General features: G+C 47.7%; 33 protein-coding genes, 1 pseudogene and 1 riboswitch (1 of these 35 running past the window's edge). Of the genes and pseudogenes, 26 read left to right on the top strand and 8 right to left on the bottom strand.

Features of this window, described 5'->3' with window-relative positions:
* Positions 1-145: 145 nt before the first annotated feature.
* From AC3WQ3_RS10600 to AC3WQ3_RS10590, 3 genes and pseudogenes are all read left to right on the top strand, one after another.
* Positions 146-472, top strand: coding sequence for a nucleoside triphosphate pyrophosphohydrolase (locus AC3WQ3_RS10600; protein WP_492472234.1), 327 nt, complete (start codon positions 146-148; stop codon positions 470-472).
* Positions 456-2,903: pseudogene (locus tag AC3WQ3_RS10595) on the top strand (DEAD/DEAH box helicase family protein). The gene AC3WQ3_RS10600 and the pseudogene AC3WQ3_RS10595 overlap by 17 nt, the downstream one beginning before the upstream one ends.
* 533 nt (positions 2,904-3,436) lie before the next feature.
* The gene (locus AC3WQ3_RS10590) at positions 3,437-5,344 is read left to right on the top strand and encodes a 3'-5' exonuclease (RefSeq protein WP_492472233.1); all 1,908 of its coding nucleotides are present in this window, start codon (positions 3,437-3,439) and stop codon (positions 5,342-5,344) included.
* Positions 5,345-5,872: 528 nt separating this feature from the next.
* Here AC3WQ3_RS10590 and AC3WQ3_RS10585 read toward each other — a convergent pair.
* Positions 5,873-6,589 carry a hypothetical protein gene (locus AC3WQ3_RS10585; RefSeq protein ID WP_492472232.1) on the bottom strand — a complete coding sequence of 239 codons (717 nt, stop codon included), beginning with the start codon at positions 6,587-6,589 and terminating at the stop codon, positions 5,873-5,875.
* 27 nt (positions 6,590-6,616) lie between these two features.
* Positions 6,617-6,841: a hypothetical protein gene (locus AC3WQ3_RS10580; protein ID WP_492472231.1), complete on the bottom strand. Its 225-nt coding sequence runs from the start codon at positions 6,839-6,841 to the stop codon at positions 6,617-6,619.
* Between the two features lie 135 nt (positions 6,842-6,976).
* Between AC3WQ3_RS10580 and AC3WQ3_RS10575 the strand changes: the two genes are divergently transcribed.
* The 4 genes from AC3WQ3_RS10575 to AC3WQ3_RS10560 all read left to right on the top strand — a co-directional run bounded on the left by AC3WQ3_RS10575 (position 6,977) and on the right by AC3WQ3_RS10560 (position 9,858).
* The gene (locus tag AC3WQ3_RS10575; RefSeq protein WP_492472230.1) at positions 6,977-7,465 is read left to right on the top strand and encodes a hypothetical protein; all 489 of its coding nucleotides are present in this window, start codon (positions 6,977-6,979) and stop codon (positions 7,463-7,465) included.
* A gap of 178 nt (positions 7,466-7,643) precedes the next feature.
* A complete protein-coding gene (locus AC3WQ3_RS10570; protein ID WP_492472229.1) occupies positions 7,644-8,933 on the top strand; it encodes a galactokinase in 1,290 nt (429 codons plus the stop codon).
* Positions 8,934-9,218: 285 nt separating this feature from the next.
* Positions 9,219-9,503, top strand: coding sequence for a hypothetical protein (locus AC3WQ3_RS10565; protein ID WP_492472228.1), 285 nt, complete (start codon positions 9,219-9,221; stop codon positions 9,501-9,503).
* A gap of 73 nt (positions 9,504-9,576) precedes the next feature.
* Positions 9,577-9,858, top strand: coding sequence for a hypothetical protein (locus tag AC3WQ3_RS10560; RefSeq protein ID WP_492472227.1), 282 nt, complete (start codon positions 9,577-9,579; stop codon positions 9,856-9,858).
* 56 nt (positions 9,859-9,914) lie between these two features.
* On the opposite strand, the gene AC3WQ3_RS10555 is transcribed toward AC3WQ3_RS10560, so the two are convergent.
* From AC3WQ3_RS10555 to AC3WQ3_RS10545, 3 genes are all read right to left on the bottom strand, one after another.
* Positions 9,915-10,166 carry a DUF1433 domain-containing protein gene (locus tag AC3WQ3_RS10555; RefSeq protein WP_176476162.1) on the bottom strand — a complete coding sequence of 84 codons (252 nt, stop codon included), beginning with the start codon at positions 10,164-10,166 and terminating at the stop codon, positions 9,915-9,917.
* A gap of 307 nt (positions 10,167-10,473) precedes the next feature.
* Complete coding sequence (locus tag AC3WQ3_RS10550; protein ID WP_492472226.1) at positions 10,474-11,016, bottom strand: hypothetical protein; 543 nt, start codon at positions 11,014-11,016, stop codon at positions 10,474-10,476.
* Between the two features lie 345 nt (positions 11,017-11,361).
* Positions 11,362-11,640, bottom strand: coding sequence for a hypothetical protein (locus AC3WQ3_RS10545; RefSeq protein WP_110755832.1), 279 nt, complete (start codon positions 11,638-11,640; stop codon positions 11,362-11,364).
* 150 nt (positions 11,641-11,790) lie between these two features.
* On the opposite strand from AC3WQ3_RS10545, the gene AC3WQ3_RS10540 reads away from it, so the two are divergent.
* The gene (locus AC3WQ3_RS10540) at positions 11,791-12,153 is read left to right on the top strand and encodes a hypothetical protein (protein ID WP_492472225.1); all 363 of its coding nucleotides are present in this window, start codon (positions 11,791-11,793) and stop codon (positions 12,151-12,153) included.
* Between the two features lie 609 nt (positions 12,154-12,762).
* Here AC3WQ3_RS10540 and AC3WQ3_RS10535 read toward each other — a convergent pair.
* Genes AC3WQ3_RS10535 through AC3WQ3_RS10525 form a run of 3 tightly spaced genes read right to left on the bottom strand, consistent with a single transcriptional unit; the run spans position 12,763 to position 16,518 of the window.
* Positions 12,763-13,926: a Ger(x)C family spore germination protein gene (locus AC3WQ3_RS10535; RefSeq protein ID WP_336781323.1), complete on the bottom strand. Its 1,164-nt coding sequence runs from the start codon at positions 13,924-13,926 to the stop codon at positions 12,763-12,765.
* A complete protein-coding gene (locus AC3WQ3_RS10530) occupies positions 13,923-15,425 on the bottom strand; it encodes a spore germination protein (RefSeq protein ID WP_492472224.1) in 1,503 nt (500 codons plus the stop codon). Before AC3WQ3_RS10530 ends, AC3WQ3_RS10535 begins: the two co-directional genes overlap by 4 nt.
* Complete coding sequence (locus AC3WQ3_RS10525; RefSeq protein ID WP_492472223.1) at positions 15,382-16,518, bottom strand: GerAB/ArcD/ProY family transporter; 1,137 nt, start codon at positions 16,516-16,518, stop codon at positions 15,382-15,384. Before AC3WQ3_RS10525 ends, AC3WQ3_RS10530 begins: the two co-directional genes overlap by 44 nt.
* 277 nt (positions 16,519-16,795) lie before the next feature.
* Here AC3WQ3_RS10525 and AC3WQ3_RS10520 point away from each other — a divergent pair, with 277 nt between their 5' ends.
* The 18 genes from AC3WQ3_RS10520 to AC3WQ3_RS10435 all read left to right on the top strand — a co-directional run.
* Positions 16,796-18,820, top strand: a complete 2,025-nt coding sequence (locus AC3WQ3_RS10520; protein ID WP_492472222.1) for a family 10 glycosylhydrolase — start codon at positions 16,796-16,798, stop codon at positions 18,818-18,820.
* Complete coding sequence (locus tag AC3WQ3_RS10515; protein WP_492472221.1) at positions 18,817-19,770, top strand: ABC transporter permease; 954 nt, start codon at positions 18,817-18,819, stop codon at positions 19,768-19,770. The genes AC3WQ3_RS10520 and AC3WQ3_RS10515 overlap by 4 nt, the downstream gene beginning before the upstream one ends.
* A gap of 37 nt (positions 19,771-19,807) precedes the next feature.
* Complete coding sequence (locus AC3WQ3_RS10510; RefSeq protein WP_492472220.1) at positions 19,808-20,689, top strand: carbohydrate ABC transporter permease; 882 nt, start codon at positions 19,808-19,810, stop codon at positions 20,687-20,689.
* Entirely contained in the window at positions 20,690-22,300 is a 1,611-nt protein-coding gene (locus AC3WQ3_RS10505; RefSeq protein WP_492472219.1) for an extracellular solute-binding protein, read from the top strand.
* Positions 22,301-22,318: 18 nt separating this feature from the next.
* On the top strand, positions 22,319-24,400 hold the full coding sequence (locus AC3WQ3_RS10500) for an alpha-amylase family protein (protein WP_492472218.1): 2,082 nt from the start codon (positions 22,319-22,321) through the stop codon (positions 24,398-24,400).
* Between the two features lie 57 nt (positions 24,401-24,457).
* On the top strand, positions 24,458-26,791 hold the full coding sequence (locus AC3WQ3_RS10495) for a helix-turn-helix domain-containing protein (protein WP_492472217.1): 2,334 nt from the start codon (positions 24,458-24,460) through the stop codon (positions 26,789-26,791).
* Positions 26,792-26,899: 108 nt separating this feature from the next.
* Positions 26,900-27,793, top strand: a complete 894-nt coding sequence (locus AC3WQ3_RS10490) for an NAD(P)-dependent oxidoreductase (protein WP_492472216.1) — start codon at positions 26,900-26,902, stop codon at positions 27,791-27,793.
* A gap of 295 nt (positions 27,794-28,088) precedes the next feature.
* On the top strand, positions 28,089-28,832 hold the full coding sequence (locus tag AC3WQ3_RS10485) for a nuclease-related domain-containing protein (protein WP_492472215.1): 744 nt from the start codon (positions 28,089-28,091) through the stop codon (positions 28,830-28,832).
* A gap of 275 nt (positions 28,833-29,107) precedes the next feature.
* Complete coding sequence (locus AC3WQ3_RS10480; protein ID WP_492472214.1) at positions 29,108-29,950, top strand: hypothetical protein; 843 nt, start codon at positions 29,108-29,110, stop codon at positions 29,948-29,950.
* Between the two features lie 188 nt (positions 29,951-30,138).
* Positions 30,139-31,914 carry a cache domain-containing sensor histidine kinase gene (locus tag AC3WQ3_RS10475; RefSeq protein ID WP_492472213.1) on the top strand — a complete coding sequence of 592 codons (1,776 nt, stop codon included), beginning with the start codon at positions 30,139-30,141 and terminating at the stop codon, positions 31,912-31,914.
* A complete protein-coding gene (locus AC3WQ3_RS10470) occupies positions 31,911-32,990 on the top strand; it encodes a response regulator transcription factor (RefSeq protein ID WP_492472212.1) in 1,080 nt (359 codons plus the stop codon). Before AC3WQ3_RS10475 ends, AC3WQ3_RS10470 begins: the two co-directional genes overlap by 4 nt.
* A 262-nt stretch (positions 32,991-33,252) precedes the next feature.
* On the top strand, positions 33,253-34,170 hold the full coding sequence (locus AC3WQ3_RS10465; protein WP_176476168.1) for an ABC transporter permease: 918 nt from the start codon (positions 33,253-33,255) through the stop codon (positions 34,168-34,170).
* Positions 34,171-34,184: 14 nt separating this feature from the next.
* The gene (locus tag AC3WQ3_RS10460; RefSeq protein ID WP_095361125.1) at positions 34,185-35,054 is read left to right on the top strand and encodes a carbohydrate ABC transporter permease; all 870 of its coding nucleotides are present in this window, start codon (positions 34,185-34,187) and stop codon (positions 35,052-35,054) included.
* Between the two features lie 70 nt (positions 35,055-35,124).
* Entirely contained in the window at positions 35,125-36,780 is a 1,656-nt protein-coding gene (locus AC3WQ3_RS10455) for an extracellular solute-binding protein (protein ID WP_492472211.1), read from the top strand.
* 218 nt (positions 36,781-36,998) lie between these two features.
* Positions 36,999-40,766, top strand: coding sequence for a collagen binding domain-containing protein (locus tag AC3WQ3_RS10450; protein WP_492472210.1), 3,768 nt, complete (start codon positions 36,999-37,001; stop codon positions 40,764-40,766).
* Between the two features lie 3 nt (positions 40,767-40,769).
* Positions 40,770-41,465 (top strand): class D sortase, encoded by a 696-nt coding sequence (locus AC3WQ3_RS10445; protein ID WP_492472209.1) that lies wholly within the window; start codon positions 40,770-40,772, stop codon positions 41,463-41,465.
* Positions 41,466-41,650: 185 nt separating this feature from the next.
* A riboswitch (cyclic di-GMP riboswitch) is annotated at positions 41,651-41,734 on the top strand.
* A 15-nt stretch (positions 41,735-41,749) separates the two neighbouring features.
* Positions 41,750-42,559 (top strand): transglutaminase-like domain-containing protein, encoded by an 810-nt coding sequence (locus AC3WQ3_RS10440; RefSeq protein WP_492472208.1) that lies wholly within the window; start codon positions 41,750-41,752, stop codon positions 42,557-42,559.
* A 249-nt stretch (positions 42,560-42,808) separates the two neighbouring features.
* Positions 42,809-42,951 carry the 5' portion of an ABC transporter ATP-binding protein gene (locus AC3WQ3_RS10435; RefSeq protein ID WP_492472207.1) on the top strand. The gene runs 1,630 nt beyond the window's last position, so the window shows 143 of its 1,773 coding nt (coding positions 1-143); the start codon lies at positions 42,809-42,811; its stop codon lies off the right edge, out of view.

Here is a 42,951-nt window from a genome sequence, read left to right as displayed (position 1 = left end):
ATTCTATATTTTGTCCTTGGGTGTATTTAATGTTTACCCACTATAAATCAACCCATCCCTCCCCATAGCAAATGGTATAATGGCAAAAAGGGAGATTCTGGCGCGAGGCTCGAAGGCTCTCACAGCAGAAAGGATGTTATACCATATGCCTACATACAACAAATTGGTGCGGGACAAGATTCCGCATATCATCACATCTAGCGGTAAGGAATGCCGCACACGCATTCTGGACCCGGAAGAGTATAAGCAAGAACTAAGAACGAAGCTGCAAGAAGAGTCGGATGAGTACATAAGTGCAGCGAACGATCAGGAAGCTTTGGAAGAACTGGCTGACATGCTTGAAGTGATCCGGGCGCTGGCAGAGGTGCATGGAGCGAATGCGGCTCAGTTGGATAAGCTTCGGGCGGACAAGGCTGAGGCGCGTGGCGGATTCCAGGAGCGGGTGTATCTGGTCGATGTCGACGAAGCTTAATGTTAAACTCATTACAGATAACCTGGCAGATGAACTCATTACCCGGATGCAGCATGCGTCCGGGATTTATATTATGACGTCGTTTATTATGCAATCTGGAGTCAAGCTGCTGGCACCGCACTTGAAGCGGGCGGCAGAACGCGGGGCCGAGGTACGTATGCTTGCGGGTGACTACTTGTATATCACCCAGCCAGAAGCTTTGCGGGCGCTGTGTGCTGTTGATCCACGAATTGAAGCGCGGCTATGGCGAAGTATGGGGACTTCTTTTCACCCGAAAGCGTATCTGTTCGATCATGACAACGGGGAAGGACTGCTGATTGTTGGTTCGTCGAACTTTTCATTTACGGCGCTGAAGACCGGTTATGAATGGAATCTCGCAATGAATGCAGAGGCAGAACCATATACGTTCCAGATGGCTTTGGACAAGTTCATGCAGAGCTTCTATCATGAGACGACATTGCCGGTGAACCCCGATTCAATTGCGCTGTATGAAGAAGAGTACCGAAAGTATCACCAGAAGAACCCGGAGATGATCCAGCGAATCATGGAGATGGAAGAAGCGGAATTGGACACAGGACTGCAAGAGGAGAATGAGGAAGAAGTTACCGAGCCGTCGCTTGTACCAATCCAACCGCGCTTTGCGCAGCTTGATGCACTTGAGGCACTCCATGGAACGATGGAGGAAGAGTATGACAAGGCAATGGTCGTCATGGCAACAGGGCTGGGCAAAACGTACCTGGCGGGCTTCTTCGCCCAGCGGTTCGAGCGGGTCCTGTTTGTAGCGCACCGGGAAGAGATTTTGTTTCAGGCGAAGAAGTCTTTTCAGCGGATTATGCCAGAGCGCAGCCACGGTATCTACAACGGGTAGTATAAGGATGGAGCAGCGGATTGTGTGTATGCTTCAATCTTTACGCTGAGTATGCAGAAGCACCGGGATGGGTTTGCGGCGGATGCTTTTGATCTGATCGTGGTAGATGAATTTCATCATGCGGCAGCGAAGACGTATATGTCGGTCATTGAGCATTTTCAACCTGAATTTCTGCTGGGCATTACGGCTACTCCGGATCGGCTAGATGGCAAAGACGTATATGCGCTCTGTGATGGGAACGTGGCCTACCAGATACATTTTATTGATGCGATCCGGCGAGGATGGCTTGCTCCATTCCAATATTACGGTGTATTCGATGACACGGATTATTCGCAAATTCGCTGGATTGGAACGAAGTATGATGAAGAGCAGCTTATGGCGGCTCAGCTACATGAGGAACATGTGGAGAACATCTATTCAGCCTGGATGCGGCATAAACAGACACGAACGATTGGCTTTTGCTCGTCGATCCGGCAGGCAGACTATTTGGCAGCGTATTTTCGCAGTCAGGGGGTGAAGGTGCTCAGCCTACATTCCCGCACGTCGGAGATGTCCCGTGAGGAAGCGATCCGGCAGCTTGATGCGGGTGAACTCGAGATTGTGCTGACGGTGGATCTGTTCAATGAAGGAACGGATATTCCAAGTGTGGATACGCTGCTCTTCGTGCGCCCAACTGAATCACTTACGGTGTTTACCCAGCAGGTGGGGCGCGGTCTGCGGCTGGCGGAAGGCAAATCGCATTGTGTCATTATCGACCTGATCGGAAATTACCGGAATGCGGATGTGAAGCTGAGTCTGCTGGAGGTGCGCGAGGAGCCGGAGGGACCTGGAAAAGGAAGGGATAAAGCTGTGCCGGAAGTTCCGGACAACTGCGGCATTCATCTGGAAACCCGCGTAGTGGATCTGCTTCAGGAGCTCAGCCGTAAGCGGCTACCGCGCCGTGAGAAGCTGCATCAGGATTTTCTGGATGTGAAACGAGAACTAGGACGTATTCCGACTTATCTGGAATTGCACCTGATGGGTCAATCGAAAAGCATCGGGTATCGGAGCGAATTTGGCTCCTATGTGGGTTTCCGCCATTGGGCGGAGATGTTATCTCCGGTTGAGGGAGAGATCTATATTCGGCAGGGGGCGTGGCTGCGGGATGTGGAGAAGACGCTTATGAACAAGAGCTACAAAATGATCGTGCTGCTGTACATGCTGGAGCGAGGCGAAGCACATTGGATGGAGCCGATCAAGCCGGGCGAGATGGGAGAATTTTTCCACACGTATCTGACGGAGAAGGAGTACCGGAAGCGCAAGGACTTTTCGGACAAAGACAAGCTTGCGCTCTGGGAATGGAATGAGAAGACGAGAAGCCAGATTGTACAGTTAATCGCGGATATGCCGATGTCCAAGTGGAGCGGCGCGAAGGGCAGTATGACGCGGTTCGAGGAAGGCGTGTTCTCGCTCGATGTACAGGTGCAAGATGCAGAGGAACGGGCAGTGTTATATCGTTGGACGAAGGAGATCTGTCTGTATCGGCTGCATGCGCATTTTGAGCGAGGGAATCTCTTACGATAAAGAATAGGATATATTTTAAATATAAGGTGCACCGAAGCTGGTAAGACTCTGCTTTGTTGCACCTTTAACTGTTTTTGATCGATCAATAACGATTAATTAGCTTATCGATCTAGTTTTTAAATTCATAGATAGCAAGAATTATAATAACAATTAATGCTACAAGAAAAAAATAAAAAGAGCAATTAAAAGTCCGTAACCCAGTACAGAGGTTAACTTGGTGATTAATTTTTTCATAAAAATCAACCTTTCCTTATTTCATTCACATCTATACTCAACAGAATTACAAACCTTAATTAGGAATTGGTACTTATTGGTATATAACAAACTGGAAATGAGTTTAGTTTCCCATTTTTAACAAAAGAGTGATTCTGAACTTCGTAGTCACTCTTTTTTGCTTTAGCGCCCGATAGATTTGTTTGCAACGAATACTGTTTCGAGGAAAGATTCATATATAAAAATTATTGTGGAAAATTGTGGTTTTATATTGAATAATATACTTATAGTAATTATAGATTTGACTAGGAGCGATTAGCATGGCAAATACAGTACCAGAGGTTATTCCCAAGAAAGCGACTGCAGGAGAAAGATTATTGTTTGAGACTTTAAAGAAACATCTCCCTGAAGACTACATCGTGTACTATGAACCTGATATTCGCGGAAGGCGACCGGATTTCGTTATTATCGGGCCAGATCTGGGCTTGCTTGTCCTTGAAGTGAAGGATTTTACCAAAGGAACATTGCATCAGGTGAATCGGGATGAATGGATTATACACAGCATTGCAGGTGAGACGATCACTGAACCGAGTCCATTGAAGCAAGCAAGAGGTTACGCATTCCTCATAGCGGATCAATTGAAGAAGGATAAGAATCTGATTAAAGAGGGAACCCCAGGATATTTAAAATTCAATTATGGGTATGGTGTTGTTTTCACCCGGTTGAAGCAAAAGGAATTTTTACATATGGATTTATACAGTGTTATTGATCCGGTGTTTGTGCTGACCAGAGAAGAGATCAATCCGGAGGATGAGGATTTCTCGGAAGAAATTCTGATTGAGAAGCTTCTGCATATGTTTACGGTGCCTACCCGGAACCGATATAGCTTGACCCATGACGATATACAAGCAATTCGTTACCATCTGTTCCCCGAAGTGCGGATTAGCGCGGAGCGCAAAGAAATCGTGCCTCATCAGGACCAGCTACTGTTATCCTTGCACAATATCAAGACGATGGATCTGCATCAGGAAAAGATGGCGAAGCAGGTTGGAGATAAGCACCGCTTAATCCGCGGCGTTGCAGGGAGTGGTAAAACGCTGGTGCTTGTCAGTCGGGCGCGGATGCTGGCGAAGGCCAATCCAGACTGGGATATTCTTGTTCTTTGTTATGGATCAACCTTATCCCAATACTTGAGACAGGCCATTGTGCAGAAGATGGAAGAGCCGGAGGATTTATTTGATTTTGTAGATAATGATGGGGATTCTACGCTTGGATCCAATATTCAGGTGAGCACGTTCCATTCGTGGCTCGGCAAGCAATTTCGGATTATGGACATGAAGTTGCCAGCCTTGCTGGAGAAGATAGAGAAGGGCATACAAGAGTTACCAAAATATGATGCCATATTGATTGACGAGGGTCAGGATTTCGAACCGGATTGGTTGAAGTTGGTGAGTGCCTGTCTCAATGAAGAGACGCAGTCCCTCTTGCTTGTGGAGGATCGGGCACAAACGATTTTTAAACGAAAAAACAGTTTGGCTCAAGATACGGGATTGGACTTCCGTGGCCGGTCTAAAATTCTGACAATCAATTACAGGAACACGGCACAGATCGTTCAATTTGCATGGGATTTTTACAAGGAACACTCCAATTTACAGCACAAAGTCATTAGCACTGCGGCAGACGGAATCGAGATTATACCGCCTCAGTTCACAAAACGAAAAGGACCAGAGCCTCTGATCTATCAAAGCCAAAGCACGAAGGCGGAGATGGCGTTCGTAGCCAAGTCGATTGACTATCTGCGCCGAGAAAAATCGTTTGCTCTGAAGGATATTGCAATCCTGTATAGGGTACAGGAACGTCAAGGAATCAACATTATTGGTGAAATGGAGCAAGCTCTAAACGATAACAGTCTTCCGTATAATTGGGTGACCAGAGATGAACAGAGTAAGAAGAGTTTTGATCGCGAAGAGGATAGCATTAAAATGTTAACCATCGACAGCGCTAAGGGGCTGGATTTCAGAGCTGTGTTTATTATTGCTATTGAAACGATGCCACGTAAGATGGGGAAAACAGATGAAGTGGATGAACGGGAAGTGTCCCGCTTCTACATTGGAATGACTAGAGCGCTGGAATGGCTATTCCTAAGCTACTCTGGAGAATCCAGATTCACGCAGTATTTGGATGAGGTACAGCAGCAACGAACAAAAAAGCAGATAGTACGGATGTAAGGAAAGTGTAAATTCTCATGGTAGGAATGGGTGCAAAATATCTGGGTGGTGTTACGAAAGGGAAGTAATAAACCTAGACAAGCTGCTTCGAATTCAGATGGCCTGAGTTCAAAGCAGCTTTTTCATTATAAATATCTATAAATATGCGAAGTCACTGTGAATTAACTTCCTCCTCACTCTTCCGTTTTTTATAAAATCTCCCGGTCCGCTTGCAGATTTAATTTTAAGAGAGGGGAGATAGAATGAGAGGGAGACCCACATTTTCACATCATTTTTCACATAACCATCCAGTTAGTATGGAATTAAAAAAGAATGTCATTCAAGAATACATGCAAACAAACCCATTGGACATCCTTTCTTGGGAAAAATTATGTAGATATACTATATTTCTGGTAAAAGAAGAATCGCAATAATCTAAAGTGGAGTTCTCCTTCATTCGATAGATATAGTTAGAACAAAAGGCTTATCTCGCTTCATCTTGACGAAGCGGATAAGCCTTTTACACTTAGGACAACGAGCCAGGGATGCTCAACCTTTCGATCCTGGAATGATCGTTTTGGCGATCTGGATCAGCTCTTTTGAGGAGACCTTCCCTTTGCCGGATCTTAGGGTATAGTGATACACATATTTAGTTTCAGGTTCCTCATAGGTCCATATTAACTCGAAGGAATCACCTGTATAGGTTCTCTGAATCACGTCCTGTCCGTGTATTTTTATTTTGTGGCTGGTATTGTTCAGTCTATCGTCATAGGAGGCTGTGACCGTTCCCGTATCCTTTCTGTTTAGAATACTTAGTGTAATTTCATTCTTGCCGCTGGTATAGGTTAGGAACGATAACCAGAAATCATCCGTAAAGCCCACTGGCATCAGAGCATAATCTTTGCCAGCAGCTTGGGCTTCACCTAGCAGCTTCTTGGCGATTTCCGCTTTTTCCTCTTCGGAGAGCCTATTCAGATCAGTTGCGTGCTCCATATGCACGCTTGCCTTTTGGAATGTATATGTGGTTGAGCCAGAGAGTTCCTTGGAAATGGGCATACCGGGTACATGTAACATTTTTTTTAATTCAGCAAAATCCTTTACGATATGTGAATTCGCTTTGAGATCAAGGACGTGATTTGGATTGTTTGGCACGACATAGATGATCGCAGCTTCACCTGGTTTGATGTCGTTTACCCAAATATCATTCATTCTGGAAATCCGCTTTTTTTCGTCTTCGGTACGTTCGGGGCCAGTGGAAGTGGACATCGGCTTTTCTTCAAAGAGAACCTTCCCCTAGTCATTGGTTAAGGATTGGTATTTAACGGCAGCAAATCCGGTCGAGGCGGTCAGCAGCATACCTGCTATGAGAAGAAGACTTACTTTATATTTCACGAAAAATTGCTCCTTTTTAAATGTTCTTTCTTCAATACTGTTCATGATTCGATTTTGAAGGGCGGTGCCCGAGGGTTCAACTCTCTGAAATAGGGGTTTCAGGTCTTGGCCGGGGTCGTTGCTCATTGGCTCCTTCCTCCTCTGTATTAACGTAGTATTTTCTGAATTTGGCGGCGGCTCGCTCGTATTTCTTGCGCTGATAGGTTGCATTTTGATTCAAAATAGGATATCAAAGACTTTGATTGGTACTATCTTGGAGATATGGGAACGGACCCGCAGGTGCACTATACGGATCTTACGGGGGACGGTAAGGAAGAAGCTGTAGTAATTATCCAAACTGGACGAGGAACCGGATTAAATAATTATGATATTCATGTCGTGAACGCCGATGATTTCTCCGAAATTAGAGTACAGAGTTACGAAGACATTGTAGCGAATTACATTGAATCGCATGTTAAGAAGAACGGGGATGGTACGTTAGCGATTGCAGCAGAAGTACAAGGACAAGTCTATAACTTCAATTATGATTTCGATCCAGCTCCAGATTACGAACAAAATGAGCTTGGGTTTGGCGGAGTAACAATCTATAGGCTGGAGAATCAGAAAATTAAATTAAATCTTCCCGGATCTGTTGGGATATCTCCCACATATGTATGTGATTTTAATGTGACCTACACATATGACGAGGCCAAGAACGAGTTCATCGTTGATCAGATTGAAGTTGAACCTGTTGAAAATACAAAAGATTAACCCTATTGCATGACACATCCAATACATTTCATAAAACGTTTACAAACTTTCAATTCTGCCCTACCTTTTCAGGAGCGAAGCTGAGATAATGGGAGAGGAATATGGCTAAGAAACCAAAGGCAAAACATTCTTCACCCACAGCATAAATAAACGCTACATACCCATAGGAGGAGTAGAGATGACGACACAACCATTACAACTGATCCAGTCCGCAGAAGGCCAAGCATTGCTTGCTCAAATGTACGGACAGCAGCAGGTCGAGGAACAGACTGCACGTTACACGAAGCTGAATGCTACTTTTGAAGAGTACTTTGGTGTACAAGAGGGCAGCAAATTGTTTAGCGCCGCAGGACGCAGTGAGATTGGTGGTAACCATACGGACCATAACCATGGCAAGGTACTGGCAGGCAGCATTACACTGGATACGATTGCAGTGGCGGCACCAACCGCGGAATTCGTAATTACCTTTTATTCGGAAGGTTATGACAAGAAATATGTAATCGATCTCACAGATCTGACGCCGAAGGCAGAAGACGACGGTACGACGGCGTTGATTCGCGGTATGGCTGCGGGATTCGGAGAGTTTGGATACAAGGTGGGCGGCTTCCAGGCCTACATCTCCAGTAACGTGTTCTCGGCATCGGGTCTAAGCTCGTCGGCTTCCTTCGAGATGCTGATCTGTACAATTCTGAATCATTTCTACAACGAAGGTACGCTGGATGTTGTGGTGATGTCCAAGATTGGTCAGTATGCGGAAAACCAATATTGGAATAAACCTTCCGGTCTGCTGGATCAGATGGCTTGTGCTTATGGTGGTCTGATTGCAATTGATTTTGCGAACCCGGCTGAGCCAGTCATTGAACCTGTGCAATGGGATTTCCAACAGAATGGCTACTCCCTGGTGATTGTAAATACAGGCGGAAACCACGCCGATCTGACCGAAGATTACGCTGCCGTGCCGTATGAGATGAGAGCGGTTGCTCAGGCGCTGGGCCAAGAGTATGTTCGGGAGATTACAGCCGAGAATATCTACGCGAACCTCAAGCAGGTACGTGAAGCTGCGGGAGATCGTGCGGTGCTGCGTGCACTTCATTTCCTGGAGGAGAATAACCGGGTAGATGGCCAGGTGCAGGCGCTGCGGGATGGACGTTTTGCGGACTTCCTGAATTTGATTACAGCGTCAGGGAACTCGTCCTGGAAGTGGCTCCAGAATGTATATCAGAGTGGTTCTGTGAAGGAGCAGGAGATTGGGATTGCGCTTGCCCTGACCGAAAACTATCTGCAAAACCTGGGCGATGGTGCCTGCCGTATCCACGGTGGTGGATTCGCAGGGGTAATCCTCACTATCCTTCCAAACGACAAAGTCGATGAGTATATGTCCTGGATGCACGGCATGCTAGAAACACCAATTATTGTCGTGAACGTGCGTGCACAGGGTGCAGTGTGTCTGAATGAATTGATCGGCTAAGCGTAAAGTCATTCTTGCATTAAATTTATGGATAACGTGTAACGCTTCAAATATAAATGATTGTGGAACTTGAATAAACGAATCAGAAGAAAAAATAATGTTCAACCAAGTCCGGGCCTGCCCGGGCTTTTTGGTTTATTTTAATTTCGACTAAAGTCTAAACTTTGAGGTGGTTTATGTGTTGATTAGGTAGAGGGTTAGAAATGGCGGGACGATGCTTGGATGGTATTTAACATGTAACAGAGGACTATTTCAGTAGGTTTTGACAAGGGGAGGGTATGAAGGATGACTACAACCACAGTGGCAGCAGAGCTTGAAGAGGAACAATTATATGAAGAGTTGAGGCGTGAACTGGAAGATATAGAGGACGGCGAGCAGCGGCAAAGAGTCCTGAACCGAATGATCAGACAGCTCAAGTTTGCCAAATGGCGAAAAGGACGAATGCATAAGTTCGACACCTACTTCCAAAATGTAAAACCGGTAACACTGTGGGTTATTTTAGCGACGGGGGCACTTACGCCAGTACTGTTATTTAGCATGTTCATATGGGTGTCGCTGTGGTTGGAATGAGATTGAAGCATAGAGGGTAATTACCTTGTGTAGGAGAGCAAAAGATTGACATCAAGAGACAAGGGAGGTACTTATGTTATTTGCCGTTTTTTTTGTTGCCATTCTATTCAGTGCTCTGCTGATCTTTCGAATGGATGAAGGAAGAAGACTGAGAATCAGCGCACTAACGGTTGTGGTGTACTGCATATTACTGTGTTTATTGCTTGTATTCCAATCGGTTGAACAGGGTGAAGATTTTATGTATCTGGGGTTCTTCAATATAACCTATGGTGCGGCCAAAGTATGGATTAACATTTACGTGGTCATCGCCCTGGCAGCGTTCATAACGTATCTGGGTGCGAGCGAAGAGGAGTAGTGTTTTGAAGTTATGGCAGCGGCGGGTCAGGTTGTATGTATAGATGTATTTGGATTCTACTTCTTCTGATCAAGAATCTCTTTGGGAACAATCGCATTCTGCACTTCAAAAGTATCATAATTGACGAGAATTGTAATCTCCGTATTTTTATTATTCTTTACATGTCCGCTCAAACTCACATTATGACTCAGGTCAGCGGGAAGGAATTTGTGATCTGTGAACTCTACATCCACACCATAGTTCTCCTTAAGATAGGCGAGACTCACTTGCTGGGCTTTCTCTAAAGTTTCCTTTTGTTCGTTAGACATACATCCAGAAAATAAAAAGATGCATATGAATAAGAAAGAAAAAGTAAAATATTTTTTTATGGGCATGTTCACTTGAGTACTCCTTGCTACTATTAATTGAGTAGGATGTTGTTACTTTCTAAAAAAGGAGTTTAAATTTTCTATTTAATACTAATACAGCTCTTCTTTTTCATTAAAATAACGATGCAACCCCTTTATATATAACATATTACAATTATATTTGGAATTAATTAGTGAAAAAGAGAGAACCACAAATCACCAGAATGGAGCATTCCAATGGTTAGCGGTTCTCTGAGTTAACTTTATTTTAGTGTGACCCTTGCGGGTGTTTCTGTTCGAGAGGTTGCACTTGCCCTTGCATAAACTGGTGATATTCACGGAAACTGCTGATATGATGCAAAGCATCGGTTTTGGAAGACTGGATTTTGACCTTACCGTCTCCAGGGTTCTTTTTCATCTCGGTCAGTGCTGATTTGGATCCTTCGATATCACCTGACATGTCCTGAATTCGCTGCAGCAATGCGGGGTGCCCTTCATGCTGAAGCATTTCAGCAAGTGGTCTCATTTCCTCAAGCTTTTGACTGGATCGTTCGAGTGTGGTCATCACCTGATCCCCATCGGTATGTGCACTCAATGAGACCATTCGGTGGATATGATCTTTCTCCATACGCTCCAGAGCCTCAAGATGAGAAGCCTCAAGTCGCTTGGGGTCATTCCAGCTTTCAACTTGAACCTCTGGTTCATTTTGCTGTGATGCCTGGTTTGCACTATTCCCGTTATTCCCGCATCCCCATAGTAAAGATGAACAGGTCAGGATTGCACCGACTGCAATGATGCTTTTCAAGCTCATGTTGTCACTCCTTCAATTTTTTCCTGAAGGTAGTATGAGCCAACATATATCGAATCATGCCTTTTCCGCAGAAATTCTTTCCTGAAATTACCCATATCCCCAAAAGTTCTGGTAACAACAGCCTACATTAATCCATTGGTGATGGTCCTTCGATTGCCTCAATTGCAGACTTTTAGCTTATTTTTTCTGACCTTTGTTTTCGGTGTACGCATCTTGATTTATAATTAATTTATTTGAATAAGAGGTAATTATTACAAATGAACTACATCTAACGGTTACACAAAAAGAACCGGGAGTTCTCCGGGTCGATTTTTGTTAACATAGCTATTTCATTGCAGTGATTCCTTAGGATGAGGGAACTTCCTTTTTTGGATTACGGTTATCCATAAACCAACCCGGTCCTTCGACACTGAGAACTTCCTGTCTGTCATAGTTATACGAAACTGTAATCCGTTCATCTTCATGTCCCGTTACATAACCGTACAGGTAAAGACGCGAATGGATTGAAGGATCATCAATATCATAGCTGGTTACAACAAATTCAGCATTGTAATATTGCTTGATGTACTGGGCACTGATAGGCGTAGCGATTTCTACCATTTTTTGTTGATCTGATGTGGACATGCTCGAACATCCTATTACAAATGTAAAAATAAGCAAAAGAACTACCGTTAATAGCTTTATTCTCATTAGGTGTATATCTCCTTTTATGGTAAAAGGTATAAATATAAATTTAGTTTAGTTGGAATTTTAGCGACAGACAAGGAGGAGGCAATGCACATCTATAACAACCCGATTTGGCGCTGGACCTTTACACTGCTGTATCCAGCCATTATTTTCATCTTTCAGAGCTGGGGGCCGATATTGGAATCATGGGCGGGTCCCATTCTCTTTGTTGCTTTATTTTGTTTTCTGTGGAGCGGGATTGAGGAGATGTTCATCTCGACAGGGCTGACCTGGTTAGTGGCCATCCCGTGCTGGTGGTATTTTATTGAGCGTCCGCAGCCGACTTTCGGTGCGGAGAATTTTGCGGCACATTTATGGTTAATTGTCATTATATATATCGTTTTCGTGCTCATTCCTCAGGTGCTGATCCTGACCACTCGTCTAAGGATTATGGAATATTATAAGAAGTGACATCAAAATGGGTAATTACATTAGATTTCTTACAGAATCTTCAATCAACAGATAGCTTTCAACTCGGCACCAGTTGGAAGGCAGCTTCTGCATATCCTTATACAGGACTTACAATAAGCCATGTCACCGCATGGCACAGTGCTGTTCAACACATGTATGATTTAAGTAACTCATTTAACGGAGGTTATGACTGGCAATGAAAAATTTTCAAAAAATTGTGTCTGTTTTACTGGTGCTGATAACTGTCTTACTGGTACTTATTTATTTTGAAATGAGGCATAACAACAAAGTACAAGACGGCATTCATAATTATTTGTACAATGCAGATTAATCAACTTGAAACAGAATAAGCTACAGACCCTCTTCCTTAGGAGGTCTTTTTCTTTTGAAGTAAGAATTACTCTTTTTATTTGAGTATGAAATAGTTTTAAACAGTACACAGTTGTGACAAGTGTAAAATTAGAATTCGGCGGTGTACCGTTTTGGCTGGTTGAATCAATATACGAATACTCTTTATTACAATGTTCCAGTCCTGCTGTTCGGACTGTCATTAAATAAGCCCGCTTGTTCGGTTTTAACCAAACAAGCGGGCTTACTGCTTCTGATTTGCTATACTCTTCTTCGAAATTTACCCGTATAGGGAATGGTAATCTTGATGTTCAGGTTCTGAATGGAGTCCTCCGTCAGGATCATCTTCGAACCATTATTGGACAGCTTACGCCACAGGCTTGGGTTCTTGCGGTACAGCTTCTCCTCAAGGCCATAGATATCGACTCCGCGTTTCAGACCCTGACGGTATGTTTGCAGAATCTGATCCCGCAACGTCTTCTCGCTAAAATGAACCATTTCATCATAGGAAATGGGAGTGAGATATTCGTACAAGGCTGTCAAATATTTGGCATCGATATTGAAGTGTACTTCATTCCCCTGAACGACAGGATTAATCTTGATGTTGGGCAGGCCCACACTTAAAACCCCATAGGTGGTTCCGTCTCTCTCAATAATCAGTGGTGCGCGCCGCAAATCCTTGAGCAGCCAGTGGTATCCTGGAATTTTGGGCCGGGGCAAATATTCGAAGTTATTGCCGGTTCTTTCGAAAAAGGCCCCCTCGATCACAAACAGTTCATGTTTCTTTTTGTTCTGCGACCAATGCTCCTTATTCAGTGAAATACATGGCAGATAGGTTGTTGTGGACGGATCGTTATGGGTGGCAATGAGCTTGAAACTGAGCACCGGAGGAAAAAGAGACTCCTCCAGAAAGCTGGGAAGCGGGTTGTGAAGAATGCTGTCCAGCGGCGACATGTTGTAGATGGACGTGGCACTCATTATATTTTCCAAAGGCTCACGAGTGCCATACACCCAAGTTGTGTATCTGGATTCGGGGAAGCGTCCGAGCATATCAAACACACCCTTGATATGATTGCTTGTCAGAATGCTCTCGGCCATAACGATTGCTGTCACATGACCCCAGGCAATATGGAGCTGGGCACTCCGGAATAGTTCGTTTATAGCCAGGTTCAATGTTTTGCCAGTTGCATGTCCAACCCATATGGGAGGGGGTTCCTCATTTTTGGTTGAGCTCTCACTCTTGGCTACACTGGCAAAGTCCATGGTCTGCACGTACACGTGATACATCCCGTCTTTATAATCGACGCCGATTGCCTTGGCGTAGTCGACCTGCTGGATCTCATAGGCACTCCAGCACCCGCTTGTCACGAAACACAGAGCAAGACTGAGCAGACCTAACGACCAACGGCGTATCTGCCGTTTCATCGATCATTGCCTTCTTTGCGTGGCTTCTGCGTTTCGAGATACACGGGTCTGCGTTTCATCCAGCCCTTCGGCAGCTTGAATAGGGAAGCGAGGGCCTGTTTGAAATTAAGTGGCGTCAGTGGTGTCAGGTAAGGAATGCCGAATGACTTGAGATCAGTCAGATAGATCAGGAACAGGATAATGGACAGAATGAACCCGTATATGCCAAGGGACGCTCCAAGTACATAACAGAAAAAGCGCAGAATCAGAACCGAACTGGTCATCACCTGATTCACAATCGTTGCCCCGGCGACGACCGTGACGGCAATGACGACAATCATGAGTGGTGAAACCATGCCGGCGCGGATGGCTGAATCCCCGATAATCAGTCCACCAACCACGGTTAGTGTCTGGCCAATGGCACTGGGAAGCCGTACCCCTGCCTCCCGGAACAGCTCCATCAGAAGCATGATGAGAAACATTTCTACGCCAGATTCCATTGGCAGCCCCATTCGCCCAACCGAGATCGTGGCAACCAGCGGGAAGGGCAGCTGGTCCATATGAAATGAAGTTAGAGCGATATAGAAACCAGGCAGGAATATGGTCACCAATAATCCGATAAAGCGCAGCATGCGGCCCACATTCACCGGCAAAAAGGGGAAACTGGCATCTTCGGGAGATTTGAGAAGCAGAAACAGATTAACCGGACCGATAATGACACTAGGATTGCCATCCACGATGAGAATAAAGCGGCCATTCAGCAGACATTCTGCTGCAAAGTCGGGCCTGCCGGTGTAGTGGGTGACCGGGAAAAGCGTAATTTTCGAAGGAGAAATTAATTCCTCCAGCTCGTTGGCGGTCATGACTCGTTCCGTATCAATCTTGCGCAGCCGATTCTGGACATCGTCAATCAGATCGGGGTTGGCAATGTTTTTGATATACATAAGAGCCACTTTGGTCACGGAACGTGAACCGACTAATTCGATGTTACAGGCCAGGTCGGCTGTACGCAGACGTGTACGAATCAAGGCGATGTTCACCGATAGCCGTTCGATAAAGCCATCCCTTGATCCGCGGATGGATACCTCAGTGGTGGATTCTTCCGGTGTACGCGTAGGAATATTGGAGATATCCATGCTCCACATCGTCTGAAGGGAAGGAATGCAGATGAGCATATGCCCCTCGAATACCCGAAGGGACATCAGTTCTGCACCCAGCGTATCCTGCAAATCCATACGGGTCCATTGAAGGGTAATGGATCTCTCAATATCCGATGTACGAAGGAAGTGCGTACGCTCGTAAGCGCGCGACAATTCAGGAAGAATAATATCGTATATGGATTTGCTGTCCACCATACCGCTGCAATACACGACAATAATCTGTACGGGAGACTCCCCGATCATGTGACTGCTGATGATGACATCATCCGATCCGGCAAAAAACGTCTTCAGGCTATGTTCATTGATTCGAAAGGGCTCAGCCGGTTGATGGTCCTTCTTGGGTGTGGTTGTGATCGGCATGGGCAGGAGCCTCCTTGTCTTTTTTGTGTATGAGCGCGGCCAGAGTCAACAGGACGGTGACAATGGATACGTAGGTGAGCATCACGGGAAACTGAATGTGGCTCACATAATAGTCGACGTAATCAATTCGCCACCACTGTACGGCTATGAAGCACATGATGAAGGTGATGAACAGTACTGCAATGTACCTCTTTCTCGGCCTCCGAAAATCAAGCAGATCCACAATGAGATAGATGGAGATAGCCACTCTGGCAAAAGAACCACTCAGCCACTGATAGATGGATAGGAAGTCTACGTGCTGGAGTAGTTTTCCGATATTCACCAGTTTCCATTGTTCATAAGGAGTATTTCGCTGCTTGGCCGCTTCCTCCGGACCAAATTCAACAATAGCTCCCAGGGTGGGGCCGACCGCCATGGTGAGCATGAATAATCCCAGCAGCAGTATATGCCACCAACGAATTTTGCCTTTCACATCGTGCTGAAACAGCATCAGGATCCAGATCTCCATCAGCCCTGCGAGTGAATAGATCATGCCTTTCATGACAGGACCGGCACCATATTCCATGATCGGGAACAACTGTCCGTAGTCCTTGTATTTCATATTGGCAGACATTACAAAATACCCGAGCAGAATGACAAAGGGGAGCAGGATGCTAGAAGTCATCGCAATGGAGCGGATTCCTTTGGCAGCAGACCAAGCCGCAACCAACGCGCCCACTCCTGCGAGCACGTAGGGCGGGGTGAATTGCAGATAGGTGGATACCGTCCAGTTCGTTGTCTCATATAAGGTATGTGTGGCAAGTGCGAGCAGCAGAAGAGAGGCTGAAATACGGAAGATCCAGGAAAATACAGCACCGAACTCCCGCGTGATCCAGTCCGTCAAGCGCTGTCCGCGTACCCGGCGAATGATTACGAACATCATACATAGAAAAAGCATGAAAAAAGGCGCAGCAGCCACTACAGATAGCCACCCGTCTCTGCCAGCCTGGTCCAAAATGGCCGGGATAGACAGCACGTGACATACGAGTCCGGCACTGAGCAGAATGATGGAAAAGGACAGCCATATCGTGATTTCACCCTTCTCACGGCTCATGGGAATCCTCCTTTCCGTCCAAGGAAGTTTCCGTTAGCTTGTACAGCATATGGGATTTTGATTCTTCTGAATCTGCTTCTGAAGTAAAACGTTCAAAAGCATAGCAATCAGACAATTTTTGTCTTCCTTTCCGCAGCGTTTGCCATCATGCCGTACATCTTCCCGGGTAGAACGGACATATATTTCCTTCTTCACATCTGCAAAAAATGTCCCTACTGTGCCTGCTGCCTAAGGTATACCGTTAAGGTACATCGCAGACAAGAGGAGGATGATGCGAATGAACTGGTGGTCTTCCAACCGCCTTCGCCTGATTCAAAACAATCTCCGCGAGATTGATGCGGACATGAATGTGGACCTGTTGATGGAGGAGATGCAGGAGTTTCAAGCCAATGTGCTAATGATGAATGCGGGAGGGATTTTTGCCTTTTATCCATCTGCACTGGAGCATCAATATGTCACACCTTATCTTCAAACCGATTTACTGCAGGAGGCCATATCGAAGGCCCATGCGCTCGGAATGAAATTTATTGCCCGCTTCGATTTCAGCAAGGCGCACGAATCACTGTTTGAGGCACATCCGGAATGGTTTTATCGTGACCGTAACGGACAGGAAGTGAATTACTACGGGATTGTGCATACGTGCCTGAATGGGGAATATCAGCAGGAGAAGTCCATCGAGTCAATTATAGAAGTGCTTGAGAAGTATCCGGTGGACGGCATTTTCTTCAATATGTTCGGATACCAGCATTGGGATTACAGCGGCAACCATTATGGACCTTGTTACTGTGACAACTGCAGGCGTTGTTTCCAGGAGATCTGCGGGGCTGAACTGCTGAACTACACGGGGCCGGAGCATGAATTGCATAAAGCGTATCTTCATTTTCAGGAGTTAACCTCCCGAGAGATTTTGAGCAAAATTCATCACAGGGTGAAGTCACGCTGGCCGGATATAGCCATAAGCACCTACCACCCGCACAGGGTTGATATCATTCGCAAGGAATCAAATACATCGCTAACCCGAAGCTTGCCTTTATGGCAGTATTCCGCCTCAGAGAATGTGGCCTCCGTAGTGAGCAGCTGGGACGATAAAATAGTCAGCAATTGCAGCATTAATGCCATCGATCTGACCTATCGGTTCACCGGGGTCTCGCCCCATGAGACGGAAATAAGGCTATATCAGAACATCGCGAGCGGGTCCGGACTCGATTTCTGTATTATAGGAGCCTTCGAGGGATATCCGGATCGGAAGAATTTTGAAGTAGCCCGGGACATTTTCCGGTATCATGCAGCACATGAACATATCTATGGAAGCCTTGCTTCCATGGCTGAAGTCATTTTGATTAAACCCAAGGCACCAGAGGCAGGGACTGAATATTTGGGTCTGTTCAAAATGTTAAAAGAAGCCCATGTCCTGTTCGATGTCATTGTCGAAGACCGGATTACCGCCATGGCACATAAGCTGGCCGCAGTGAAAGCAGTCATCCTGCCTGGTTTACAAAGGCCTCACATCGATACCAAGAGAACGTTGAGCAACTTGCTCAGCCAAGGCACAGCGCTGCTTGCTACAGGAAACGCCTTAAGAGAGGATGCAGAAGCATTATCAGACTGGTTCGGAGCTGTGCACACAGGGAATACCAACTTGCTTCCAGCCGCTTATCTTCAAGTGGCAGATGCCGATCGTTTCCCCAGTCTGAAGGACCGGGAGTGGATCACGGTTAGCGGTAGTTTTGATCACGTAAAATTTGACCCATCCAAAACGAATTGCTGCATGCCGTATATTGAACCTGCATCGTTCGGTCCGCCTGAACGGGCGTATGGACACCGGGTGGGGGAGAGTTACGGACTGGGAATCTCCAATCCGCCAACCGGTGGTACAGCAGCCTATTACACGTGGAATCCGGGTGTTCTGTATTACAGGCACGGTTTCGAAGATCACAAACATGCCGTGGTGGATATTCTGGCCCGGTTGATCGGGGAGAACGTGTTAAAGAATGATCTGCCTGCCAGCACGGAGCTATTTCTGAATCGGACGGAACAGGGCGATGTGCTTCTCCAGCTCCTGAACTTGTCCGGTTTTAACGGAACGACATATATGGAAGCGATACCGCTATATAACCGCACGATTGAGTTTCGCGATATAGGAGTACCTGTTCGGGCGTATTCATTAGATTCGACGCAGACCCTTCCCATTCATGCCGAGGGGAACATAGTCAGACTAACCATACCCGAACTGAAGCGGTATGAAGCCATTCTAATCGAAATGGAACATGTCCCGAAGAAAGAGGTGACATTAATCGAATGAAACCCCAGATAACGAAGGTGAACCGTGCCACGGGCAAGCTGCAATCCGGCAGCCTTTTGTCACGAATGTACAAACACCGAATGATTTATTTGCTTATTTTGCCGGGGCTGCTGTATTTCCTGCTGTTCAAGATTGTACCTCTCTGGGGATTGCTGCTGGCTTTTCAGGATTACAATCCGTTCCTCGGTTTTACGGGAAGTGAATGGGTGGGATTCAAGCATTTTAATGAGCTGTTTGCCAGCTCCAACTTCTACATCATGCTGCGAAATACGCTCGCCATTAATCTGATCGCACTGGTATTCCATTTCCCGCTGCCGATTCTGCTGGCACTCATGTTGAACGAAATTCGGCATGAGACGTTTAAACGCATCAACCAGTCGATTGTGTACTTACCGCACTTTCTGTCCTGGGTCGTCGTTGCCAGTATGACGTTTTTTCTGCTCTCCACGGACGTCGGCATTGTGAACAAGCTGATTGCACAGAGCGGCAGAGATACGATTTCGTTTCTATCGGAACCGAATTATTTCTGGGGGCTGCTTACGGCTCAGAGCATGTGGAAGGAAGCCGGCTGGGGAACGATCATTTTCCTCGCGGCGATGGCGGGAGTGGACCCTCAGCGGTATGAAGCTGCCGTTGTTGACGGAGCCGGACGGTTCCGGCAAATCTGGCATATTACGCTGCCTGCCATCCGGCCGACCATTATCATTTTGCTGATCCTACGCCTCGGCAGCATGGCCGATACGGGATTTGAACAAATTTTGCTGATGATGAATCCGTTGGTTCGTTCGGTTGGAGAGGTATTTGATACGTATTCCTATACGTACGGGATATTGCAAGGCAAGATCAGCATTGGGGTTACCGTGGGGCTGTTCAAGGGACTGGTTGGATTGTTCCTAATTGTGGCTGCCAACAAAATTGTAAGAAGACTTGGACATGAAGGCATCTATTAATCCGATGGGTGTGGTCTGTCAGAAAGGAGGATAGGTTATGAGCTTTGTTGTGCAGAAAAAAGGGCTCACGCTCTTCGACTGGATCAATTATAGTCTGGTTGCTTTGATCTCGCTGGTATGTATATTCCCGTTCTTATATGTCTTCAGCGTTTCGTTTACCGATCCGAAGGTGTATGTGCCGCTCAAGTTTTATCTGTTCCCGGAGAAGTGGTCGCTGGAATCCTACCGGTATATTTTATCAACCAACAGTTTTATCAATGCGTTTAAAAGCACGTTGTTTATTACGGTTGTAGGCACCATACTGAATATTATTGTATCCTTCACCATGGCTTATGGATTAACCAAACGCTCTCTGCCCGGGCATAAGTGGATAATGGGCTTGGTTATTTTTACCTTGGTGTTCAGTGCGGGGATTATTCCGAATTACTTGCTCGTGAAGGAGCTGGGACTGCTGAACTCCTATTGGTCCATGATTTTGCCTGGACTGACGAATGCCTGGAGCCTGATTGTGATCAAAAGCTTTCTGGAATCGCTGCCTTCGGAGCTGGAGGATGCCGCACAGATTGATGGATGCAGTGATCTCACGGCATTTTTCCGGATTATTGTTCCGTTATCCATGCCAGCGATCGCCACGTTTACATTATTTTTCGCGGTAGGACACTGGAATGCGTATTTCAATGCATTGATCTATTTATCCGATTCAAGCAAATGGACGCTGCAGCTGCTCATCAAGACACTCGTTATCGATTCAAACTCCGTCGCCGTAGCTCAGGCTGGGGCAAGTGATGAAAGCGTCGTGCCGCAGGAGACCATTCGAATGGCGTCGATCGTACTCGCCATGGTGCCGATCCTGATCGTGTATCCATTTTTGCAAAAGCATTTTGCCAAAGGTGTCATGATTGGCTCCGTCAAAGGTTGAATGCAGCTGAAGTTAAATCGTGCTTTATTTATAAATGCAAACGCTTACCAATCTGACGATAAGGGAGATGAAGGCGGAATGAACAAGGGGAACAAACGATGGACGACATGGCTCTGCATGCTTCTGGCAGTAACCATGCTGGCGGCGTGCACGGGGAACAGTGGTTCAGGTGAAACGGCAGGCAGCACAAATAGCGGAGAATCCGGTGGAGACCAGCCGCTGGACATCAAGATGTTTGCCGGATTGTACAATGAAATTCCCGATATGAACAACGAATACTGGACCGAATGGGAGAAGCGCACCAACGCCAAACTCGATATTGAATGGGTGCCTTCAGGCGATCTGGATACGAAGCTGGATTTGCTGCTTGCCTCCGGTGATCTGCCAGAAGTCGTAGCCTACCAGAATCAGATTCGCCCCACGCTGATTACCGCGATCAAGAACGGCGCGTTCTGGGACCTGACTCCATTCCTTGGAGATCTCAGCGAATATCCGAACCTGAAGGAGAATCTGGCGCCGGATGCGCTCAAATACCTGTCGGTGGAAGGGAGTATTTACGCCGTCCCACGCTCCCGTTCCCGGGTTGATGGGGGACTGAAAATTCGGGAGGATTGGCTGAAGCAGCTGAATCTGCCGATTCCCAAGACGTTTGAGGAATATCGAGAAGCCCTGAAGAAAATCGTGGACAGTGATATGGATGGCAACGGCAAGAAGGACACGGTTGGCCTATTATTTGTCAACAACCCACCTGCCATGTTCCAGGCCGGATTCGGAGCATATAATCCAACCTATGATAACGATGGCGGGCTGATGAGCCCTGGATTAACACCGCAATATGTGGAGATGGTCGAATGGTTCCGGGAACTGTACGCCGATGGGCTGCTGTCCAAGGAATATGCCGTCATGAAGGAGATTCAGGCCGAAGAACTTTTCAAGACCAACCGGGCGGCTTCTTATGGACGTCCAATCTGGTGGGATCATGAATGGGAGCAGGCCATGAAAAAATCAGGGCAGCCTGACGCCAAAATTCTGAACTTGTCACTGACAGGTCCTCATGGTGACGCAGCGGTCGGTCTGGAGACCGGAGTCGCGGGTGGATTCTACATTTCCAAGAAGGTGCCTGAAGAGAAGGTGAAGCAGCTTCTGAAGTATTTTGATCTGACCGCTTCCCAGGAAATGACGGACTTTGCCTACTATGGCATCGAGGGTACGCACTATACGGAACAGGATGGTCAGAAAGTGCTGACGGAGCAAGGGGTCAAGGAAGTGAACACAACGAGCAAAGGGGCAGGTGTGCTCGCCTATGCCAAGTGGGGCAAAGTGATTAGTGCTTCCGGAGACAAAGCCTATAATGACGCCAAAATCAAGGAAGTCGAGAATTTCGACGAAATTGGAAAGATCGACTTCTACCGTGTGATTACCTCGGAGGCCTGGAGAGAGACATGGCCCAAATATGCAGACGAGTACAGCTCCATGTTGACCCGAACGATTGTTGGACAGATCAGTGGCGAAGAATTCAGAGCCTATGTAGACAAGTTGAACAGCCAGCCGGACATTAAGCAGGCCTATCAGGAAATGGCCAAGGCTTATGAGCAGTTTAATCAACAATAACGATGTTAAGGAGAAGCGATGAAAACTCCCATACTGAGCGATAAGCAACAACGTCCCTGGTGGCAGCAGCCGCTGCGCATCATTCAACCTAACATGCAGGTGAAGGACACCGAGAAGATTGATCCCGAAAGGCTTGCGGAACAAATGCTCGAGATGGGTGCCAATGCCATGGTGTTTAATGTGGGTGGAATCTATGCCTGGTACCGATCGAATGTCGCATTTCATGTTCAAAATGAATACTTGCCCCGCGGCAGCGACCTGCTGCGGGATATGATCCAGAGCTGTCATCTGCGCGGGATTCGCTTTATTGCCCGCTTTGATTTCAGCAAGGCAGAGGACTCCGTTTATTTGCAGAAGCCCGAGTGGTTTGTCCGCAAGGAAGGGGGACAGCCGGATATTATCGGTGCCACCCGCCCGGGGGCCTGGCCTCTGTTGATGTCGACCTGCATTAACGGGGGCTACCGCAACGAAGAACTGGCGGTTCCTGTAATCCGGGAAGCACTGGAACGTTATGAGATTGACGGTGTCTTCTTCAACGCACCCGGATATATATTTTGCCAATGCTCCAATTGTCAGAAGAAATACAAGGGGATTTATGGAACAGAGCTGCCGACTACTTCAGCAGAGCTGGCGTCTGATTTTGGAGCCCGCTGCTTTGATGATAATCTGGGCCGGATGTATCAGGAGATCAAGGCTGTTCGGCCTGAGGTGCCGATGATCCTGTACTATAATCTGCATCGGGACAATCTGGAGAAACGGGTGTCCATCACTGATATGCTCTGTACTGAACCGCAGGATGTGTTGTCGCTGGGGCACACCCGTATCCCGGAGTTCTGGCAGCCTGCGCTCAGTATCAAGGTGGGGCGTTCCGTTCCGGGTCGTCCTGATCCCTTCGGCATTGTACATTCTTGCCCTGGCATGGACTGGCGGCATACCGGGCTTCCGCCTGCCGAATACCGCTTCTGGCTCTCGCAGATTCCAGCCAATGGCGGTCAGCTCTGGCATTCATTAACCGGAATCCCGGATACGATTACGGATAAGCGGATTTTGCGAACCGTAACAGAGGTCAACAGGGATGCAGCGAAGCTTGCTTCCCATATGGACGGCGCACAACCCGTGAACCAGGTGGCACTCATGTGGAGTGCCAATCGTTCAGCGGAAGGCTTGGCGGAGGCGCTCATCCATAAGCACATTCCCTTTGATGTGATTCTGCCTGAACAGGTGGGCACTGTGAACCTGAACCACTATCCGGTCGTTATTTTGCCTGAAGGATTCACACATTCATCCCATTTTATAGATTTACTCCGCGATTATGTGAGTCAGGGAGGCAGTCTTATCGCAGAGGGAGAGCTGCCGAAGATGGATGAACCGACGGATTCGATGCTGATGGACCTCTTTGGTATTTCCGGGGAAATGCAGGAGAGCGAGTATTTGGCTGCATCCTACCTGCGGTTTGAACAGAACTCTATTACAGCCAACGAAGGGAATCCACTGCAGCGGAAGCTGGAGGAAACGGAACTGATACCGCATCGAGGCAAGGTGATGTACTGTCAGCCCAAGGATGTGAATGTGCAGGTATTGGCAACGTTAGTTCCTCCGTTTTCTCCGTTGGAAAGTGTAGGAGCGCCTCCGGAACGGGCCTCACTGGCTGTTAAACAAACCGATCTTCCGCTGGCATTGTTGCGAAGCTTTGGCACAGGGCAGACCTTATATTTCCCGTTTTCGCTTAGCGGGCTCATACAGGAATTCAAATTGGAGGAACATTTCCGGTTGTTTGCCAATGCCGTTCATGTGCAGTTGAACAATAAAGCTCTGGTATCGATCTCGGAAGCGCCAGGTTTACAGCTGACTGTTTTCCGCAAGGATAACGACCTGCTGATTCATCTGGTGAACGGGGCAGGACGCAGACCGCTGTCAGCTGTGCTCCCCATCCATGATATTGAGATTACAGTTCGTTCAGGGGAGGATACTTCTGCAGGAGACGCTGAAGCTTTAATCGCAGGAATGAAGCTGAAGGCAGAACGGTCCGGAAATAAACTGAAAATTTACGTCCCCACGCTGGACGTTTGGGAGTGTATCCGGGTACCTCTCTTGATATAATGAACCCGAACAGAGACATGCGAAAATGAGCCTAAGGCAGCATACGGGGGTGATTCCATGAGGCGGGTAATGCATACCATCCAATCAGCGCTTGACCGCTGGTTCGCAACGAATGGTTATCTGAAAAGACTGATCTGGTTGGGCTGCATGTCGGTGGTCATCCCGGTGGTGCTTGCCGGAAGCGCGTACTATCATTTCTCGATGATCAAACTGACCGAACAATTCCAGGATAACAATATGGCCTCATTGAACTTGCTCAAAGACAGGGTGGAGAATATTCTGACCAATATTGAGCATGAATCGATGCAGCTCGCCAGTGGCCCATTGATGCGAAATGCATTAGGCAGTGCTCATTATGAGAGCGATTACTTTCTACACCTGGATATGCTCGATCTGTTTCAGCTCCACAAAAACACCAATAATCTAATTGAAGAAATGATTTATTATGATGCTAAAACAGACATGGTTCTGTCCCATTATTACGGATTGGTCTCGCTGGCAGACTACAAGGAAAAGCAGGACATGGGAGCTGCTCTGAAAGGCGAGGCAGCTGCAGGTTGGAGATATCTTCCCGAGTCCGGAGAAGCGGGCTATATCTCCTATGTGAGGCAAGTGCCTGTCATGGGACAGGGAGAACCGCGCGGCGTGGTCATTCTCCAAGTGAAGGAACAGGAGCTGCGGAGTTTGCTGCGCAGCTATTCCGTCAGTCTGGAAGATCAATCTCTCGCCATTCTTAATGCGGATCAGCAAATTATTTTGCATACGGACGGTCCAGGAGAGATTGGCAAACGGGCATCGGAGGACGAGGTGCTGCAGCAGATTGCATATGCAGAAGGCAGAGAACGCTCGGGGCATGAGGTACTGAAGGGGGAACATGGGAATGAGCTTGTGGCATATGCCTCGGCATCGATGGGTAGGACCTATATATCCCAACTTCCTGAGCAGGAGATGATTGCCCAGTTGAATTGGATCAAGGTGCTCATTCTGATCTCGGTGTCCATCTTTGTGTTGGTCGGTATGCTGCTCACCTGGTTCAGCTCACGGCTGGCCTACAACCCTATTCAGCAGCTGCTGCGGTATGGGGAGCACTTGCGCAGGAACGGGCAGGATACAGCTCCCCAGGGGAATGAAATTGAATATATCCGGTCTTCGCTCAGCTATCTCAATGAACAGACCGAAACCCTGAATCGGTATATAGAGGGCATACAGCCAGACCTCCGCGATCGTTTTTTGCAGAGATTACTGCAATCTAGCGGTTCATGGACCAGCAGCAGGTTGGAAGAAGAATGTGCCAGACACGAGTTCCAGACAGAGGGACAATTTTTGGTGCTGGTCGTCAAAGTGGAAAATCTGGTCAAGAAGAAACGATTTTTACCCAGTGAAGGCCCCGTCATTGTATTTGCCCTGAGAAACGTCATGGATGAACTGCTCAGCCAAAACACGAATCTGACGGGGTATGTTGTAGACAAAAATGATAGTGATTCGGTGGCAATTCTGCATTTCGATTCAGAGATTTCTGCTCGTGAAGCGAGGCAGAGGGTATGCAGCTATGCAGAGGAGATTCATCACGCACTGGATCAGTACCTGTCTTTCTCGGCAACAGTGGGCGTAGGGCGTCCGGGTCAACTGCATGGGATCGCAGAGTCCTTTCGTGAAGCGCAGCTTGCCCTGCAGTATCGGCTATTTGATGATGCCGAGAACGTTCTGTTCTATGAAGATATTCTGGCCACCCAGCGTAATCCGGTCTTCATGTATCCCCGGGAGATCGAAGAGGAGATTCTTGACTCACTATGGAACGGAACGCTTACGCATGCGGAGGATGCGCTGCATCGGTTTTCCAAGAAAGTGCGTGCTTCCGAATCCTATACGGTCATGATTCAGGGATATCATATGCTGCTGTCGGCCATTATTCAATTCATGGAGACGAAGGGTCCCGGCATGCTTGAACGACTGGGCAGCAATCTGTTCGATCAGCTGCAGGAGAATCAGACATCGAAGGAGATGCACGACTGGTTTATCGGTGTGCTGTTTCCATTATGCATTGAGGCCAGTCAGGATCTTCGCACCAATTCATCCCGCCTGATTGTTCAGCGGGTCTGCGAGCATCTGAACAGCCATCCCGAAGGAGTACAATCGCTATCGGATTGTGCAGAACTCGTGAATGTCAGTCCTTCCTATCTAAGCAGGCTCTTCAAGAAGGAAATGGGGGTGTCCTTTATCGAATACCTAATGAATCTGAAGGTGCAAAAAGCGAAGCAATTGTTGAAGGATACCGATTGCACCATTACGGAAATTGCCGAACAGGTGGGATATTCGGAACGCAATCTGAACAGGGCCTTTCAACGGTTTGTTCAGATGTCGCCCAATCAGTATCGAATGTCCGTCCGCTAGATTTCATGTAAATGATAGACGGCGGCGTACGAAAGCTATAACATACAGATATAGCAATCCAAGACAAGCACCTCATCAAACCATAGAGAAACAAGGAGGAAACCTACGATGACAAATACGACGAAGGCACCTGGAGAGACGAAAGTTGGCTTTATCGGTACAGGCGTTATGGGGAAAAGCATGGCAGGTCACATCCAGAAAGCGGGCTACCCGCTGCATGTGTATACCCGCACAGCCGCCAAAGCGGAAGTATTGGTGAATGAAGGGGCCGTTTGGCACGATACACCAGGCAAACTTGCGGCTGAGTGTGATGTCATCATCACCATGGTAGGATATCCGAAGGATGTAGAGGAGATTTATCTTGGCGAGGACGGTCTTGTGGCCAATGCCAAACCGGGTTCAACCCTGATTGATATGACGACATCCAGTCCCATGCTGGCTGCTCGCATCTTCGAGGCGGCAGAAGCCAAGGGGCTGCATGCATTGGATGCACCCGTATCGGGTGGAGATATTGGCGCATGCGATGGCAAGCTGTCCATCATGGTTGGTGGCACCCCGGAAGCATTCGAAGCAGTACGACCGCTGTTCGAGTGTATGGGCACCAACATTGTATTGCAGGGCAAGGCGGGTTCCGGTCAACATACCAAAATGTGCAACCAGATTGCCATTGCATCCGGCATGATGGGCGTATGCGAAGCACTCGCCTATGCCAAGAGTTCGGGGCTTGACGCGGAGAACGTGCTGAAGAGCATTGCTACCGGGGCAGCCGGAAGCTGGTCGCTTAGCAATCTCGGTCCGCGCATGATCGCAGGCGATTTCGAGCCTGGATTCTATGTGAAACATTTTATCAAAGATATGGGAATCGCCCTCGAATCGGCCAAGGCCATGGGCATGAAGACGCCAGGACTGGCACTGGCTGAATCCCTGTATCAGGAAATATCCAGAAACGGTCTGGATGAGAAGGGCACGCAGGTGCTCTATACGTACTATCTTCAAGCATAAATCGCATTTGTGGTAAGCGGCAGCGTGTTCTTTTTCTTAAGTGGAAAGGGATGCGCTGTTTTTTTAGAATTTTCAATGGATCGAATGTGTCTAAAGTCACAATATTGGTTAAATATTTTCGTATACTTTGGTTTGTGCAAGGGAATTAGGCCTGATGACCTTTATTTTTATCCGTCTTCATCCGACATAAGTAATAGAAGTTTACATAATGGAAGTCCAAAGTTCTTGTTATGTTGTTCAATTGTTGTAACCGATCACCTGTAACTCACACTAAATTTTAGAACGGAGCTTGCCCATGTTCAAAAAAATCCTGTCTCTGTTCAAGACACAGCCAGAGCTTGCGAGTTCAATTACGGCTTCGGCCCCCGCAATCCCGGATACGAGCCCTGCACCTGCTCGAATGACGCGGAGCAGACGCAAACCCAAATCCAAATCCAAACATGAAGCCGCCTGGATCAGCGAGCCGGAAGAACCGACAACAGCAGAACGACTGTACAGTCTCCCGGGACAATATAAAGTTTTGAGTGATCTGCTCGTGACCAATCCCAAATCCCGTTCAGGCTATTCTCAGATTGATCATGTTGTTATTGGTCCGCGGGGGATCTTCGTCATCGAGACCCGTAACCTCACAACAGGCGAGATTCGGGGTGGGCGCAGAGAAGCCAACTGGACGGTCAGTACCAGTCGCATTAAGATGTATAATCCGCTGATGCAGCATCGGGGTCATGTTGAGGCGGTTCATGCACACCTCGGAGATTATAAGCGCATCCGCATGATTTCCATGGTGACCTTCACCAATCGCTGCCGGATCAGTGTCGATCCTGCGGTACGGTATGTGAATTCCGATGAATTGGTGATATATGATCATGAATTGGTTGAGACCATTCTGCGCAAAACGGAAAGACTCGAAGCAGAAGTGCCTGAAACGTTGTTTAAGGAGCAGGATATTCAGGCGATCTATACCCTGCTGTCGTCAGCCAATTGCACAGAGCCTCAGACCCGTGCGGAACATATCGAGAAGGCTAAGGGGATTAAATAGCGTATAGATAGGTTTCTTGCAGACACTGTTGTCCTTCGGGATGACAGTGTTTTTTGTACTTTTGTCGGGGGCATCCAGTCATGACAGCTCAAGGAGACAGGTATATCGTCGTATACACCCAGAATTTAACTTATGTTAGAATGTAGACCAATACTTACCTGTGAATACGGCATGTTATGCGAAGATAGATCATATGGAGAATAGGAGTTCAATCGTACATGCCATGGTTAATGTAGATTAGAGATGCATACATAAGATAAGGGGAAGATTATACCATGAGATGGATACAACCAATTCGGATGTTTACCGTGATATTCAGCTTGGCTGCGGTTTTATCCGCATGCGGTGGCGGGGCCAAGGAAGGTGCCAGCCCAGAGCCTGCCCAAGAGGCAGCTGAAGCGACATCAACAGAGCCGTCAGGTGCAGATACGGCAATAGAGGGCAGTGAGAGCAATGCGGCGGAACCAGCCTCGAATGCTACGGAGACGTTGAAAGAGCTGCAGGATCAATACGCTGACAAGCTGGGCTATATCCGCATTCCGCTGGACGACCATCCGGTTCGCCGGGTTAGTGAGGAAGGGTCCAAGAATATTAACGTTGCCAATTACAGCGATACTGTTGTGGATATGAATGCGGAGGTTCCGATTCATGCCAATACACAGCGTTTAATCGATGACGCCTTTCCTTTCTTTACAACTGTACAGGCTCCTGACGTGACCTATATCACTTGGGATGAAGCTACGAACCTGGAACGGGCCATGGTCAAGACGCTGTTTATTTCTCGTGAAGGTCTGCTGATTACGGAAGATGCGATGAATAACAAGGATTACAGCAGCCAATCGTTTCAGGATTCCATGGATTTCTTCAGAGTTACCGCAAAATTCGAATCCATGGCTCCGGTGGCACAGCATCCATATGACATTACGTTAAGCGAACTCTACGACAAGGCCCGCAAGTCATGGGGGGAGCTGGCAGCAATGGACCCCAAACAGGATGAGGCAGCGTTTGCCGAGAAGTACCAGACGGCGAGAACCGATGCCAATAATGCGATGGGGCTGCTTAATATATTGCTGTCTACAAATGAGGAAGAGCGTATGGAGCAGACATACGGAAAGTAGAACGAAAACGGAGATTGGAAACAACTCTGACCGTCTTGGATGGTCAGGGTTTTTCTGTTTTTTTGAACAGGGGTGTGATATGTTTTTAAGCATAAGACGGGGACGGGATAAGGGTGAGGTGCGTGTGCAGAATATGGTGGGATAACTTTTGTAAACGCTTTAAATTTAGGACGAAATTAATTTTGTTTTTGTCGGCAGCAACGGTATTCATCTCGGGAATGACAGGGCTGATCACATATCGCATCCATATTGCCCTATTCAATGAAGAAGTCAGTCGTCAGTATAGTCTTACAGCAGAACAAGTTCTGGCACGGCTGGATTCGCGGGTCAACGACATGTACAAGGTGACGGATTACATCACACTCAATCCTTCCGTGAAAAATGCCATTAAGGCACAGGCTGCAGGCATCTCCTCCTATGATCAGATGAAGCTTGAGGATGAACTGGATGAACAGTTGTACCAGGTAAGGCTGGATGCACCGGAGATCATGGGACTACGCATTTATGATCTGAAGGGAAATATATTTAATCTGGGCGCCTTTGCCGGCTCGTTTCAACAGATGAATCCTTCCTATTTGGCCGAGATGGTTCATAAGCTGGAAGGGACGGGCGGTGAATATGTGTGGAATCGTCTGGGTCCGGATGCTTTTCTGCAGGAGGAGCAGTCCAATTGGATTTTGGCTGGACGATTAATGCGGTCGGTTGATCTGGAAACGTATGGAGTGATGTTGATCCTGTTTAACACCTCGCTGTTTGAGTCGTATCTCAAGGACCTGCGATTGAACGAGGAAGTTGCTGTTGATCTGTTTGATGCGGAAGGGCAGCTGCTATATGCGTTTCATAATCCGGATATCGACCCACCACCGCCTACACAGCTAAACCTGGGGGCAACCGAGATCAGGGACGAGCAGGGATCGACTCATTTGTATACCAAACAAACCTCGGACAAGGCAGGCTTCACACTGGTAAGCAAAGTATCGCTCGCACAGATTCAGAACAAGGGTAAGCTCATCCTGCAAGTCGCCGTGTTCTCTGCCGCAGCCAGCGTACTATGCTCCTGGTTCATCATCACGATCATTAGCGGCAGATTGCTGCGTCCGCTGGCCAGTCTGGTCAATGCGATGAAAAGGGTGCGCGATGGCCAGTTCGATACAAGGGTTCGAATTGAAACGCGGGATGAGCTGGGCTTCATCGGTGAACGGTTCAATGCGATGGCTTCCCGGATCGATACGCTCATTCATGAGGTATACGAGCGGGAACTCAGTGAAAAGGAAGCCGAGCTCAAAGCCATTCAGGCGCAGTTGAACCCTCATTTTCTATATAACACACTAAGCATGTTTTTCTGGAAGTTTTATATGCTGGGCGATGAGAAATCCGCTCGTCTCGTTACAGCCCTGTCTGAAATGCTGCAGTACACATTGGAACCCGTGCAGCGATTGACGACTCTCCAGGATGAGATGACGCAAATCGATCATTATCTGCAAATTCAACAGGCCAGATATCAGGAAGCATTATCCGTAGAAACTTCAATTCCTGCGGAGTTACTTCGCTGTCAGGTGATCCGATTGCTGCTTCAGCCTATCGTCGAGAATGTGTTTGTACATGCCTTCTCAGACAAGAGGGATAATCGCCGTTTGCAGATTCGTGGTTTACGGCAACCAGGGCATGAGACGGAGAAGGAAACGGACATGCTCATTATTGAAATCGTCGATAACGGCTGCGGCATGGATGCAATGGTCATTGAACGAATAATGAAGCCAGTTCCACATGCGGAAGAGGAACGTCAGCATATCGGTATCCGAAGTGTACTCCGAAGAATCGAACTGATTCACGGGGAGCCTTATGGCATACAGATCGAGTCTGCTGTGGATGAAGGGACGCTTGTACGCCTTCGTTTACCATATCAGATCGGAGTAGGAACCATGCCCGGGAATGCGGATGATAGAGAGGAGCAGGTGCTGTGAATGGACGAATGCTTGTAGTCGATGATGAAACACTATTCCGTCAGGGGCTAATTCATCTGGTTCGGACCAATCCTCTCGGATGGGAGGTTGTGGGAGAAGCTGCGGATGGAGAAGAAGCGATTCAGGCGGTGCACAGCTGTAAGCCTGATCTGATTATTACGGATATTAACATGCCTGTAATGGATGGTCTGGACTTGGCTGAGCGCATACATGAGAGCGGGCGGGATATCATGATTATCATTTTGACAGGGTATCGTGAATTTGAATATGCACAGCGTGCCATCCGCTATGGGGCTATTGAATTTTTGCTCAAGCCGTTCTCCCTCGATGAAGCATGTAAGGTGCTGCGCAAGGCACATGAACGGTATCGCCGGAAGCAGTCGGACATCCGAATCAGGGAGCAATACAACCAGGTGGACCGTACCGAGAGATGGCGCGAAGAACTGGCTTCAATGCTGCTCCATCAGCAATTTGAGGAGATGATCATTTGGGTGGAGGACCTACTGGAGGAAGCCGCCAGAATGCCACTGTCCCCATGCAAATCCGAAATCCATCTGCTTATGAAAGTCTTGACGGACATGCTCGCACAGCAGCTTCAGCCACAGGAGTCCGGGGGATTGGACGCATTCGGGCCAGATCCACTTCTGTGGATCCATACCGTACCCGAAGTCATTGCATGGGCTCGCTCGAAGAGTGAAGATTGGATGGATATGATGATGCGCCTGACCCGGGAACAGCAGGATCATGTGATCACACGTGTCATTCGGTATATTGAGATGAATTACGCCGGAAGCTGCACGCTGCAGGCCGCTGCTGTTCATGTGCATGTGACGCCAAACTACTTGAGTCATTTGTTCAAAAAGGAGACCGGACAGGGCTTCAGCCAGTATGTCAGCAAACGCCGGATCGAGAAAGCGAAGCTGCTGCTGCACAGCACCCGGCAGAGCATGGCCGATATAGCAGAACAGACAGGCTTCGATAACTCAAGCTATTTCACTACCGTATTCAAACAGGCGACTGGATTGTCTCCTCGCGAATATCGTAAGCAGGGAGCTGCTAGAGATCACCACGAGTAGCAACTGTTCTTTATGTGTTTTACAGCCAAGATCAGATCATAAGGAATCTGTATGCATACAGCCCCGTTTCCTAGGACAACCCCACCATGTGGGGTTATTTTGCGTAGAAATTTTAAAAAGGATCGTTAAATAACAAATGTTTACGCTTACATTTTTATCTAAAATACAGCTATAGCACATCAGCAGCAGAGAGGAGTGATGAAATATGAAGGGGGAGCTGGCCGCTGGAACACCGTCCGGAATACAACCACCAAATCATGAAATGAAGCATCGAATCAGGCAGCAGCGGCTGAGACGGTTCAAGACCAATATTCCGTTAATCCTGATGTTTATTCCGGTGATCCTGTTTTACCTGACCTTTCGTTATGCACCCATTGGAGGACTGGTCATGGCCTTCAAGGACTATAACTTCTATGACGGGCTCTGGCATAGTCCGTGGGTTGGCTTCCAACATTTCGAGACGCTGTTCAGCGATCCGCGTACGGTGGAGATCATCCGTAACACTTTGTTCCTCAGTTTGTTAAGCATCATTGTAGGATTCCCCATTCCAATTATCCTGGCCATTATGCTTAATGAAGTGAGAAACATGGCCTTCAAGCGGACGGTGCAGACCGTGGTCTACATGCCGCACTTCTTCTCCTGGGTCATTATTGCGATGATGATCATGACGGTTTTCTCTTTGGAAAACGGGATCGTAAACCGCTGGGTCGAAGCTTGGACAGGTGAACCTTACCCGTTCATGTACAACAAGGGCTCCTGGATTGCGGTGTTCGTTGGATCGGGAATCTGGAAGGACATGGGCTTCAATGCCATTATTTTTCTGGCGGCACTCACGACCATTGATCCGAGCCAATACGAGGCTGCACAGATGGATGGGGCGAGCAAAATGCGTCAGATCTGGCATGTGACCCTTCCGGGCATACGTTCGACAATTATTCTTCTGCTCATTCTGTCGATGGGGCGGGTGATGGAAGTTGGCTTTGACCAGGTCTATATGCTCCAGAATTCCAATGTCAACGAGGTTGCTGATGTCATCAGTACGTATATTTATCGCACGGGTCTTCAGGGGGCACAGTTCAGCCTGACGACGGCGATGGGATTGTTCGAATCCCTGGTGGCCTTTATTCTCATCTTTTGTGCGAACTACATTGCACGCCGATTTAACGAAGGTTTGTGGTAGGGAGGGAGAGCAGCATGAGAAAAACCAGAGGAGAAAAAGTCTTTTATCTGATCAATTATGTATTGTTATCATTGGTTGCCGTCAGCTGCATCCTGCCTCTTCTGAATATCATTGCTTTGTCTTTCAGTGATGCAAGAGCCGTCGTGTCCGGTAACGTAGGGTTATGGCCAGTCGATTTCACTTGGTTCTCCTATCACAGCCTGATTACGGGGACGCCGATTCTGAATGCGTTCTGGAACAGTGTGGAGATTACGTTAATCGGTACAGGGCTCAGCATGGCCGTGACCATTATGGCGGCATATCCGCTGTCCCGGAGGCACTTTTATCACCGGCGATTTTTTACGATGGCAATGGTGTTCACGATGATTTTTAACGGTGGACTCATTCCGACGTACCTGGTGGTGCAAAACCTGGGGCTGGTGAATAGTTACGGTGCACTCTGGCTGCCTGGCCTGGTGAGCACGTATAACATGCTGATCATGCGCTCCTATTTTGAAAATCTGCCAGGGGAAGTAGATGAGGCTGCCCGCATTGATGGTTGTGGTGAGCTGGGACTGTTGTTTCGTATCGTGCTTCCGCTATCCAAACCTTTGCTGGCGACCATTGCCCTCTTTTACGGGGTGGGGTACTGGAATTCGTTCATGAGCGTGATGATCTACATCAACGATACGTCCAAATACAACATGACTGTACTGGTCCAGAATATGATTATGTCCAATCTGAATGTACAGGACTTTACCGATCCAACGATGATTTCGAATCTGACGCCGGAAGGTATCCGGGCAGCAGCCGTGATTGTCATGGTTATTCCCATTTTGGCGGTATATCCGTTCTTGCAGAAGTACTTTGTCAAAGGGGTTATGCTTGGTTCGATCAAAGGGTAAAACAGGCAAACAGGATATCGGTCATATTACGTGGGTGTCATAATACAGGGAGAGAAAGAGGGTCTTATCTATGGCGTTAACGATGAAGGCATGGGTGAAGTCGGGTCTCGTTCTGGGCTTGATCGGCGGATTACTGGCAGGCTGCACAGGAGGGGGCGGCAGTGAGCAGGCGGAAGGTGAAGGCAGCAGAGGGAATATCACCTCAACGATCTATGATCGGGGTGCGGTTCCGAGCGGTATGGGCACGATTGAAGATAATATGTGGTCCAAGTGGATTAACGAGAACGGTCCGGCAAATGTCAAATATACGGCAGTTCCCCGCTGGGAATCCCAATCCAAGTTAAACGTATTATTTGCTTCAGGCAGCGCGCCGGATGTCATTTTTGAATTCGGTACGCCCATCCGCAATACCCTGTTTAATCAGAAACAGCTTATGCCGCTGGATGACTTGATCGAGAACTCCAGCGTGGAATACAAAGCACTCATGGAGAAATATCCTCAGCTGAAGAAGGCCGGCATCAAAAGCGATGGCAAGTTGTACGAGGTCGGACGCATGAATGAGGTATTTCCGCTGACCAGCTTTTTCATCCGGGAAGACTGGCTGGAGAAGCTGAATCTGGAGGTGCCGACGAACGAGGAAGAGATGCTGGCTGTCGCCAAAGCCTTCACGGAAAATGATCCGGATGGAAATGGCGCGAATGATACATATGGCATCGGCGGGTTTCAATTTGGGGATACAGCAGGTCTGTTCCGCTATATGTTCAATGCCAACTGGGTCAATGTAGAGAAGGGTGAAGTCGTTGTGGGTCCCAACCACATGAAGGAAGCGACCGCATTTAAACGTGCCCTGTTTGAAGCAGGCGTGGTCGATAAGGACTTTCTGACTGATAAGGACGGTGCCAAGGCGAAGCAGGATTTCCTGAATGGCAAAATCGGCATGTATGCTGCCATGACATCGGATTATACGGGTTTTGCGGCGAAAGAACTGGATACGCTGATGCAGAATGTTCCGGAAGCGAAACTAAAAGTCATTGCGCTGCCAACCACTTCGGTTGGACAGTACACGATGGTATGGAACAACCCGGTGCAGATGACGGCGGTCGTCAATGCACGCGCCAAGAATCCGGAAGCAGTCATGAAGTATATTGATTTTTTAACCAAAACAGAGTCCGGTCGAACCTTCAAAAATGGATTTGAAGGTACGCATTACACCCTGAACGAGCAAGGTTGTCCGCGTATCTCCGATCAGGAGAAATACAAGCAGGAGATTAGCTGGGCAGGAGACTATGCCATGATGTACAGCCGCCTGGAGGAAGGCAAGTGCGGGTATACCGAAATGCTGTTCAGCGAGGAGATCCCATCCCAGAAGGAAGGTCTGCGCCTCTTCAAGGAAGCGCGAGAAGTGTACATGACGGATCTTCCGGTAGGAGAGGGCGTGACCCACTCGGAACATATGCCGCAGCTGCCGAAGGAGCTTCAGGTGAAGCTGACCAATGTAACGACAGCCATCAACGATATTTTCACACGCTCCATCATCGGGGGCAGCAAATATACGGTTGAACAGGCCGCGGCAGAGGCCCAGCAGAAGTGGGAGCAAGGCGGCGGACCGGAGATTGAAGCATGGTATAAGGACTGGTGGAGCAAGGAAAAGGATAATGTTCTGGTCTGGGACGATTTCTATGAAATCTATGAACAGCAGCAGGCTGATTTCAAGAAGGCGGAGTGAAAGGGCAGTTGGAACAATATAATAAACTAGTTTCGCAAAAACGGTGCTCTGGTCTCGTGATCAGAGCTTTTTTTCGTTTAGGTACCGTCTGGCCCATATATTAAATTTCCTATTTTTTGTCTTAGATACGTTTTAGTAATTAATCCAGCGTTTAAAAAAAAGAATTGGAAGTTCAGCCTAAATACCAAAAAATACATAACTAGGAGACCTGCCGAACGATGAAAAGAAAATTAACGATGATTATGATTACGCTGTTGCTCATTATGCACACCTTTTTTGGAGTAACTGTTCCGCAGGTTGAAGCGGCAGTGGATTCAGTAGAATCAGGACAGATGCCTGATGCAGAACGTGCAGTTAACACAGATGAATCTTCCTCGAAAACGTCGGAAGCATCTGATGGTGCTGAGGGGGATATCTCCTCGCCAAGTCCTGTAACAGAGTCCAAACAACAAGAAGGAGAGCAGCCCAAGTCTGTACAAGAAGAAGGTTCGCAACAGGAGCAGCAGTCCGGTGAGGAGCAAAAAGAGGAATCACGAGCGGAAGTGCTAACGGAGCAGCCGGATGATCCGGAAGCAGAAGCAGCCACCCCGGCTGCCAGTGAAGAAGAGAAGATATCAGATGCTGGGGAAGAGGCATCTGCTCCCAAAGGGAATATTTTGACCAGAGTATCCCTATTGGATGCAGCTGGAACAGTCATCGACAGTTCATCGAATCCGAATCAACGCATACAGGCCGATGAGACGCTTCAGCTCAGGTATGATTGGGCACTGCCTAACAATACCTATAGAGCAGGAGACACATTCACCTTCAGGCTTCCGGAGCAGTTTGTCATCTATACGGATATAGATGAGCCGTTGGCATTGGAAGGCGGGGAGGAAGAGGTTGGACGCTTTACCGTCGACCGGCAGGGGAGTGTGGTGCTTACGTTTAACGATTATGTGGAAAACCACTCGAACGTGACGGGGACGCTGCAGATTCAAACGGAGTTAAGTACCGATATTGTAAAAGGAAGCACGGAGATTACAATGGTTACGCCGATTACAAGCGGAGAACAGACGGTGGTCATCCGAATAGCTCCGCCGGCTGCTCCGGCACTGGAGAAGAAAGGGCGAGTGGATACGACCATTCCGAATGTTATTACGTGGACGTTGGATATGAACAAGGGTTTGGATTCATTCGGTGGTGCAGTCATTACCGATCCAACGCCACCGGGCCTTCAGCTTCAGAATGAATCGATTCGGGTATACGAGCTTCTGGTCAACGGGGACGGTGCCACAGTGACTGGGCAACCAGTAGATGCGGGCCGTTATACCGTGGAAGTGCTTGAGGAAAACCAGGGTTTCCAGATCCGTTTCAATGATGACATGATTAACAGCGCCTATCGTATCGAATATGCCACACAGATGACGGATCAATCGTCACAGTATACGAATACGGCTGTGCTGATAGGCGAGGATATGGAAGAGACATCAGCGAGCGCGACGGTTAAGGTACAACGAGGAGCGTTATTGACCAAAAGCGTGGCGAAGTACGACCCGGTCAGTCAAACCATCTCATGGACAATTGGATACAATATGGGGAATCTACATATACCGCAGGCGAGTGCCAAGGTAAGTGACCGATTCAACCTATCTCAGGAATTAATCCCCGAATCGTTGAAAGTATACAAAGGAACAGGTAACGAGGCAGTCGATGGGGCTGCATATTCGGTGAAGCGTGTGCAGGATGAGAATCAAAAGAACGGGTTCGATCTTCAGTTCAATTCAGAACTGGATTCGTCTTACACCATCAAATATCAAACCAAGGCATCCAGTCGTGTATATGAAAATGAAAAGATCATAAATCAAATCACTACGGACGGCGGTTCTGCTCAAGCAGAGCAGGTTCTGCGGAGCGGCGTTGTGAAGAAAGAAGTTGCTGAAGCCAACTTTAGAGACAAAACCGTTACATGGAAGGTGACCTTAAATAGCGACAAATATCCGATGGAGCAGGTTGTGCTGCGAGATTCGTTTCCAAATGGCGGATTAGAATGGCTGCCAGACAGTGTGAAGATGGTAAGTCTGGATGGCAAAAGCAAACTGCAATCGCCACAGGACTTCACCGTAGTTGCAGGTAAGGACGGCAACAGAAGCGGGTTTATCCTTCGCATGAATCCGTCCATGACGCTGAACACTACGTATGTCATCACATACAAAACAGCGTACAACAGTGATTGGAAGATCAATAAGATGAAGCCTGAATTCTGGAACAAGGCCAACCTGGAATGGATTCAGAATAATGAGTCTCGTACCGCGGAGGCTGACGCCAGATTCTGGCCCGATAATCTGACCAAGGATAATGGAGCGAAACGCGGATCGTATAATGCCAGCACGAAAGAGATCACCTGGGACATACTGATGAATTACAACCAAAAATTATGGAGCCAGGCCGAAGTTCGCGATGTGCTGCAGCAGGGGCAGATGTTTATTCCGGAATCTGTAAAAGTTTATGAGATGACGTTATCCGGCACCTGGAATGGAGCAGGCAAGGGAACCGAAATATCTCCCGATCGCTATACCATCATTCAACCATCCGCGGATAACGGCAATGAGCTGCGGATTCAATTCGCGGAACCAGTTAACAGCCCTTACTGGATTACGTTCAGAACATCGATGGAAGGGCAGCTGTTGACTTCGCAAGTGAAAAATAAAGCGCTTGTGTTCAGTAATGGAACCAAGGTTGCCGAGTGGGCTGCAACCCTGACTATTCCGCATGGTGGGGTATATGTCACGAAAAGTGGAGTACAGAATGGCAATAAAATAGACTGGAAACTGAACATTAACGAGGGTCAGTCGACCGTTTCCAATGCGCGAATTATCGATGAGCCAAGCAGTAATCAGATCCTGATGAGTGATTCCTTCCATCTCTATTCAACCAAAGTCACACCCGGAGGTGAAATATCCAGAGATAACGAGTTAGTCCGGGATCGGGATTATACGTTGAAATTGAATAAGGATGATGCGGGGAATCAGAGCTTCGAGTTAACGTTTATATCGGGAATTTCTTCTGCATATGTTTTGGAATATCAAACCTTTATCTCTGCAGCAGACAAATCCAAGGTCACTAACAAAGTACGTATGGACGGAGAACGTCTAACAACGGAAAAACGTGAAACAGAACAAGCGATCACCGTTCGTACTTCCTCGGGAAGCGGTACAGGTAACGGCGTAACGGGAAGCCTTGTCGTAACTAAGGTAGATGAGGATGACCCTGAACGGAAGCTGGAAGGTGCAACATTTGCTCTGTATGACAAGGCGGAGAAACGTGCGCCAATGATTGAAACGACCGATGCAGAGGGAAAAGTCGTGTTCAGCAAGCTGTTATATGATGATTATGTGCTGGAGGAGCTTACAGCTCCTGAAGGCTACGATATCGGTGAGGCCCGGGTGGATGTCCGGATTGATTCGAGTATTCGAAGAACCGATCATATGAAGCAAATGATTGTGAGCAATAAAAAGAAAGAGGAGCCGCAGGTGGATCCAGATCCGCAGCCGCCAGTAGAACCGGGCACACCAGTGGATCCAGATCCGCAACCACCAGTAGAATCGGGCACGCCAGTGGATCCAGATCCTCAGACTCCAACAGAGGTTGGTACGCCTGACATACCGGTTCCTGTAAACCCGATTCCAGTGATCATTGAAGATGAGGATATTCCACTTGGCGGGATTGATCCAGACCCGGTGCCATCTGATGAAGGGATACCAGGAAGTGAAGAACCGGATATACCGGAAACACCGGAGCGTCCTACGCAGCAGCCACCAGTGGAGATTGAGGATGCCCCAATCCCGCAGGGGATTCCCACTGTGGGAATCCAACCTCATCAACCCGATAGAGGCCAGCCGGCCATGCTGCCACAAACGGGAGAGAACAGCAAGCTGCCATTTTATGTAGGTGGCGCAATTCTATTGCTGCTTGGCAGCTGCTTGTTGTTCAGAAGAAAGGCCTAGACGATGCGGAAACTTGGATATGTACTTATGTTGTTGGGCGTAGTTGTAATACTGTATCCACAGCTTAGTGAGTGGCATGCAGATAGACAGACAAGTCAGCTGTTGATGGAAGCCGAACAACAGGTTTCCGATAAGGGAACCACAACCACGGACCAATCCAAGACAACGGATCAGACGGATCAGGGAATCGCTAATGATTATGCCAATCTAACAAAATTGCTTGAACATACATCCGAGAGTGAACAAACGTCCGGGCAAGTCACGGTTGTTCATCCTTCTGAGAAAAAAGCTGCCACCTCCAATGAGGAAGCCATTGGAATCATTGAGATTAGAGATATCGAGGTGGAACTACCAATTCTTGAGGGGGCAACCCAGCAGAATATGAAACACGCTGCCGTTCACATGTCGGAGACAGCCTCGCTGGGCCAGCCGGGAAATGCAGCCATTGCAGCCCACCGGGCACATGCAAAAGGCCGATTGTTCAACCGACTGAATGAAGTGAAGCTTGGCGATGAAGTACTGATTCGTACGCAGGGTGAACAATACCGGTATGAGATTATCCAAATTAAGGTGGTAGAGCCTACCGATCTGTCTGTCCTTCAGGACGAAGGTGATGATCGCCTGCTTACACTCATTACATGTGATCCATTAATCAATCCAACACACCGCCTGATTGTGCAGGCCAAAATTATGAAATAATATGGTTGATAGGAACAGCTGAACCTTAGGGTTCAGCTGTTTTTTTATGTGTTTTACAGCTCATGGGCGGCTGATAGATGTATAACAATGACTCATACATGTTTCAAACATAAAAATCTATTAAGCAGTCGGAATGAAGAATCCGATATATACAATTAGGAAGTGAATGCTCGGACATGAACTTCAACCGATAAAGGCAAACCTGTCGAAAGGCAGCGACGCAAAGCTAAAGGGCCTTCCGCATCATGCGTGGCAGCCTGGCTACCGAAGGGAGTTAACAAGTCATGCGTAAGCTCATGACGATGCTTATTATTTTTGTTGTTTTCACCGGACAACTCTTGAGTGCAGGCAGTGCTTATGCAGAGCTGGAGAATTGGTTGGATATATCGGATGTAAATAAAGGGATTGTTCGTGTAACTTATGAAGTGAACCCGCAGATCAAAACCAAGCTTCAGGTACAAAGAGGGCAGAAGAGTTATACATACAATCTCATCTCAGGCCAAAATAGAGACGCTTTCCCGCTTCAGATGGGAGATGGCACATACACCATTACCTTGCTAGAGCAAACCAGCGGTAAGCAATATCAGGTGGTCAGACAGGAAACAGTACATCTGCAGATGGCCGATTCCAATCGCGTGTATCTGAATTCCGTTCAGAATGTGAACTGGTCAAACTCCAAACAGGCAGCTGCCAAAGCCAAAGAGCTGACCAAAGGCAAAAAAACGGACGCCGAAAAGGTTCAGGCGATCTATAATTATGTAATCAGCACCGTAAGCTATGATAAACAGCTGGCAGTCAGCCTTCCTGGGGACGGGTATTTGCCAGACATGGATGGTACAATCGCTTCTAAAAAAGCCATATGTTATGGCTACTCATCCCTTTTTGCCGGGATGGTGCGCAGTGTCGGCATTCCAGCCAAGCTGGATATGGGAACCAGCGCATATGTGGACACCTACCATGCATGGAATGAAGTCTATCTGAATCAGAAATGGGTCATCATCGATACTACCGTGGATGCAGCGTGGCATAAAAGCAAAATGGGATATACCATGATTAAGGATTCTTCCAAATATAAAGTGGCTAAAGTGTACTAGTCACACTCTAAAACCTGGGCCGCTGCCCCAGGTTTTTTTGTCCTCGATGGATATCCTCATGTCCATTTCAGGTTAATAATGAGAAGGAATGAAGATATTAACGATTTGATCGTGGAAAATGCGATATAATAATCGTATTGGGTACGTGAAATTTTACATAGAGTTAACGAAAGAGAATAACGGAGCTGGCTGCGTAGACCAAAAAAATGAGTCACGGTAATCTAGCCCTCCGGTGCCGGAGGAATGGTAATGATCAAGCTGTTGTACTACTTGAAGAAGTATCGGGTTGCCGCGATCGCAGCACTGGTCATGATGCTGATTGAGCTGGCGGTGGAACTGGCTCAGCCTTACCTGATCTCCAAAATCATTGACAACGGGATCCAGCAAGGTGA

The sequence above is a fragment of the Paenibacillus sp. FW104-T2 genome, assembly GCF_058789975.1.
Note: the sequence above shows the minus strand (reverse complement) of the source record. Positions and strands in the feature narration are given on the sequence as shown.

Coding starts and splice junctions, on each gene's coding strand:
- AC3WQ3_RS10600 (WP_492472234.1), top strand. CDS start 146: ATGCCTACATACAACAAATTGGTGCGGGACAAGATTCCGCATATCATC.
- AC3WQ3_RS10520 (WP_492472222.1), top strand. CDS start 16,796: ATGAACTGGTGGTCTTCCAACCGCCTTCGCCTGATTCAAAACAATCTC.
- AC3WQ3_RS10550 (WP_492472226.1), bottom strand. CDS start 11,016: ATGAGCTTGAAAAGCATCATTGCAGTCGGTGCAATCCTGACCTGTTCA.
- AC3WQ3_RS10505 (WP_492472219.1), top strand. CDS start 20,690: ATGCAGCTGAAGTTAAATCGTGCTTTATTTATAAATGCAAACGCTTAC.
- AC3WQ3_RS10570 (WP_492472229.1), top strand. CDS start 7,644: ATGACGACACAACCATTACAACTGATCCAGTCCGCAGAAGGCCAAGCA.
- AC3WQ3_RS10540 (WP_492472225.1), top strand. CDS start 11,791: ATGCACATCTATAACAACCCGATTTGGCGCTGGACCTTTACACTGCTG.
- AC3WQ3_RS10440 (WP_492472208.1), top strand. CDS start 41,750: ATGCGTAAGCTCATGACGATGCTTATTATTTTTGTTGTTTTCACCGGA.
- AC3WQ3_RS10500 (WP_492472218.1), top strand. CDS start 22,319: ATGAAAACTCCCATACTGAGCGATAAGCAACAACGTCCCTGGTGGCAG.
- AC3WQ3_RS10460 (WP_095361125.1), top strand. CDS start 34,185: ATGAGAAAAACCAGAGGAGAAAAAGTCTTTTATCTGATCAATTATGTA.
- AC3WQ3_RS10455 (WP_492472211.1), top strand. CDS start 35,125: ATGGCGTTAACGATGAAGGCATGGGTGAAGTCGGGTCTCGTTCTGGGC.
- AC3WQ3_RS10515 (WP_492472221.1), top strand. CDS start 18,817: ATGAAACCCCAGATAACGAAGGTGAACCGTGCCACGGGCAAGCTGCAA.
- AC3WQ3_RS10545 (WP_110755832.1), bottom strand. CDS start 11,640: ATGTCCACATCAGATCAACAAAAAATGGTAGAAATCGCTACGCCTATC.
- AC3WQ3_RS10495 (WP_492472217.1), top strand. CDS start 24,458: ATGAGGCGGGTAATGCATACCATCCAATCAGCGCTTGACCGCTGGTTC.
- AC3WQ3_RS10585 (WP_492472232.1), bottom strand. CDS start 6,589: ATGTCCACTTCCACTGGCCCCGAACGTACCGAAGACGAAAAAAAGCGG.
- AC3WQ3_RS10590 (WP_492472233.1), top strand. CDS start 3,437: ATGGCAAATACAGTACCAGAGGTTATTCCCAAGAAAGCGACTGCAGGA.
- AC3WQ3_RS10450 (WP_492472210.1), top strand. CDS start 36,999: ATGAAAAGAAAATTAACGATGATTATGATTACGCTGTTGCTCATTATG.
- AC3WQ3_RS10575 (WP_492472230.1), top strand. CDS start 6,977: ATGGGAACGGACCCGCAGGTGCACTATACGGATCTTACGGGGGACGGT.
- AC3WQ3_RS10560 (WP_492472227.1), top strand. CDS start 9,577: ATGTTATTTGCCGTTTTTTTTGTTGCCATTCTATTCAGTGCTCTGCTG.
- AC3WQ3_RS10480 (WP_492472214.1), top strand. CDS start 29,108: ATGAGATGGATACAACCAATTCGGATGTTTACCGTGATATTCAGCTTG.
- AC3WQ3_RS10530 (WP_492472224.1), bottom strand. CDS start 15,425: ATGCCGATCACAACCACACCCAAGAAGGACCATCAACCGGCTGAGCCC.
- AC3WQ3_RS10485 (WP_492472215.1), top strand. CDS start 28,089: ATGTTCAAAAAAATCCTGTCTCTGTTCAAGACACAGCCAGAGCTTGCG.
- AC3WQ3_RS10565 (WP_492472228.1), top strand. CDS start 9,219: ATGACTACAACCACAGTGGCAGCAGAGCTTGAAGAGGAACAATTATAT.
- AC3WQ3_RS10465 (WP_176476168.1), top strand. CDS start 33,253: ATGAAGCATCGAATCAGGCAGCAGCGGCTGAGACGGTTCAAGACCAAT.
- AC3WQ3_RS10580 (WP_492472231.1), bottom strand. CDS start 6,841: ATGAGCAACGACCCCGGCCAAGACCTGAAACCCCTATTTCAGAGAGTT.
- AC3WQ3_RS10510 (WP_492472220.1), top strand. CDS start 19,808: ATGAGCTTTGTTGTGCAGAAAAAAGGGCTCACGCTCTTCGACTGGATC.
- AC3WQ3_RS10555 (WP_176476162.1), bottom strand. CDS start 10,166: ATGTCTAACGAACAAAAGGAAACTTTAGAGAAAGCCCAGCAAGTGAGT.
- AC3WQ3_RS10525 (WP_492472223.1), bottom strand. CDS start 16,518: ATGAGCCGTGAGAAGGGTGAAATCACGATATGGCTGTCCTTTTCCATC.
- AC3WQ3_RS10490 (WP_492472216.1), top strand. CDS start 26,900: ATGACAAATACGACGAAGGCACCTGGAGAGACGAAAGTTGGCTTTATC.
- AC3WQ3_RS10535 (WP_336781323.1), bottom strand. CDS start 13,926: ATGAAACGGCAGATACGCCGTTGGTCGTTAGGTCTGCTCAGTCTTGCT.
- AC3WQ3_RS10445 (WP_492472209.1), top strand. CDS start 40,770: ATGCGGAAACTTGGATATGTACTTATGTTGTTGGGCGTAGTTGTAATA.